Raw genomic sequence first — 56,176 nt, 5'->3', positions numbered from 1 at the left:
AGCGCCTCGGCGAAGGTCTTGATGGCCTCGTCCTGCTGCACCTCGGGCAGCTCGGCCCAGGAGACGCGCGGCATGAGCATGCCGGTCTCCTTCGTGGCCGCCTGCTCGACCTCGAGGGCGGTGATGCGCTTGATGAAGTCCCACGACAGGTCGGGCCTGGTGGCCTTGGCGGGCACCAGCATGCTCGTGCCGGCGGCCTGGGTGACCTGGGACTTGTTCTTCAGCGGCGGGGCGACGCCGAGGTCGATGTCGGCGCTGGTCTTCCCGATCGGTTCGAGGTCCCACGGGCCGGTGAGGATCATCGCGGCGCGCTTGGCGGAGAACAACTTCTGCGGGCCCGAGTAGTCGGTGCTCGACACCGGCACCGGGGCCACCTTGTGCTTGTGGATCAGGTCGGCCTGGAACTGCAGGGCGGCGACCGCGTCCTCGATCGGTGTCATGACCTTGCCGGTCTCCGGGTCGAAGGGGGTGACGCCGGCCTGCATCATCCACGGCCAGATGTAGGTGTGGTCCTGGTTGAGCGCGACGCCGTGCACGCCGTCCCTGGTCAGCTTCTTCGCCGCGGCGAGGAACTCCTCCCAGGTGGTCGGCGGCTCCAGCCCGGCCTCGCTGAGCATGCCCTTGTTGTAGAGCAGCGTGTTGCAGGTCAGGTGGAGCTGTACGCCGTACACCTTGCCCTGGTAGGAGTTGCGCTCGACGGTGACCGGCTGCCAGTCGGAGGGGAAGCCCATCGCCTCGCCGTCGCGGTCGACGTAGTCCTGCAGCGAACGGGCGTTGCCGGAGATGGCGAACTCCTGCACCCAGCCGCCGGGCTCCTCGACCACGTCGGGCACGGTGCCGGAGGCGAAGTCGGCCAGCAGCCTCGTGCGCAGGTCGGGCCACTGGTATTTCTGCAGGTTGACCTTGACCTTGTTGGCCTGTTCGAACTCGGCGATCACCTTGCGGTAGGCCTGGTAGTCGTGTCCGGCGTTCCAGTAGACGGTGAAGGTGCCGGGTGCGGCGGTCTGCGCGGGCGGCGCTCCCGCGCAGGACGACAACACCGGCACCGCGGCGGCCGCGCCGGCCAGGCGGAGCACGTCACGGCGGGTCAGTCGGGGGGCGTGGGAAGACATCTCGGATTCCCTTCTAGGAGGAGCCCCGCCGCAGGAAGGTCCAGGACCGGACGATCTCGCGGGCGGGCGGCGGCTCCTCGGCCTGGAGGCGGTCGAAGAGCAGGCGTGCGACGTCGGTGTAGTCGTGGCGGAGCGGGCCGACGGTGCTGAGCTGCGGATTGCTGATGAGACCCTCGTCGATGTTGCCGACGCCGACGACGGCCACGTCGTCCGGCACGCGCAGCCCGGCGTCCCTGGCGGCCCAGATCACGCTGATCGCGGCCCGGTCGGAGGCCGCGAAGATCGCGTCGGGGCGGTCGGGAGAGCTCAGCAGTTCGGCGGCGGTCTGGTAGGCCGAGACGCGGTCGTCCGCGCCGGAGGTGACGATCCGCTGGTCGACGCCGTACCGCTCGAGTGCGGTGGTGTAGCCGAGCAGCCGCCCCGAGGGTCTGTCGCGGTAGAGCTCGAAGCGGTGCGCCATGAACGCGATGCGGCGCCTGCCCTCCGCCAGCAGGTGCTCGACCGCCTGCGCGCACGCCTCGGTCTCGGGCGTACGGACGACGTCGCACCCTTCGAGGCCGCTCTCGTTGCTCAGCACCACCATCGGCAGGCCGGTGGCGGCGAGCCCGGTGAGCAGGTCGTGGGTGAAGTGGTCGCCGACGACGTTGACCAGCGCGCCATCGGCGATGCCGCCGCGCAGCACGTCGACGGCCGCGCTCGCCCGCGCCTCCGAGTAGACGGTGAGCGTGACCACGGAGTAGCCGCGGGCGTCGGCCATCTCGTGCAGGTCGGTGGCCAGCCGCTCGTCGCTGGGGACGCCGCCGAGCGAGCTCAGCACCAGGCAGACCCGCTGTGTGCGGCGCTTGCGCAGGCTTCTCGCGGCCTGGTTGGGGGTGTAGCCGAGCTGCCTGGCGGCGTCGAGCACCCGCTGCCTCGTCTCGGCGGCCACGGGACGGTCGCGGCCGCTGAGCACGTAGGAGACGGTCGCCACGGACACGTTCGCCAGCTCGGCCACCTGTCGTGCGGTAGGTCTCATGTTAGTCGAATAACGTAGCATTCCCGACAGGGATACAGGGAATCGTTCTGGGGAAACATCGCGAACACCGCTGGACGTCTAGGGAACTTCACGCCCTGACACTCAGGCGTGTGAATCGATTAACACCATATTTCGCACCGACCCGCCCGATCAATAGGTGAGCCCGCCCGGTGTTCCAGGCCCCTGCTCCCGGCCATCAGCGTGGCGAAAGGCATTTTTCATCACTCTCCGTTATCTTTCCTGATGAACGGGGGGAGGATCTGTGGACGATCTGGTCACAGGGAGGGTGTCGCGCCGGATGTTCGTCACCGGCACGTTCGCGGCGCTGGGGCTCGGCGCCGGCCTGGAGGCGGCGCCCGCGGCCGGGGCGACGGCACGGCCGCGGGGGACGGTGCTGCGGGCCAGGCCCGCCAAGGTCAAGCTGGGCAAGCGCACCGTCTCCACCTGGACCTACAACGGCGTGCTCCCCGGCCCGCTCATCAAGGCCACGGCCGGCGAGACGGTCGCCGTCAAGCTGGTCAACGACCTGCCCGATCCGACCACCGTGCACTGGCACGGCATCGCGATCGACTTCCCCATGGACGGCGCGCCCGGCTTCTCCCAGACCTCCACCCGCCCCGGCGGCACGTTCGACTACGTCTTCAGGGTGCCCCACCCGGGAACGCACTTCTACCACTCGCACGTCGGCACCCAGCTCGACCGCGGGCTGTACGGTCCGCTGATCGTGGCCGACCCGCGCGAGCCGCTCCGCTACGACGAGGAGTTCACGGTCGTGCTCGACGACTGGCTCGACGGCGTCAACGGCACCCCCGACGACGCCCTGCGCCGGCTGAACTCCTCCACCGAGCACGACGACACCCTGCGCAGCGAGGCGCTGGGCGGCGTGGCCGCCGAGCTGCGCCATCCGCTCTACCTGATCAACGGCCGCCCGCCGGCCGCGCCCAGGACGTTCACCGCCTCGCCCAGGCGGCGCGTCAGGTTCCGGGTCATCAACGCGGGCGCCGACACCGCCTTCCGGGTCGCGCTCGGCGGGCACCGCATGACCATCACCCACACCGACGGGTTCCCGTGCTCGCCCGTCACCGTGGACACGTTCGTCATCGGCATGGGCGAGCGTTGCGACTTCGTCGTCACGCTCAAACCGGGCGCGTTCCCGCTGGTGGCGCAGGCCGAGGGCAAGGGCGGGCGGGCGTACGCGGTGGTGCGGACCTCGCGCAAGGCCGACGCGCCGCCGTCGCGGGTCAAGGTGCCGGAGCTCAAACGACGGATGCTGAAATATCAGGACCTGGACGCCCGGCCCGCCGACCACCTCCCCCTCCCGACCAGGGCCGTCGCCGTCACGCTCGGCATGCGGGAGTCGGGCAACGAATGGACGCTCAACGACCGGCTCGCGAGCGACCCGCTGCGCCTGCGCGTCGAACCGGGCGAGACGCTGCGGATCGTCCTGGACAACCAGTCACCCATGTGGCATCCCATGCACCTGCACGGCCACACCTTCCAGCTGCGCGCCCGCAAACGGTCCGGGCCCCGCAAGGACACCGTGAACATCAAGCCGCGTGAGCGCCTCCACATCGACGTGCACGCCGACAACCCCGGCGAGTGGATGTTCCACTGCCACAACCTGTACCACCAGGAGCAGGGCATGATGGGCGCCATCGGCTACGGCCAGGCACCGCCGCTGCGGCCCGACATGATCCACGGCGGGCACTCCGCTGGTGAGAAGGGCCGCCGCGGCCGGCACTGACGCGCGCCGCCACTGCCATGTGCCACATCACCGTGATCTCTCTTGCGACCCGGCACCGGGCTACGCGAGGATCGCCGGACTGGAACCCCACCCTGCATGACGACACGGAGAGGCTTGTCGTGCGCGCTTCAGAGAACATCGAGCAGTTCGGATACCGGCAGGAGTTACGCCGCGGGGTCGGGCTGACCGACCTCGTGTCCTACGGCCTGGCCTTCATGGTGCCGATCGCGCCCTTCGCGATCTTCGGCCTGGTCTACTCCCGCTCCGGCGGCATGCCGGTGCTGGCGTACCTCGTCGGGATGATCGCACTGCTCTTCACCGCCGCCTCGTACGCGCAGATGGTCAAGGCGTTCCCCCTGTCGGGCTCCGTCTACAACTACGCGGGGCGCGGCATCGCCCCTCCGGTCGGGTTCATGACCGGCTGGATGGTCCTGCTCGACTACATCCTCGTTCCCTGCCTGCTCTACCTGGTGGCCTCCATGGCCATGCACGACATCGTGCCGGACGTACCCGTCTGGGCCTGGCTGATCGTCTTCGTGGCCGTGAACACGGGGATCAACCTGCGCGGCATCCGCATGACGGTCCGCCTCACCCGCATGATGATCGGCTTCGAGCTGCTCGTCCTCGGGCTGTTCCTCCTGGTGGGCGTCTGGGCTCTGCTCCAGGGCAAGGGCCACGGATTCAGCCTCTCCCCGCTGTTCAACCTGGAGACCTTCTCCTGGCCGGTGATGTTCGCCGCGGTGTCCGTGGCGGTCCTGTCGTTCATCGGCTTCGACGGCATCAGCATGCTCGTCGAGGAGTCCACCGGCGGATCGGCCCAGGTGGGCAGGGCGATGCGGGTGGCGCTGGTGCTGGCCGGCGTGCTCTTCATCACCCAGGTCTGGGTCGCCTCCCTGCTCGTGCCCGACCCGAACGGGCTGCTGACCCAGGACAGCGGCACCGCGTTCTACGACGCCGCCGCCGTGGCGGGCGGCGAATGGCTCAGGAACGTCACGCTGACCGCCACCGCGCTCTCCTGGGGCGTGGCCAACACCATGGTCGCCCAGGTCGCCGTGTCGCGCCTGCTCTACGCGATGGCGCGCGACCGGCAACTGCCGTCGTTCCTCGCCAAGGTGTCCGTCAGGCACTCGGTGCCGGCCAACGCCATCATGCTCGTCTCCCTGCTGTCCGTGGGCATCGGGCTGTGGATGTCGGGCCGCCCCGACGGCGTCGACCTCCTCACCAGCCTCATCAACATGGGCGCCATGGCCGCCTTCATCGTCCTGCACGTCTCCGTGATCGTGCACTACGCGCTGCGCCACGGCTCCGACAGACTCTGGTCGCACCTCGTCGCGCCGCTGATCGGCATGGGCATCCTGGTCTTCGTCGTGATCAACGCCAACGTCCTCGCCCAGATGGTGGGCCTCGTCTGGCTGGGCGCCGGCGCCGTGGCGCTGGCCGTCCTCTACGCCATGGGCCGCCGGCCGGCCCTGGACGGCATGCCCTCCGAGGCCGGGCGAAGGTGAAGGAGGAACCGCGTTCCATGAACGCCCTGCCCCTCCACCAGGACCTGTACCTCATCGCCCACGACCAGACCGGCAGGCCGCTGATCCACCTGTCGTCGATGGCGCTCGGGCTGGCCGGCGCCGTGCTGCTCGACCTCGCACTCGGCGGCCGCGTCACCGTAGCCCAGGGCCAGGCCGCCGCCACCCGGAGCGCGCCCACCGGCGACGCGATCGCCGACGACCTGGTCTCCCTCCTTCCGCGCCACCGCGCCGGCAGGGAGCTCAGGTATCTGCTGAAGAAGACGGCGGACGGCATCCACGACCGCACCCGGGAGGCGCTGCTCGGCTCGGGCGTGCTCGTCCAGGTCAGCGGGCGCCGCCTCGGCGTGCTGCCGTACACGCGGTACGAGCCCGCCGACATCGCCTCCGTCGTCCGGGCCTCCGCGGGGGCACGCTCGGCGGTCGAGGGCTGGAAACAGCCGGACGCGCGCTGCGCCGCGCTGTGCGGGCTGGTGGCCGTGCTGCGGCTGGAGGCGGAGCTCTACCTGGACCAGCCGAGCGCCCGGCTCGTCGGCCGCCTGCGCGAGATCGCCCGCGACAGCTCTCCCGTGGTGGGCGAAGTGGTCACGGTGGTGGACGCCCTCGTCGGCGAGGCCGCCGTCGCCGTCTACCGCTGACCCACGACCCGCCGCACCACGCTCCCGTGTCAGGGGAAGAGGGCGCGGAGCTGGGTGATGACCTCGACGATGGGGGTGACCTGGGCCGCGCGGGTGGAGAGCCGGCTGAGCGCGTCGAGGATGCGCGACCGGTCGGGCTCGGCCTCCGCCAGCTCCTGCCGGACGTCGCCCGCGTCCCTGCGCGCCCGCGCGGGCTCCGCGAGGTCGGCCTCGTGCGCCGCCAGCAGGCGGTCGAGCCGCTCCAGCAGTTCCTGGGCCTGGCCGCCCGCCGGTTCGCCGCCGTTGACGACGACCGCGCGGGCATGGGAGCCCATCGCGATCGGGCCGCTGACCTGGCCGCCGCTGACGTGTATGCCGTATTCGTCGCCCATGGGTCTCTCCTCGCTCGTCACGCGCCCGGCCGGGCGCTGGTGTGCACGGTGGCCGATGCGTGCCGGCCGAAGGCGATGGGGCCGCTGACCGTGCCGCCCGCGCCCACGGACACGGTGTTCATGGTCACGCTGGCCGCCTGCAACCGGTAGGCCCCCGTGTCGACCTCGTGGTCCTCCAGGAAGTCGAGGACCGCCTCGGTGAGCCGCTGCTCGATCATCCGGGTGTATTTCGTGACGTCGAGCACCTGGATGTGGGTCTGCAGGTCCGCGTCGGCGCCGAGCTCGCGAACGCTGAAGCGGGCGCCGTACGGATAGACGATGTGTTTGCGCGGGTCGGGGGCCATCAGGCTCTGGCGCACCGCCTGCACCGCCGTGCCGGCGACCCGCGCGGGGGCGGCCAGCACGTCACGCAGCAGCCGCAGCTTGAACACCTTGACCGCCTCCCACGCGATCCCCACGCCGGTCATCGTGGGCAGGTGGTCGACCACGTGGTAGGCGCCGAGGGCGGGCGGCAGCACGGTGACCACGAACTGCGTGTAGAGCATCCGGCCCTCGACCGCGAGGTAGATGAAGGCGGAGGTCAGCGCCTCCTGGTCCTCGGCGGGGGCGACGAGGTTGCCGCCGGCGTCGCGGATCTCCTGGCCGTCGTTGTTGATGGTGAGCCGCTGGTAGTAGCGCACGCCGCCCTGGGGGTGGCGGATGATGGCCTCGATCTCCTCCTGCGTGGCCTCGCACTTGGGCAGGCCGTGCTGGCCGATCATCGGATGCGCCGTCCTGGCCCGATCACCGTGCCAGTCGCTGACCGTGAAGATGCCCCTGGTCACCACGTGGTCGCCGATGTCGAGGCGCTGGATGCCCTCGTTGGGCCTCAGGACACGGTCGCGCATGTCCTTCAGGCGCTCGCGCACGAACGTGTGCAGCTTCACCGGGTCGATGTCGACGGGGTCGATCCGCCGCCTGCTCACTTGGTCGTGGCGGACGCGGTCGAGCTCGACGGCGATCGACCAGCTGCGCTCGATGGCACCGGCGCCCATGAAGGCGTCCTCGTTGGCGTACATCGTCACGTTGCCCCACTGGGCCCTGCGGATGTAGTCGAGGCGCCGGGCCGTCTTGGGGTGGGTGACCCCGGTGACGGGCTCGGGGGTGCCGGGCCTCAGGGTGCCGGCGAGCGTGAGGTAGATCGCCACGCGGTAGACCACGACGATGGTCAGCGTGGCGACCGGGACGAACAGGATCTCGGCCAGGGTGCTGCCGCCACCGGGCGAGGACTCCGAAGCGTAGCCGCTGTCGTAGGACGGGCCCGAGCCGCTCAGCTCGCCCAGCGTCGGCACCAGCGCGTACACGAAGGGCCACAGGACGAACAGGACCCCCACGAGCAGGATCGTCGCGCGCACGCGCAGCGGTGCGCGCCGGACGCTGTCGACGGTGAGCAGGACGAACGGGACGAGGAGCACCATCCACAGGATCGTGGTGAGCGGGGTGAACAGCAGGCCGGCGGCGAAGAGCAGGGTGATGAGCGCGTCGCGCACGGTGAGGATCGCGCGGGCGCGCCGGCAGTGGTGGAGCACCGGCATGAGGTCGAACCCGCCGTAGGAGGGCGGGACCGCGCGGTAGGGGTCGAACAGCAGCTCGTCGAGCACCCGGTTGCGGAACCCGTGGTCGAGGTAGGCGGCGGCGCAGAGGTAGCGCGTGGCGTTGCTGACGGGCGGCGGGCCCGATGACGGATCCGCGCCGCGCCGTGACCTCGCTGACGAGCTGTCGACGGTCATGAGTTCCGCCTTCCTTTTACGTTTCGGAACCGACCTTGGGGAAGCTTATTCAAATAGTCTCGGGGTCAGCAAAGCGCACGTAAAAAGCGTAGGGCAAATGCGGCATTTCGCCACAGTAAATGAAATATGCGGGAGGATGCGTTGACCCACGACCCCGGCTCCAGCCGTCTGTGCGGACGATGCGGGTCCGACGTCGGCGGCGCGCTCCAGTGCCCGCGCTGCCGGGCTCCGCTCTTCTCCCCCGGCACGACCGCGCCGGCCTCCTACCGCTCAGGGTCGTTGCGCCCGCGGCGGCGCGCGCCGCTCTGGCGGCGCATGCCCGTGCTCACCGGCCTGACCGCCGCCGGGCTGGTGGCCGCCGTGACGTGGTGGGCCGTCGCCGGCCGCGCCCCCGCCCCCGCGAAGCCTGAGACGGCGGGCGCGGCCGAGTCCAGGCCGTCCGCGCCGCAGCACCTCGCGGGCGAGCCCTCCCCCACCTCGCCGTACGAGCCCACGCCGACCCCTGCCACGACGGACGCATCAGCGGAACAGCGGGCAGAACAGCAGGCGGAGGCCGTGAACGACCTGCTGTCCAGCAGCAGCTCCGCCCGTTCCAGTCTCTCCGACGCCATCGAGCACGCGCGCCGGTGCGAGCGGCGCGGGCTCGACACCATCCGGGACATCACCGACCGCCGCCGCCGGCAGCTCACCGACGCACGCGCGCTCGGCATGTCGGCGCTCGCGGGCGGCGCGGAGCTCAAGGACGCCCTCGTCGACGCGCTGCGCGCCTCGTACGAAGCCGACGCCGCGTTCCTCGCATGGGCGCGGCGGCAGGCCGGCGGGAATTGCCGGGGATCGACCGCCGGCGACCGCGACTTCCGCCGCGGCATCGACGAATCCGGTACGGCCCAGGCGGCAAAAGTCCGCTTTTCCAAGATGTGGCGCTCAATAGCAATAAAGTACGATCTGACACCCTGGAAACCGGATCAAATCTGACACCCACCACAATTTCCCGATAAATCGAGAAATCTGTTGACGAGCCCCTCCCGCCGCCCACGTTCACGACGGACAGCGACACGTACCGAGCCCCACCCGGAAGCCCCGTGGACGGCCCGCTGCCGACGCCCGGGAAGACCTGGGTGTCGGAGTGGAGCCCCGACGGCGACACTCGCGCCCCTGCCTCAGCCCTTGGTGCCCGTGTGCGCGATGCCCTGGATGAACTGCCGTTGCAGGAACACGAAGACCGCGATCACGGGAAGCGAGGCGATCAGCGAGCCGGCCATGAGGACGGGGTAGTCGGTCTGGTACTGCCCCTGGAGCGCGGCCAGTCCGGCGGACAACGTCATCTTGTCGGGGTCGGTGTTGACGACCAGCGGCCAGAACAGGTCGTTCCACGCCCAGAGCAGGGTGAGGATGGCCAGCGCCACCAGCCCGGGCCTGGCCAGCGGCAACATGACCGACCAGTAGATCCGGACGGGGCCGGCGCCGTCGAGCCTGGCCGCCTCCTCCAGTTCGCGCGGCAGCCCGAGGAAGAACTGCCGCAACAGGAACACCCCGAACGCGCTGAACAGCCCCGGCACGATGATCGCCTGGAGGCTGTTGAGCCAGCCGAGCGATGACATGATCTGGTACTGCGGGATCACGAACAGCTGCGGCGGGACCATGAGCACCGACAGGAACACGCCGAACAGCAGGTTCCTGCCGGGGAAGCGCAGCCGGGCGAAGGCGTAGGCGGCCATGGAGCAGAACAGCACCTGGCCGGCCACCCGCCCGGCCGCCATGATCGCGGTGTTGAGGAACTGGTCGCCGAACGGCAGCAGGTCGAAGACCTTCGCGTAGTTGTCCCACCGGCCTTCGGGCAGGAACGTCGGCGGCACCGCGGTGGCGCTGCTGAGCGTCTTGAGCGAGGTGATGATCTGCCAGGCGAACGGCGCCACCATCAGCAGCGACGAGGCGGCGAGGATGGCGTGCACGCCCAGCGGGCGGCGCTCAGACATAGTGCACCCACTTCCGCTGGAGCCGGAACTGCAGCATCGTCAGCACCGCGATGAGCAGCAGCAGCGCGATCACGATGGCGGCGGCGTAGCCGCGGTCGTTGGTGACGAAGGCCCGCTCGTAGAAGAGCTGGACGACGGTCTGCAGCCGCGCGTACGCCGGGTTGGCGCGGGCGGACTGGCCCGAGCCGGTCATGACGAAGACCAGGTCGAACAGCTGCAGCGAGCCGATCACCGAGACGATGGAGATGAAGAACGCGGTCGGCGACAACATCGGCAGGGTGATCCTGAAGAACTGCGTGACGCGGGAGGCGCCGTCCATGGCGGCGGCCTCGTACAGTTCCTTCGGGATCGCCTGCATGCCGGCCAGGAAGATGATCAGGTTGTAGCCGATGCTGCTCCAGATGCCGACCACGACCAGCGCGTACAGCGCGGTGGCGGGGTCGGCGATCCAGTTGGGGCCGTCGACGCCGACGGTGGCGAGCAGCTGGTTGACCAGGCCGTAGTCGCCGTTGTAGAGCCAGCGCCAGAGCATCGCCACCGCGACGGGCATGGTGACCACGGGCAGGAAGAACGCCGTACGGTAGACGCTCACGCCGCGCAGTCCCGGCCGGTTGAGCAGGGCCGCGAACACGACCGCGAGCGGGATGCCGAGCAGGCCGAGCACGGTGTAGGTCAGCGTGTTGAGCACCGCCCGGCCCACCTCGGGGTCGCCGAGCAGCCGGAGGTAGTTGTCCGGTCCCGTCCAGGTGTGCCCGCCGAACGCGCCCCATTCGGTGAAGGAGAAGTACGCGGTCTGCAGGACGGGCCACAGGTAGAAGATCGCCAGTCCGAGCCCGGTGGGGGCGATGAAGGCGTACCCCCACAGGGCCTCGCTCCGCGGCCGGCGGCGCCCCCTCGCCGCGTGGGCCGCCCGTGCGGGCCGCGATCGGGCGGTGGTGGTCACGTCACTCCTTGGCCAGCAGGTCGTTCATCGCGGCCGCCAGGTCCGCGGCCGCCCGCTCGATCGGCACCTCGCCGGTCCACGCCTTGGTGAGGTGGGTGAGCTCCGCCTCCTGCCAGGCGGCGGTGTTCTTGGAGACCGGGTACGGCACCGCGTACGCGACGGCGTCGAGGAAGACCTGGAGCTTCAGCTCGGGATGGGCGGCCACCCAGTCGCTCTGGGTGCCGTTGTAGGCCGGGATCGGGCCCTTCTTGCCGAGCAGGTCGGCGGCCGGCTTGGAGCCGAGGAACTTGACGAACTCCCACGCCTCGTCGGGGTGCTCGGTCTGGGCGGACATGACGTTGGCGACGCCGTGGATGATCGTGGCCTGCTTCTCGCCCTTCGGCAGCGGGGCGACGTCGACCTTGTCCTTGGTGTAGTCGTTGGCGGTGAACTCGGCGACGTCCCACGACCCGCCCCAGTACATCGCGAGCTTGCCGGCCTCGAAGAGCTGGAGCGGGGCGGTGTCGGTCATAGTCTTGAGGTCGGGCGACTGCCCGGCGGCGATGAGGTCGGTCCAGAACCTCAGTCCCTCGATCGTCCGGGGGTCGTCGTAGCCGGACTTCCCGCCGTCCGGGGAGATGACGTGGCCGCCGGCCTGGTAGATGGTGTTGTACTGGTATTCCTGGAAGCTGGTGAGCTGCGCGCCGACGGCGTGGACGCCCTTGGCGGGGTCGGTGAGCTTGGCGGCGGCCTCCTTGAAGTCGGCCCAGGTCCAGTCGTCGGCCGGATGTTTCACCTTCGCGGCGTCGAAGAGCGTCTTGTTGTACCAGACGCCGACCGTGTCCATGTCTTTCGGCAGGCCGTACAGCTTGCCCTCGTAGGTGTAGAGGTCGACGAGCTGCTTGGGGTAGACCGAGGTGTCGACCTGCTCCTCGATCGGCTTGATGACGCCGTTGGAGGCGTAGAGCTGGAAGTTGGGGCCGTTCATCCAGAAGACGTCGGGCGCCGCGCCGCCGCTGACCGCGGCCTTGAGCTTCGTCCAGTAGTCGGCCCACGGGGTGAGCTGGACGTCGACGGCGATGTTCGGGTGGGTCCTGGTGAACTCCGCGGCGAGTTCCTGCATGACGGCCTGCTGGGTCGCGTCCCAGACGCCGTAGGACAACGTCACCTTGCCCGCCCGTGTGCCCGCCTGCGCGTCCGTGCTGGCCTGCTCACCGCCTCCGCACGCGGAGGCGAGCAGCGCCGCGCAGAGGAGCGCGGCACCGCCTCGTGCCGACTTCCACATCATCCCGGTCCTCTCCTAGAACGTGGGAGTAATGATGGAGTCCAGTGAAATTTCTTTCAAGAGTCGGTGTGTTACAGATGGCTCACGAGCGGGGTGCGGCCGTCGAGCACCCGGTCCTCGACGTCGTCGAGCGCCAGGCGTACGGCGCCGAGCACCACGCCCTCGTCGCCGAGCGCCGACATGCGCACCTCGGGCGTGCGGATGCACCAGCGGTCGAGCTCGCGCCTGAGCGGCTCGATGAGCACGTCGGCCGAGCGCGAGAAACCCCCGCCGACCACGACCATCTGCGGGTCGAGCGCCAGCACCAGCGCGGAGGCGCCGAGCGCGAGGTCCTTGACGTAGCGGCGGACGGCCGCGGCGGCGGCCTTGTCGCCGGCCCGCGCGGCGGCGAACACGTCGCCCGCCTCGCCGCTGGCCGCGCTCAGGTGCTCCTGGGCGCGGATCCAGCCGAGCACCGGCAGCGCGCCGATCTCGCCCGAGGCGTTGGCGAACCCCCTGTGCAGCTTCCCGTCGATGACCAGCCCCGCGCCGGTGCGGAGCCCCGCCAGCAGGAACACCATGTCCTTGGCGTAGCGGGCCACCCCTCGCCAGCACTCGGCGAGCGCGGCGAGCTTGCTGTCGTTCTCCACCAGCACGGGGCCGGGCGCGAGCCGGCGTACGTGCGCGGCCAGGTCGACGCCGGTCCACTCGGGCAGCGCCTCCGAGAGCATCACCCGGCCGGCGCCGTCGACCAGCCCGGTCGTGCCGACGCCCGACGCCCACACGTCGCCGCCGGTCAGGCCCGCCCCCTCCAGGCACCCGGCCACGGCCCTGTCGACCGCTTCCAGCCGCTCGACCCGGCCCATCTCGGGCATGACGGGCACGCGGGCGCTGTCGAGCACGGCGCCGTCCAGGTCGGCGACGACCGCGCGGATCTTGTGGCCGCCGATGTCGACGCCGAGCACCCGCCCCGCCTCGGCCCGGAAGCGGTAGCGCCTGGCCGGGCGGCCCACGCCGCCCGCGGTGGCGCCCGCCTCGGCGACCCAGCCCTTCTGCAGCAGCTCGCGCACGACGTCCTCGGTGGAGGCGCGTGACAGGCCGGTGCGCTTGGCCACCTCGGTGAGCGTGAGCGACGGCCCGCCCTGCAGCGCCCTGATCACGGCGAGCGCGTTGAGCTGCCTGAGCCGCGACAGGTCACCGCCGCTCAGTTCGCCGGCCATCGGCCCCCCTTGCTGTCAGCTTTCCCAGACCGAATAATGATGCTCTCCATGATATTTCTTCGGGGAAGGTTCCATGACTGAGGTGACTCTAGCCGTCGTCGGCGGCGGCCTGCGAGGGCTGACCTACGCGCGCCGCGCGCACGCCACGGGCGCCGGGCGGGTGGTGGCGGTGGCGGACCCCGACCCGGGCCGCCGCGCCCTCTTCGTCGAGGAGTTCGGCATAGCGCCGGAGCGGGCGCACGCCGGCTGGAAGGAGCTCGCGGCCGGCGGGCGGATCGCCGACGCCGCCGTCATCGCCACCCACGACCAGTTGCACACCGCGCCCGCGGTGACGCTGGCGGAGCTCGGTTACCACATTCTCCTGGAGAAGCCGATGGCCACGAGCGAGCCCGAGGCGGCCATGATCGCCGAGGCGGCCCGGCGCAACGGCATTCTGCTCGCGGTCTGCCACGTGCTGCGCTACACGCCCTACACACGCCTGATGAAGGAGCTGGTCGACGAGGGCAGGATCGGGCGGCTCATCAGCGTCCAGCACCTGGAGCCGGTGGGCTGGTGGCACCAGGCGCACTCGTTCGTGCGCGGCCACTGGCGGCGGCAGGACACCTCGGCGCCGATGCTGCTGGCCAAGGCCTGCCACGACGTCGACTGGCTGGTGCACCTGTTCGGACGGCCGCCCGAGAGGGTCTCGTCGTTCGGCTCCCTGTCGCACTTCCACGCCGGCGACCGGCCCGCCGAGGCGGCCGACCGGTGCCTCGACTGCCCGCTGGAGCCGTCGTGCCCGTACTCGGCGCCCCGGCTCTACCTGGGCTGTCTCGGCGATCCGTCCAGCGAGTTCTGGCCGCTGTCGGCCGTCACCCCCGGCCGCACCGAGCAGGACGTGCTGGAGGCGCTGCGCACCGGCCCGTACGGACGCTGCGTGTACGCCTGCGACAACGACGTCGTGGACCACCAGGAGGTCGTGATGGAGTTCGGCGACGGGGCGACGTGCTCGTTCACGATGAGCGCGTTCACCCCCATGGAACACCGGCGCACCCGGTTGTTCGGCACCCACGGATACATCGACGGCGACGGCGGCGTGCTGCGGGTGGTCGACTTCCGTACGGGCGCCGAGGAGCTCGTCGCCGCCGACGGCGCTGCGGGGCCGTCGGCGGGCGACGGGCACGGGGGCGGCGACGAAGGCCTCACCGATGCCTTCCTCGCCGCCGTGGCCTCGGGCGACGCCACCCTGCTCCAGTCGGACGCGGCCGAGAGCCTCATGACGCACCGCGTGGTGTGGGCCGCCGAGCAGGCCCGGCTCACGGGCACGGTCGTGACGCTCCAGGACCCCTGAGGCTCAGCCCCAGACCTCCTGGGCGGTCTCGACGATCAGGGCGAGCTTGGCGAACTGCTCGTCGGCCGTGAGCTGGTTGCCCTCGACGGTGGAGGAGAACCCGCACTGCGGCGACAGGCAGAGCTGGTGGAGGTCGACGAACTTCGCGGCCTCGTCGATGCGCCGCTTGAGCGTGTCCTTCGACTCCAGCTCGCCGGACTTGGTGGTGACGAGCCCGAGCACCACCATCTTGCCCGGCGGCACGAACCGCAGCGGCTCGAACCCGCCCGACCGCTCGTCGTCGAACTCCAGGAAGAAGCCGTCCACCTTCAGCTCGCCGAACAGCGCCTCGGCGACGAAGTCGTAGCCGCCCTCCGCTGCCCAGGAGGAACGGAAGTTGCCGCGGCACATGTGCGTCGTGACCGTCATGCCCTCGGGCTTGGCGGCGAGCGCGGCGTTGATCTGCCGGATGTAGCGCAGGTGCATGTGGTCGGCGTCGTCGCCGCGCGCGGCCAGCTCGGCCCGCTGGGCCGGGTCGTTGAGGTAGGCCAGGCTCGTGTCGTCGAACTGCAGGTAGGTGCAGCCCATCGCGCCGATCCTGCGCACCTGCTCGGCGTAGGCCGCGCTGAGGTCGCTCCAGAACTCCTCCACGTCCGGATAGACCTCGCGGTCGATGGCCGCGGGCCCGCCCCGGTAGTGGACCATGCTCGGCGACGGGATGGTCAGCTTGGGCACGACGCCCGCGCCCCGGGCGACCAGCGTGTCGCGCAGGAAGGCGAAGTCGTCGGCGAAGACCGGCTCGTTCAGCTTGATCCGGTCGTGGACGCGCAGCGCCGCCGGGGTGAACTCGATGTCGCCCTGCTCGTTGTGGAAGCGCACCGTGATGTGCTCGTCGGTGGCCTGGCCGATGCCGCCGAGCTGGTAGATGAAGTCCATGTGCCAGGAGGACCGCCGGAATTCACCGTCCGTGGCGCTCTGCAGGCCGGTCTCCTCCTGGCGGCGTACCACCTCCCTGATGGCCTTGTCCTCGGCCTCGCGCAGCGCGTCGCCGGTGAGGGTCTCGCGGGCGCGGAGCAGCGCGGCCGGGCGCAGGAGGCTGCCGACGTGGTCGGCGCGGAAAGGTGGGGTGGTGCGCACTGCTGATCATCTCCTCGGGTGGAGGCCGCGGTCGGAGCCTCCGTAGAGCGTGCGCAGCGGGGCCTTGAGCAGCTTGCCCGCCGCGTTCTTGGGCAGTTCGGGGACGAGTTCCAGGTACTTCGGGATCTTGAAGCGGGCCAGCCGCCCGTCCAGGTACGCCAGCAGCCCGGCGGGGTCGGCCTTCGCTCCCGGCCGCGTCACGACCAGGGCCTTGCCGACCTCGCCCCACCGGTCGTCGGGCACGCCGATCACCACGCACTCGGCGACCGCCTCATGGCCGTACAGGACGCTCTCCACCTCGGCGGGATAGACGTTCTCGCCGCCGGAGATGATCACGTCGTTGAGCCGGTCGGAGATGCGTACGTAGCCGTCCTCGTCGGCGACGCCGACGTCTCCCGAGCGGAACCAGCCGTCCGGCGAGAGCACCTTCGCGCTCTCCTCGGGCCGCCCCCAGTAACCGGGCATCACGTTCGGGCCCTGGACGTACACCTCGCCCGGCTCGCCGGGTGCGGCCGCGGAGCCGTCGGGCGCGACCAGGCGGACGTCCGAGAAGAAACACGGCACCCCGGCCGTGCCCGCCTTGTCGATCGAGTGCTCGGCGCCGAGGAAGAGGGCGCCCGGCGCGGTCTCGGTCATGCCGTACCCCTGCAGGAACATCAGCCCCCGCTCCTGGTACGTCCTGATCAGCGGCTCGGGCACCGGCGCGCCGCCGCACAGCAGGTGGCGCAGGCTCGTCAGGTCGGCCTGCGCCCAGCGCGGCGAACGCGCGAGGAAGCCGAACATCGACGGCACCCCGAACATCACCGTGACCCGCTCCGACGCGATCAGGTCGAACGTGCGCTCCACGTCGAACGACGGCTCCAGGATCGCCCTGCCGCCCTTGAGCACGGTCGGGATCAGCGTCTGGGCCAGCGCCGCGATGTGGAACAGGGGCGCGCTGACCAGCGTCACCTCGTCGTGCGCGAGCGGCACGTCGACCAGCAGGTTGACGGTGTTCCACGTCAGGTTGCCGTGAGTGAGCATGGCGCCCTTGGGGCGGCCGGTCGTGCCGGACGTGTACATGATCAGGCACACGTCGTCCTGGCCGACGGGCTCGTCGACGGGCTCGGGCGATCCGCTCTCCAGGAGGTCGTCGTAGGCGTCCGGCGGGATGTGCTCGCCAGGGAGGCCCGCGCCGTCCCGCCCCTCGCCCAGCACGAGGAGCTTCGCGCCGGCGTCCTCCAGGATGTAGCGCAGCTCGGGCGTGGCCAGCCGGGTGTTGAGCGGGACGAACACCGCACCCAGCAGCCCCGCGGCGAAGAACGTCTCCACCATCGAGGGCTGGTTGGCCCCCAGGAAGGCCACCCGGTCGCCGCGCCGCACGCCGCGCCGGGCAAACGCCGAAGCCAGCCGGTACGTACGGTCGCGCAGGTCACGGTAGGTGTGATCGCGCCCGAGGTAGCTCAGCGCCACCCGCTCGGGCGTCATACGCGCCCTGCGTGCCGGCCACGAGCCTGTCCCCTGATTCCGCATCGGCACTCCTTGACGCTCAAGCCCTCAAGTTAGGCCAAATGGCGACCGCTGTCACCGTTCTGCCCAACTTTCGTCGGGGACGGTGTCGAGGAGCCCGTCCGCGACCGCCACCGCCTCCTCCCTGAACCGCTCGTGCAGCGCGTGGCAGACCCCCTGGGCCTTCTCCGCCGGCCAGTCGTCCGGCAGGTAGCGCAGCGGGAGCCGCGGATCGGCCCTGATGATCTGCAGCCAGCCGGTGAGCAACATGAGCGAGCGGGCCAGGTCGTCGGGCGCCTCGGGCGCGGGGTCGGCCCGGTCCCAGCGGCACAGGAACTCCCGGTAACGATCTCCGAGGCCCTCCAGGTCGTACGCCTCGCGCACCAGGGTGTGCATGTCGGTCGGGCATCTCGGCTCGGCGGTGAAGACCTTCACGTTCGCCCCGAGGTCCTCGACCACCTCGGCGGGCTCCACCTCGCCGGGGGCGATCCAGAGCCCGTTCTGCAGCGGCCCGAACCCGGCCCAGATCAGCCGCGAGCGCAGCTCGTGCCGCTGGCGCTGCCACGACTCGGGCAGCGAGAAGCCGATCAGGGTCCAGCGGTCGTCGTCCGTGTCGTTGACCACGCCGCTGTGCCAGATGCGCCGCTCGCCGTCCTTGAGCACCTCGGCGCTCGTCGGGGTGAGGCCGAAGTACATGCGCCGGCCCGCACGACGACGGCGCAGCAGGTCGCGGCGGACCATCCGGGTCAGCGTCGAGCGCGTGGCCTCCTCGGAGATCCCCACTCTGGCGAACGCCTCGATGAAACTTCTCGACGCGACGCAGACCCCTCGGCCGTATACGTGATCACCTAGAAAGGTCAGAATCGCCGATTGAGGCCTCATCCAGCCCTCCCCCAGATATTCGGCAATCTATTGACAGCCGTAATGTACATGCCTAGATTCAGGCCACACGCGACGGCTCCCTAGCGCCCGAGCCGCCTCACGCAGTGAGCACGGAGGTCCTGATGCGCAGGTTGCTCCCGTCCCTGGCCGTTCTCGTGCTGGCCGTCGCCGCGTGCGGTGGCAGCGGCGGCGGCGGTGACGGGTCGAGCGCACGAGATCCGATCAAGGTGGGGCTCATCGTCTCCCTGACCGGCAACTACACCCCGCTCGGCAGCGAGGACAAGAAGGCCGTCGAGCTGGCGGTCGAGCAGGTCAACGCGCAGGGCGGGCTGCTCGGCCGCACGGTCGAGCTGGTCACCCGCGACGACAAGACCGCCCCCGACCAGGGCATCGTGGCCTACAACCAGATCAAGGGCGAGATCGACGCGCTGATCGGGCCGGTCTTCTCCAACTCGGCGCTCGCGATCGAGCCGCTCGCGCAGCGCGACAAGATGCCGTACCTGTCGCTGGCGCCGACGCAGGAGCAGGTCGAGCCGATCAAGCCGTACATCTTCGTCACCCCCGCCCTGTCCAGCATGTACGCCGAGCGCTACCTGCAGTACATCCAGGCCGAGGGCATCAAGACGGTCGCCGTCGCCTGGGACTCCAAGAGCGCGTACTCCGTCTCCGGACATGACGCGATGGTCGAACTGGCCCCCAAGTACGGCGTGACGGTCGCCATCGACGAGTCGTACGAGACCACGACCTCCGACTTCAGCCCGCTGTTCCAGCACGTGCGCGACTCGGCGGCCGAGGCGCTGGTGTTCTGGGGCTCGGGCGCGCCCGGCGTGACCGCCGCCAAGCAGTACGTGGCCTCCGGGCTCAAGACGCCGCTGTTCCTGACCGGGTCGCAGGCCAGCAAGCTCTGGCTGGAGCCGATGGGCGAAGCCGCGGAGGGCATGATCGTGCAGAGCGCCATCGGCGTGGTCGGCGAGCACCTTCCCGACGGCAAGCAGAAGCAGGTCATCGAGCAGATGGCCGAACCGTACGAGCAGAAACACGGCTATCCTCCGCCGCAGTTCGCCCAGGACGGATACAGCGCGAGCCTGCTGCTGTTCGAGGCGATCAGGAAGGCGAACAGCACCGACAAGACCAAGGTCCAGCAGGCTCTGGAGAGCATGGAGCTGATCACGCCGAACGGCCTCTTCCGTTACTCCGCCACCGACCACTCGGGGCTCTCACCCGAGTACATCTCGATCAACACGGTGAAGGACGGCGAGTTCGTCCCCACCAAGTGGGCCGAGGAACAGCTCGCCAAGACCGTCAAGGCGGCGGGGTAGGGCGTGCTGGAGGTCACCGGGGTCTCACGGTCCTTCGGGGGCGTCTACGCCGTCCGCGACGTCTCACTGAGCGTCGCGGACGGCGAAGTCTGCGGCGTCATCGGCCCGAACGGCGCCGGCAAGTCCACGCTGTTCAACCTCATCACCGGTCATCTGGCCGCCGAGCACGGCCAGATCTCCTTCCTCGGGCACCGCGTCGACCGGCTCGCGGCACACCGGCGGGCCAAACTCGGCATGTCCATCGTCTTCCAGGCCGCCCGCGTCTTCCGCGGCATGACGGTCAGGGAGAACGCCATGGTGGGGCTGCACGGGCGCACCCGGGCGGGGTTCGTCTCGGCCGCGCTGCGGCTGCCGCGGCACCGGCACGACGAGCGCGAGATCGCCGCCGAGGCCGACCGTGCCCTCGAGCGCGTGGGCCTGGCCGAATGGGCCGACCGGCCCGCCGACCTGCTGCCCATCGGCCAGCAGCGGGCGCTGCAACTGGCCCGCGCCCTGTGCGCGCGGCCCAGGCTGCTGCTGCTCGACGAGCCCGCCTCCGGCCTGCGCGGCAACGAACGCGAACACCTCGCCACGCTGATCGAGGAACTGCGGGCGAGCGGCCTGACGATCCTGCTCATCGAGCACGACGTGGCGTTCGTGACCCGGCTCGCCGACCGCGTCGTGGTGCTCGACCTGGGGCAGGTCATCGCCGACGGCACCCCCGCCGAGGTGCGGGCCGACCCGCTGGTGCTCGCCGCCTACCTCGGACAGGCCTCATGATCGACGTCAAGGAACTGGTGGTCTCGTACGGCACGGCGACCGCGCTCGACCACCTCACCCTCACGGTGGGGCGCGGGGAGATGGTCGCCCTGCTCGGCCCGAACGGCGCCGGCAAGTCGACGCTCGCCAACACGCTCGCCGGCCTGCTCAAACCCGCCTCCGGCACCGTGCGCGCCGACGGCCGGGTGGCGCTCATCCCCGAGGGCCGCCAGCTCTTCCCCGACCTGACCGTGGCCGACAACCTCACGCTCGGCGGCTGGCGTTCGGGGCAGCGCGACCCGTCCCTCGTCTACGACCTGCTGCCCCGGCTCGCCGAGCTCGCCGGCCGGCGGGCGGGAGTGTTGTCCGGCGGCGAGCAGCAGATGGTGGCCTTCGGGCGGGCCATGATGTCACGGCCCGACGTGCTCGTCGTGGACGAGCTCTCCCTGGGCCTCGCTCCCGCCGTGACCGCCGACCTGGCCGCCCACCTCACCGCGCTCAACTCCGAGCAGGGGCTGACCGTGCTGCTCATCGAGCAGAACGCGCGCCTGGCGTTCGAGTTGTGCCGGCGGGCGTACGTGCTGGAGTCCGGGCGGCTGGTCACCGAGGGCGAGTGCGCGGTGCTGGCCGACGACCCGCGCGTGGCCAGCGCGTACCTGGGCGGGGCGATCACATGAGCGCACTGCTGAAGGGCGGTCCCATGAGAACGCGCCGGCGAGGAGCGGCCGGATGAGCGCATTCCTCACCTATCTCCTGAACGGCCTGGCGGTCGGATGCGCGATCGCGCTCATCGCCAGCGGCCTGGTCGCGATCCACCGGGTCACCGGCGTGGTGAACTTCGCCCAGGGCACGTTCGCCGTCGTCGCGGGCCTGTGCACGTCCTCGCTGCTCGGCCTCGGGTTGCCGCACGGGCTGAGCGAGCTGGCCGCCGTGCTGGCCGCTGCGGTCGCGGGCCTGCTCACCGGGCTGGCCGCCATCGGCAAGCGCGGCACCACGCCGCTGTCGGCGCTGATCGTCACGCTCGGGGTGGGCGTGCTCGCGTACGCCGTCGAGATCGTCCTGTGGGGCGACCAGCCGCGCTCGGCGCCCGGTCTGGCCGGCTCGGTGATCGTGGCGGGCGCGCGCATCCAGACCCAGCACCTGCTCGTCATCGGCGTGACGGCGGCCACGTTCGTGCTGCTGGCGCTCTTCTTCGGCCGTACCTACCTGGGCAAGGCGCTCACGGCCTGCGCCTCCAATCCGTACGCCGCGCGGGTCGTCGGCATCGACGTCAGGAAGATGGGGCTGCTGGCGTTCGTGCTCGGCGGGCTGCTCGGCGGCATCGCCGGGGTGCTGGTGACGCCGCTGCGGCCCATCTCGTTCGACACCGACGTCACGCTCATCGTGAACGGCTTCGCCGCCGCCGTCTTCGGCGCCCTCACCCGGCCCGTCATCGCACTCATCGGCGCGCTGCTGCTCGGCGTGGCCGAGACCATGGCCGCCGGCTACGGCTACGGCTCCCACCAGCTGGAGGTGGCTCTGGGGCTCATGCTCGTCGTCATGATCGTCCAAGCCGGCCGCCGCTCGGTCATCTCCCTGGAGTCCACATGATCAGGCTCGTGGCCGGGCTGCTGGTCGCCGCCGTCACGCTCGCGCTGCCGTCCGTGCTGGACGACAGCGCGCTGTCCGTGTACATCCTGCTCGGCCTGGCCGCCATGGTCACGGTCGGGGTTTCGCTGCTCATGGGGTACGCCGGTCAGGTCTCGCTCGGCCAGGGCGCCTTCTACGCCATCGGCGCCTACACCGCCGCGCTGCTCGCCTTGAGCGGCGTGCCGCCCCTCGCCGGCCTGATCGCCGCACCCGTGGTCGCCGCCCTGTCGGCGCTCGTCATCGGCACGCCGCTGCTGCGGCTGCGCGGGCACCACCTGGCCTTCGCCACGCTCGCCATGCAGCTCATCCTGCTGTCGCTGGCGGGCCAGCTCGAGTTCACCGGCGGCGACATCGGGCTGCAGGCCATCCCGCAGTTCTCCCTCGGGGCGTGGGAGGCGCAGGACGCGACCACGTACGCGTACCTGACCTGGGCGGGCGTCGCGCTGGTGATGCTGGTGACGCACAACGTCATCACCTCGCGGCCCGGCCGCGCCCTGCGTGCCCTGGCCACCAGCGAGACCGCGGCCGCCTCCTCCGGGATCCCGGTCGGCCGCTACAAGCTGACCGTGTTCGCGCTGTCGGCGGCCTTCGCCGGGCTGGCGGGCGGCATCTACTGCTTCTACACCGGCTACGTGGCCCCGGGGTCGTTCCCGGTGCTCATCTCCATCCAGTACATCGTCATGGCCGTCGTCGGTGGGCTCGGCACGACGTGGGGCGCCGTCATCGGGGCGAGCGCGATCACGCTGCTCCTGCAGGGGCTCAACACGCTGAGCTCGCTGCCCGGCATGCCGACGTACGCACCCAGCGTGCTGTCGTACGCCGTGTACGCCCTGCTCCTCATCGTGGTCGTGCTCTTCCTCCCCCAGGGCCTCCTGCCCGCCGTCACCGACCGGCTGTCCAGGAAACGGCGGGCCGCTCCCGCGCGGACCCGCTGACGCCGTACTCGATAAGGTGGCCCGCGCCACGATATATCGGGGAAAGGTACGGCATGGCGCACGATTGGCCGAAATTCCTGCCGGTGGGGGCGATCCGTTTCGCCCGGCCGACGGCCCGCTTCGACGACTGCCTCGTCTTCTACCGCGACGTGCTGGAACTACCGGTGATCGCGTCCTGGCGCGGGCACGACGGTTACGACGGAGCCGTCTTCGGCCTGCCGGGAACGCCGGTCCACCTGGAGCTCACCCAGCACGGCGAGATACCCGAGATCCCCGCGCCGTCGGCGGAGAACCAGCTCGTGCTCTACCTGCCCGGCGCCGAGGTGGTGGCGGCCGTCGTCGAACGGCTGGCGGGCCTGGGCCACCGGCCCACCCCTCTGGACAACCCCTACTGGGCCGACCGCGGCGCCGTCGCCTTCGCCGACCCCGACGGGTGGATGATCGTCTTCGCGCCCTGGGTCTTCGGCAGGGACCCGGTCCTCACGGTCACCTGAGAGCACGAGCCGGGTTCGTGACGGCGGTCCCGGTTCACGGCTTGATCAGCGATCCGTACGCCGCACGCACGTCCGATTTGGACGACTTGACGAACTTCTCCGGGGGCGGGCCGAGGTCGGTAACGTAGTACTTGTAGTAGTGACGAGGGCAGCTTCCTCTTGTGATCGCCCCTGCCGAACAACATCGCGCGGTGCGGCCCCTTGCCCCGGTAGGGGGCAGCGCCGCGATAGGGCGCCGGCTTGGCGCAGTACTTCGGCTCGTCGCCGCCCTTGAGCAGCCGCCGTACGTTCGCAAGCTCAATCTGCAGCCCGGCCCGATCCTTCCCCTGGCGACCCGCGCGACCAGGGCGAGCACGGCGAGGAGCACGACCGTGGCCGCCCTGGTGCCGAGGGCGAGTCCGCTGCTCCGCGACATCAAGCCGCTGGGCCAGGGACTGTTCGAGGCTCGCCTGACGTACCTCACCAATGAGTACCGGCTCTACTTCGCGAACGGGCTTAAGGGGAGCGCGTCCTGCTAGGGCTGGCTTTTCACATGAAAGGAAGCAAGGGAGCTCAGGATCGCGTGATTGGCAAAGCGAGGTGCCGTCTGGCCGACTGGCTGCGGAAAATATAAGGTTAATCCGATACGAGGAGGTCAACTGGGATGGATCCGCACGTCGCAGAGCTGCTGGGCATCGACCTGGCCGATCCGGACGTACAACGCGAAACCGCCGCCATCGACCGCGACATGCGGTTGATCGAGACGCTCGTCTCGATCAGGAAGCATCGACGTCTGACGCAAGCCGAGGTCGCCGAACGCATGGGGCGCAGCCAGCCTGCGGTCTCCGACTTCGAGCGTCTGGGTGGCGACCCGCACCTGTCCACCATCCGCCGCTATGCGCTGGCCATCGGCGTGGAGGTCGTGCACACGGTGACCACTTCCGCGAGCGCCACCACCACGGCGTCCGCCGGCGCGGAAATCAGTGTGCACGCTGTGGGGATCCCGCAAGGGACGGACGCCACGCAGGGGACGGCCAACCTCGATCTGCAACAGGCGCCCCTGTGATCGAAGGCTTCCTCGTCCTGGCCGACTCCGCCACGACGGACAGGGCGTCGGGCAAGGTGCACATGCTGGGAGCAGGATGGGCGCTGACCGGCCCGGCCGTTCCGCCATCCGCCATCACCGGGTTCCTCCGCATCCCGTGGAACGAAGCTCGGGACGAAGTGCGATTCCGGCTCCGGTTGCTGGATGACGCTCACCAGGCGGTCACACTCCTCCACGACGAAGCCGGCACCCGGGCGGTGCGGTACGAAGGAACAGTCGCGCTCCGTAATGCTCAGCCGGCGGACGAGGTCATGAGGCAGGTGCCCATGAATCTGTCTTTCGCCATCTCCATTCCCCCGCTGCCGCTGGCCTCAGGGCGCACCTATGAGTGGATGCTCGAGGTCGAGGACGTGGAGGTCGCCTCCGTACGCTTCGCCGTACGACCGGAGGGCGAACAACCGGCCTAGTGGGCTGCGGGCTCGTCCCAGGTCGAGGTGCCGTAGAGCACCTGGTACTGATCGACGGGGATGACCAGGTCGGCGGTCTCGACCGGGCGCGCATCGGCGTAGTACGTACGCTCGATCGTCAGCACGATGGCAGGAGCCCCGATGTCGAGCAGCTTCGCCTCCTCCACGGTCGCGTTGCGGGCGGACACCACCTCGGCCGCGTGGGTCACCTGAACACCGATCTGCCGCATGCGCTCGACCACGCCCTTGCCCGCGTGCGGCCCGTCCTCAGGGAGCACGATCGGCGTTCCCCGGGTGAGCTCCAACGGTTCCCAGGTGATCGACACCATGACGGGACGGCCGTCTCCACGGAACAGGTAGTCCGTCCGGACGACGTCGGGGTCGTCCCCGGCCGCCTCATCGAGCGCGAGCCGTCCTCTGATCTCGGCCGGGGCGGTGGCGGTTCGGCTTTCGTAGTCCCACGAGCCGAGCCGGCCCTGGTTGGCCATCTCGCCGGCGAAAGGGCTTCCGCCGCGAGCGTTTCTGTTCCAGCTCCGCACGAGGCGTTGCACCTTCGGGCGTGCCCGCACATAGGTGCCCGAGCCTGACCTGGCCTCTGCGAGCCCTTCCGTTACGAGGACTCCCAAGGCCCGTTGCGCCGTGTTGGAGGCGATCCCGTGCTCACGGACCAACTCAGGGATGGAGGGGAGCCGATCCCCTTCAACGAGTTCGCCCCTCGTGATGCGAGCCCGCAGCGAGTCGGCGATTTGCACATAGCGAGGCCGCACATCTCCCTCATTCACGGCAGTAGCTTGACAGGCTTACTAACTAGCCTCAAGCTTATGCACTAGCACAGTAAGCTAAGTCACTAGCTAGGCGGTGTCCGTGCTCCATCGAACGCTCCCAGGAACTCCCCGTGCCATCGAAGACGCTCGTACGTGGATCAAGAAAGCCCTGAGCACCAGACAGCGCCCCCAGATCTCCGTCGCCGACGCCGTCCACGTCGGCGCCCAACTGGTGGCCACAGCAGTCCGCCACACTCCCAAAGGCGGCGTCGTCGAGATCAACCTGATCCCGGCACGGAACGGCGGGCTCGTCATCGAGGTCAAGGACCCCAACTCGCCCGCCGCTCCGCACGTCGGCTGCTGGGCGAAGATCTCCTGCATGGTGAGGGGCTTCGGCACGAGCACGTCCATGGAAGGCGGCCACATCGCGTGGTGCGAACTGCCCGAGGCGATCACCTCGGGCCCGACCCGCAGGCCGGACCCGTGACTCCGCCACGCGAACCGGCGGGCGACCCCCGATGGGTCAGCCGGCGCGACCGGCCACCCCCTTGCTTCAGCCCTCATGTGAGCCCGCCGACGTCCCATTGCGAACAGCTCGTCTGGAGCGTTCCAGAACGATGGGCTCCCGCGGGGCGCGTTCTGGCCTGGACGTGCGGCTGCGAACCGACCTTCTACGAGCTGCGCCAAGCATGCGGCCTGCGCTTCATCCGCAGGATCGAGAAGAGGAACGCCCTGGTCGAGGAGAGCGATCGGTGGCGCGCGGGAATCGCGGCGGCACAGTGGAACGCCCTGCTCATGGGCCACCTCCGATAGATACCTGCAGGCATCCCACGAGTCTTGGTGACGGCGGCCCGGGTTCAGGACTTGATCAGCGACCTGTACGCCGCACGCACGTCCGATTTGGACGACTTGACGAACTTCTCCGGGGGCGGGCCGGTGTCGACAGACCCGTAGTACGTGTAGTGGATGCGAGGCGGGCAGCTGGAGCCACCGATCTGCACGCTGCGCGGGCCCACGCGCTTGCCGGTCCGCAATTCGTACACACGAACAGGGATCTTCCGCTTCCTGAAGGTCACGTTCTGGATCCCGCCGATGGCAAAGGTGCTGTTGTAGGGGCAGGTTCTGACCGCGGCACCGTCCTTGGTGTCGCCGGCGCAGATCACCAGCACCGCGTCGGCAGGGTCCTTGGCCAGCCAGGAGGAGGGCAGCTTCCTCTTGTGATCGCCCCTGCCGAACAACATCGCGCGGTGCGGCCCCTTGCCCCGGTAGGGGGCCGCACCGCGATAGGGCGCCGGCTTGGCGCAGTACTTCGGCTCGTCGCCGCCCTTGAGCAGCCGCCGTACGTTCGCGAGCTCGATCTGCAGCCCGGCCCGGTCCTTCCCCTTCTTCGCCCTGGCCACGAGGTCGTCCTCGGGGTACTGGTCGAGCAGCTGCTCGTACTGCGCCTTGGCCTGCTTCCAGTCCTTGTCCTTCGCGAGGTCGTCGCCGCATCCGACGATCGCCGCGGGCGCGACCTTCGGGACGACGTCCGCGGCGCGGTCCAGCACGCCGCCGCCGGCCGGACGCCCGGCCAGCCAGTCGGTGATCGTCTTGGTGTCGCAGGCGTCCTTGACGGGCAGGCCGCCCAAGAACCCGTCCAGGACCTTGCCCACCTCGCTCTCCTGGCCGGCGAACTCCCCCAGCACCTGCGACAGGTGCCCGAAACCCGCCGCCAGGGCTTTGGTGTCGCCGGTCAGAGCGGTGTTCAGTTCGCCGGCGGCCTGCGCGAGGAAGAGGTCGGCCCTGCGCCCCTCCGCACCCTGCCACAAGGCTCCCGGATGAGCGCGGTAGGTCTCGAGCGTGCCGGCGGCCAGCAGCCGATCGTCCGCGGCCTGCCGCCCGGCTTTCACCAGCAGCCGGCAGGCCGCGATGCTGTCCTCGGCCCGGGCGGTCAGCGGGGCGTCGGCCACCCGGTGCCCGGCCCACAGCCCTCCCAGGATCGACAGCGCCCGCGTGCAGTCGTCCCGGCGGTGGGCCGCCGCGGCGTCCTGTTCGATCCTGGAGGCGTCGAACCTCAGGTAACCGACGGCCAGCAGCACGACGAGGGCCGTACCGAGTCCGACGAGCCGCTGCGGCCGCACCCACCCGCGCCAGTCCGCCACGGCCACCGGCCCGGCCTTCCGCACCGGTTCGCTCGGCCGCAGTCGCCCGCCCGCGAGCCACCAGCCGTGCGCGACGACACCGGCCCACCACAGGAGCACCACACCCTCGAACCAAGCGACCCGCGCGACCAGGGCGAGCACGGCGAGGAGCACGACCGTGACCGCGCCGGTGCCGAGGGCGAGTCCGCGCCGGCCCATCATCAGGTAGCCGAGGCCGAGCAGTGAAGCATTGCCGAGGGCCACGGCCGGCGGGTCGGAGGCCGGCTCCCGTCGAGACGAACGGTCACCGGGGCTCACCGGAATCGGATCCATCGTGGCGCTTCCTCCTGTGAACGGTTCATCGCCCTGTTCAAGGCGCCCACCATTGTGGGCGCCCGGGTCCGGGAGGGGTCCCGGCGACGTTTCCGGCGCGCACTCGATGAGGGCCGCGCGATCTCATGAGTCGGGACGGCCGAACATGATCAGGCCGAGGGACGCGAGTGTGAGCAGGCCCAGTGCGACACCGGCGAGCACGGAGGCGTCCACCACCGACACGGGTTCGTCGTCACCGGCCAACTTGGCGTCCGCCGCTCCCTCGGGGTCATAGCGCACGAGGACGCGCTGGTTCACCTGCAGGACGCGGTCGGACTCCATGATCGAAAGAGGGCCCTGGGCATCGCAGTCCAGCCGGTAGACGGGAACGGTAGCGGCCCCGTTGACGCCCTCCATCTCGGTGACGCCGAGGACCCGGCAAGCGGTGAGCCGGCCGCGCTCGTGCATCGCCCGCTCGCTGAACGCGGCCGGAACGGTACCGGTGAAGATTAAGGCGACGAGCCCGGCGACGACCACGCCAAGCGGTTGAGCCCCCGCCTTGGCCAACAGGGCCAGCCATCCCCTCATCATCAGGAGAGCCGCCACGACGAACGCCAGCAGCGCCCCTCCCTTCATGTCGTCCGGCCCGGCGGTGAGCGCCCACGCCATGCCGGCCACCGCAGCGGCGAACAACGACAGCAGGCCCACCATCGCGATGCATTGCACCAGCCGCCGCACGCCTGTCCCCTCCGTCCGTCGGTTCGCGGGCCCGCTCCGATCGGTTCAGCCGTTCTGCCTGGCCTGAAATTCTGCCCTCGGCCGCGGACACGTAGGAAGTGAAAGCCCGCAGCGGGTGAAAGTCCGGACGAGGATGACGTGTGAGTGAACAAGACGAGCGGTCCCGGTATGAGGCGGTGTACCGGCGAACCTACGAGCAGATCCTCGGATATGCCATGCGGCGGTGCTCGTCTCCTGAGGACGCCGCTGATGTTGTGGCCGAAACCTATGTGATCGCCTGGCGACGGATGACCGATCTCCCTGACGGCGAGGCCGGCAGGCTCTGGTTGTACGGCGTGGCCCGTCGGGTTCTGGCCAACCACCGCCGTAGTGAGCGGCGAAGGCTTACCCGGCACACCGAGCTCACCGACGAGATCGAAGCCCTGTATGCCGCCCCTTCCCACCACAGTGAGCAGGACAGCGTGGGCGAAGCCATGGACATGCTCGCCGGCGGCGATCGAGAAGTGCTGGCGCTGGCCCTTTGGGAGGGGCTCGACCCCGGCGAGATCGCCACTGTGCTGGGCTGTTCCCGTAACGCCGCCCGCATCCGTCTGCACCGGGCTCGCAAGCGCTTCGCCAAGGCTCTGGAGAGGACCCGCCCATCGGCCACCGGTTTCGCGACACGGCCGCTCATCGAGAAGGAGTCAGGGTGAACGACGACCAGATCTTCAAGGACCGGGCGAGGGTGCTGGACGAGGACCTGGCCGGCCGGGCGTCCACCGCGGGGGCGGACGCGCTGCTGGCGGAGATCGTGTCGCTGGAGCGTGTTCCGGCGAGGCGGCGGCTCCTGCCCTCCCCCGGCCGCGCGCTGCTCAGCCTGGCCGCGGCCGCCGCCGCCGTAACGGTCATCGCCCCAGCGATATTGTCTGACGGCACGATCTCTGTCGCGCCTCAACCCAGCACGACGGTGTCCGCGACGGCCGAACCGACCGCCCGGCAGATCCTGCTCGCTGCCGCCGTCGCCGTGGAGAAGGCTCCTGCGAGCGGCGACTACTGGCGCATCGCGACCGTCAACCAGTGGACGAGGCCCGACCCCACACGCAGCTATGTGCTCGAGGGCAGCGGGTCCCACGAGACGTGGCTGGCGAGGCGGCCGGATCTGAAGTACTGGCGCATCCGGCAGAAGCTCGGCGTCAAGCCCGCCACCCCGCAGGACGAGGCGGCCTGGCGGGCCGCGGGGGCGCCCACCAGCTGGCGATACCCCAAGGACATGAAGACGGAGAACCTGTTCTCCGTCCCGTCCAAGCCGCTGGAGGCGGCGGCGGGAGAGCGGACCGCCGAACGGCTGTACTGGGACGGCCCGGGCGGTCAGCTGGCAGGGGAGGACGTGACCTGGAAGCAGATGCGCACGATCCCGAGCGAGCCGGACAAGCTCCGGAGCTACCTGGAAGAGCGCATAGGCCGGCTGGAGCTGCCCTCCGGGATGGACGCGAAGGAGGCGAGGGCGTACATCCTGCTGCGAGACTGCGTGGACCTCATCAGTGGCCTGCCGGCCTCGCCCGAGGTTCGGTCATCCGCGTACCGGATCCTTGCGTCTCTGCCCAGCATCCGGGCCGAGGGGGAGATGACCGATCCGCTGGGCCGGCGCGGGCAGGCGCTCACCTATCAGGAGGAGATAGAGCCGGGCCTGTTCTCCAAGGTTCAGCTCGTGATCGACCCCAGCACTGGCCTGCTTCTCGCCGAGGTGAGGACGAACACCACCAAGCTCGCGAACGGGCGGCAGGCGGAGCTGCGTCTCTCCACCTCGTTCCAGGCGATCGGCTGGACCGACGACCGCCCGGACCTGCCTGCACATCGGGACTGAGCCCCTACCGGCGGGCATCTCGCGGGTGAGATCATCGGTCGGCCCAGTTCATCCCTTTCTCGTACGACGTCCCCGGGCGACACTGGACGGCATGTCCAATATCGCACCCGCTCCCCCGCTGCGCGGCCGCGGCGAGGAGGAACGTGTCCTGCTCCGGTTACTGGACGGCGCCCGCTCCGGCTCCGGCGGCGCGTTGCTCCTGGCGGGAGCGCCGGGGATGGGGAAGACGGCGCTGCTCGACCTGGCCGCCGCGCACGCCGGACAGGACTTTCGCGTGCTGCGCGTCTCGGGGGTCGCGTCGGAGTCGCACCTTCCGTACGCCGGTCTTCACGCTGTGCTGCGCCCGGTCGCCGCGCACGCCACGGCGCTGCCCGCGACGCAGCGGCGCGCCCTGGTGGAGGCCATGGAGGCGGGGACACCCTCCGGACTCGCCCTGCCCGCCGCCGTCCTCGGCCTGCTGACGGCGGTGGCGGCGCGGCAGCCGGTCCTGGCCTGCGTGGACGACGTGCACCTGCTGGACCCGGCCAGCCGGGAGGTGCTCGCCTTCGTGGCGAGGCGGGTGTCGTACGAGCCGGTGGCGCTGCTGTTCACCACGACAGCGGACCGGCTGGAAGGTGTGCCGGTCCGGGTGCTGGGCGGGCTGGACGAGGCGGCGGTGCGGGAGCTGGCCGACGACCTGGCGCCCGGCAGGATCGCCGACGACCTGCTGGCGGCGCTCGACCAGATCGCCCGCGGCAACCCCCTCGCGCTGGCCGAGCTGGTCGGCGACCTCACCCCGGACCAGTTCGCGGGCCTGGCCGCCCCGCCCGCCACGCTCCCCCGTGACGGGCGGCTGTGGCGGACGTACGCCGCCCGCCTGGCGACCTTCCCGGAGGACACCCGGCGGCTCCTGCTGCTGATCGCCGCCGATCCCGGCCTGGACGTGGCGACGCTGGTCCGCGCCGCCCGCCCCGCCTGCGCGCTCACCGCCCTGGAACCGGCCGAACGCGCGGGCATCCTGCACACGGCGGGAGACCGTTACGACTTCGACGACCCGGCCGTACGCGGGGTCGCCTACCACGGCGCTCCTCTCGCCCGTCGCCGCCACGCCCACCGCGTACTGGCAGGGCTTCTGGAGGAGCAGCACGCCGACACCCCCGAGGGCCGGCTGCGGCGGGCCTGGCACCGCGCCTGGACGCTCGACGCGCCGGCAGGACCGGACGCGGAACGGCTGGCCGGCGAGCTGGCGGCGGCGGCGCCGAACGCCCGCCCGCCCGGCGGGCCGGAGCCCTACCTCGCGCTCGAACGTGCCGCCGAGCTCACCGAGCACGGTCCGGTCAAGGCCGAGCGGCTGGCCGCCGCCGCCAGGCACGCGTGGATGGCGGGACGGCCCCAGGTCGCCCGCGCGCTGCTGGCCAGGCTCCGCTCGCTGACCGCGCCCGACGACGTACGCGGCCGCGTGCAGCTGCTGCGCGGCAGCCTGGAGCTGCTGCGCGGCGAGACCGGCAGCGCCCGCGAGGAGCTGCTGGCCGCCGCGGCCCGCCTGCTGACCAGCCACCGCACGCTGGGTGTGCGCGCGCTCGTCAGGGCCGCCGACGCCAGCTACCGGGCGGGCGACAACCGGGCGTTCATCGCGATCGCCCGCCAGGCCGCCGCGCTGCGCCGCCCCGACGACGGAGCCGCGGCCCAGCTCATGTTCGAGTACCTGGCGGGCATGGCCTCCACGTTCAGCGGCTCGCACCAGGAGGCCGCCGGGCCGCTGCGGCGCGTGGTGGAGCTGGCCGGCTCCGTACACGATCCGGCGGTGCTCGTGTGGGCGTGCGTGGCCAGCCTGCTGCTCGGTGAGGACGCCACCGCGCACCGCCTGTCGGCCCGCGCCGTCGAGGCGGCCCGGCTGCGTGGCGCCGCCTCCGCCGTTCCGCAGCTGCTCGAGTACATGATCTATCCGGAGATCTGGATGGGCAGATACGCCTCCGTCGCGGCGACCGCGGCCGAGGGTCTGCGGCTCGCCCAGGACACCGGCCAGCTCAACACGGCGGCGCAGCACCTGGCCTGGCTGGCGATGACGGCGGCCGTCGAAGGCGACGGGGACACCTGCCGGGTGCGGGCCGACGCCGCGATCGAGATGGCCGACGCGCACGAGCTGGGCATCGCGGGCGCCATCGGCACCTGGGCGCTGGCCTGCCTCGACCTGGCCGCGGGTCGTCCCGCCGACGCCGCCGCCCGGCTGCGCGCCGAGCGGCGCAACAACCACGTCGTGATCCGCGTCATGGCCACGCCGCACCTCATCGAGGCGTGCGCGCGTACCGGAGACCGCGACCGCGCCGCGGCCTCGCTGCGCGTGCTCGAACGCTGGGTCGGCAGCACCCGCAGCCCCGACCTGCGCGCGCTCGTGGCCCGCTGCCGGGCGCTGCTCGCCGCGCCCGGCGAGGCGGACGAGCTGTTCCGCGAGGCGCTCGACCTGCACGGGCAGGGCGTGTGCGAGTTCGAGTCGGCACGCACCCGGCTGCTGTACGGCAGCGCGCTGCGCCGCGACCGCCGCCCCGGCGCCGCGCGGAACCATCTGCACACGGCGCTGGAGACGTTCGAACGCCACGGCGCCCGCCTGTGGACCGAGCAGGCGAGGACCGAACTGCGCGCTTCCGGCGACCCGGTGCGTCCCACCCGGCAGGCCATCCCGGGGCAGCTCACGGCCCAGCAACTGCGGATCGCCCGCATGGTCGCCGAGGGCGCCACCAACAAGGAGGTGGCCGAGCGGCTGTTCCTCAGCCGGCGCACCGTCGAACACCACCTGAGGAACATCTTCGACCGGCTCGGCGTCCGCTCCCGCGTCGAACTGGTACGGCTCATGTCCTGATCAGGAGGCCGGTGATTTCACCGATGCACGGCTGACCGCGCCTTCGAACAATGGCGACAGACAGCAGTCACCCCCACTTCGAGCAGGGAGTAAGACGACGTGCAGCTCACCACCCCCCACCGCGGCGCGCGAACGTTGACCAAGCTCGCCCTCGCCCTCGCACTCCTCGGCGGCGGCCTCGCCGCCGCTCCCGCCGCCCACGCGGCCGGCCCGTACGAGCGCGGCCCCGACCCCTCGGACGCCTTGCTGGAGGCGAGCCGCGGGCCGTTCTCGACGTCCCAGCGGAGCGTCTCCTCGCTGGTCCTCGGTTTCGGCGGCGGGGAGATCTACTACCCGGACGACACCAGCCAGGGCACGTTCGGGGCGATCGCCATCTCGCCCGGCTACACCGCCAGGTGGTCCAGCCTCGACTGGCTCGGGCCGAGGATCGCCTCACACGGCTTCGTCGTGATCGGCATCGAGACCAACACCCTCTACGACCAGCCCGCCAGCCGGGGCCGCCAGCTTCTCGCCGCCCTCGACTACCTGGTGGAGGACAGCCCGTCGACCGTACGCAGCCGCATCGACCCGTCCAGGCTCGCCGTGGCCGGCCACTCGATGGGCGGCGGAGGCTCGCTGGAGGCCGCCGACGACCGGTCCTCGCTCCGGGCGGCCGTGCCGATCGCGCCGTGGAACCTGACGAAGAGCTGGTCGGGCGTGCGAGTACCGACCATGATCATCGGCGGTGAGAGCGACAGCATCGCCCCCGTCGCCAGCCACTCCGAACGTTTCTACGAGAGCATCCCGTCCTCGTCGGAGAAGGCGTACCTCGAACTGAACGGCGCCAGCCACTTCTTCCCGCAGGTCACCAACACCACGATGGCCAAGTCGATGGTGGCCTGGCTCAAGCGGTTCGTCGACGAGGACACCCGCTACGAGCAGTTCCTGTGCCCGCCGCCCAGCGGGTCCGCCATCGAGGAATACCGCGACACCTGCCCCAGCTCCTGACCGTCCATTGACGACCGCCCCTGCCACAGGGGCGGCCGTCACCGGCGTGCCGGGTAGTCGCCGACGGTCATGGAGTTGTGGGCGCGTGCGCTCCTGGTGGTGAGACGGAGGAGAGCGCGGCAGAGCCCCGCGGGCAGGGCGGACATCAGGCGGGCGCCCTGGGCCAGTCCCGACACGCCGAGGCGCGAGGCGGGGATCAGGGTCTTCGCCGCGCTGAGCGCGGCCACGCGGCCGGCGCGCACGTGCTCGGCCATCGCGCGCTCGTAGGCGGGGAAGGCGCGCTCATGGTCGCCGCCCGCTCGCGCCAGTTCCCCGGCGAGGACGTACGCGCCGACGACGGCCAGGCTGGTGCTGCCGCCGACGGCCGGGCCCGGGCAGTAGCCGGCGTCGCCGACGAGCGTCACCCTCCCCCGCGACCAGGTGTCCATGCGGAGCTGGGTGATCGAGTCGAAGTAGAACGCCGGGGTGCGGTCCAGCTCGTCCAGCCAGCGGTCCACCTCGGGGTGCATGCCCTCGAACGCACCGCGCAGCAGGTCCTTCTGCCGGGGCACGTCGCGGTGGTGGTAGCCGAGTTCGCGCTCGCTCCGGAACAGGAGCAGTGCCCGCGCCTCGCCGAGGTGCCGTGCGCCGTACATGCCGGCGGTGCGGCCGACGCCGACGTGCATGAGCAGCTCGCCGTCGCGCCAGGAGACGTCCGGCAGGGTCAGCACCCCAAGGTAGGCGCCGATGAACGCGCCGAAGCGGGACTCGTCGCCGAAGACGAGGCGGCGCACGTTGGAGTGCAGCCCGTCCGCGCCGACGACGAGGTCGAAGCGGCGCGGCGCGGCATTGTCGAACCGCACCTCGCCGTCGGACGAGATCTCGGTGATCGAGTCGCCGAAGACGTACTCCACGTCGTCGCGCGTGGCCTCGTAGTAGATCTCGCTCAGGTCGTCGCGCATGATCTCGACGTGCCGGCCGGAGGCGGCGCCGAAGATCTTGGACAGGTCGACCCGGACGGGACGCCGTGTGCCCTCCCGGTGGAGGGTCATCCGGTCGGTGCCGGTGGCCCGCTCCTCGACGCGCGGGAGCAGGCCCATCTTCTCCGAGATGTCCATCGCGGGCCGGAAGAGGTCGACCGCGTGCCCGCCCGTCCTGCGCAGCCCGGGGGCGCGCTCCACGACGGTGACCTCGAAGCCGTGTCTCGTGAGCCAGTAGGCCAGCACCGGACCGGCGACGCTGGCGCCTGAGACGAGAATCCGCGTGGCAGCCCTCTTGGCCATTCAGTCCGCCCTACGGCGTGGAACAGTCATGAGCCCACTGTCGCCGCCGGTACGCGCCGCTGGATTGGACAAATGTCGCCCTCCGCCGCCCGGCCTCGACGACCTGCGGCAGGGGGCCGGCTGCTGAGGCGGTCAGGCGGGGAGCTCGGTGCGGCGGGGGCGGCGCCGGATCTGGCCCGCGCGGGCCGCCCGCCGCAGCAGGACGATCGTGGGCGCCAGGCAGACCAGCAGGGCGAGCAGGCTCGCCTCGGGTCCGAAGGTGCCGCCGGTGAGCACGGACGGGCCGGACAGCGTGACGTTCAGCAGGCCGTGGGGCGGCGCGTCCGATCCGGAGATCACGACGCCGAAGACCCCGGCGTGGGTGAAGTTCCAGGCGAAGTGCAGGCCGATGGGCAGCCACAACGAGCGGGTGGCGACGTAGGCGGCGGTCGTCATGGTCCCGCCGGTGAGGGCGATCGCGAGGGCGCCCCACAGCGTGGCGTTGACGTTGACCAGGTGGGTCGCGCCGAACAGCAGCGTGGACACGACCAGGGCGATCACGGTGCCGGTACGTTCCTCCATGATGCGGAACACGACCCCGCGGAACACCAGCTCCTCGGCGACGGCGACGCTCGCCATCATGCCCGCGGTGCCGAGGAACCCGCCGAAGGAACCCCAGGACACCCCCTGCCAGCCGCCGAACACCGCGATCAGCACCATCAACGCGACGAACAGGCCGGACCCGAGCAGCGCCCCGCGCCGCAACAGGGACCATCGGCCCGTCTTCTCCAGTTCGGGGATGTCCGGACGGAGCTCGACGACCCGGCAGAGCCGCCGGTAGCAGGTCACGGCGACGAAGGCCAGGCCGATCCCCACCGGCAGCGCCAGCATCGGTACGGGCGAGACGAGCTGGTTGATGCCGGCGCCGGCCACCATCACAGCGAACAACGCGACAAGCAGGACGGGAAACCGGAACGTACGCAACCGGCGCCGCCCCGCGGAGAGGTCGTCCTGCGGGGTGGTGTTCTCCTGGTGCTCCGTGGACGCCACGAGCGCGATCCTCTCGATCAGGTTCCTCGCGGTGTTTTCCGCGGTGCAACGGAGATTAGAGATCGCGGCGGGCCATACCATCCCCCTGGAACGAACAATCGGGGTAGCTCTCACGAGGGATCACCCGCCGTCGTGCAGAGGTTGCACGACGGCGTTCCGACCTCCACACCCGGGTCGTTAGGCCCGGCGGCCAACAGATCGGACCATGGACGTGGCAACTGCGTATCTGGTGCTCGGCTCACCCCCGCAAGAGTCGGATCATCTGGACCTTCTCGACGATCTCCTGTGGGAACTCAAGGAACGTCTCCAGATCGACATCATCTACCAGGAGCTCGTTCCACGCGGCGAGCACCTGGTCGAACACCGCTACCTGGGCGAGGACGAGGCGGTACAGGTGTCCCTGGCCAACGACTCCAAGACGCCCGTCGACTACCTCATGGTCACAGCCCCTCATGACCTCGCACCCGCTCTGGTGACCTTCCTGAAGGATCACCTTCCTGTCGTGGAACCTGAGGAACTGCGTAACCGCGCCCGGGAACGGGCCGCCGACGATCCCGGAGTCCTCGTGGCCTTGGCGATCGCGGCCAGCGATCCGGACGAGGAAACCGAGTTCCTGATCCGGCAGGCCCTGCAGAGCCCGGAGGAGAACCTGCGGCACGCCGCGATCGAGGCAGCCGCTCTCACCAGCTGGCCGACCCTGTTGAGCCCCCTCGTTCACCTCTACCTGAACCACCCGGAAACCGACACGCGACTGCTGGCCGGCCGGTCGGTCCAGGCCCTGATCGGAGCCTGCCCTGCCGGCGGGTCACCGGCCACACACACCCCCGCGAAGTGACCCGCTCCAGGCGGCGGCCGCCCTCGCGGGCGGGCCGCTGATCCGTCCGTGACCGCAGGCGACGTCCAGCACCTGGCGGCCCGCGAGCAGTCCCAGCAGGTCGAGCAGGCGTACGGACGCGGGATCGTCGACGTCGTCGGTCCAGCCGGCCGTGTAGAAGCCGGCGACCTCGTCGTAGCGCGCGGCCTTCGGCAAGGCGCCGACCCGACGTGTCGCCGGGGCGCGTTTCGAGGCACGTTCGTCGAGCGCGGAACGGCGTCCCGGCAAAGAATCCGCCACGGCGGCGCATGATTCCGGTGTGCACCCCGCCACCGCCTCACCGGCCGGTAGGAAGATCGGCCCCGGGTCGAGCAGGCACGGCGGTCAACGCGGGGGTAGGACATGGGCATGGCCCGGGTCGCGACGGTCATCACGCTGGCCGCGCTGGGCGGCGGCGCGGCCGCTCCGGCGGCGGCGGGCGGGCTCGATGCCGGCAGATCACCGTTCACGAGCGGATCACCGTCGATGGGCGGGCCGCCTTCAGGCGGTGGGCCGGCGGCGAGAAGCGGGCCGGCGGTCGCGGGCCTGCGGATCGCTCAGAGCGTCGTCCCCGACCCGTTGCTCATCGGCAGGCAGGCCGTCCACACGGTGACCGTCACCAACGTCGGGGAGGCGACCGCCGAGGCCGTGACCATCACCGGCGCCCTCGACGAGCACGTGTCCCCCGGGCCGCTCCCCGACGGGTGCGAGCTCACCGGCCGGACCATCACCTGCGGCGGACCGGCCCTGAGGATCCCGGCGGGCCGGAGCGTGACCCGTTCGTTCCCCGTCGTGATCGACTCCGGGCTCTCCGACGGCACCGCGCTCACCAGCCGGGCCGAGGTCACCGCGTCGGGCGCGCAGGGCGACTCCTCCCAGCTGGTCACTGAGGCCAGGGCGGCCGGGGCCGACGTCACGATCACCAAGGCGGCGACGCTCACCGCCGGCGGCGCCATCGCCTACGCGGTGACCGTGGTCAACGAGGGGCTCACGCCGGCGACCGGCGTGACAGTACGCCACTCGGCCGGCGGCCGGGCTGCGATCGCCGACCGCCCGGCGGAGTGCCCGGGAGCCGGTCCGGCGCTCGTCTGCCCCCTCGGCACGCTCGCGCCGCGCGAGAGCAGGACGTTCATGTTCACGCTCGCGCCCGGCGAGCCCGGACTGGTCGAGAACTGCGCTACCGTCAGCGCCGAGGGCGACGAGGCGAACACCGCGAACAACCGCGCCTGCACGTCCACCGCCATCGAGCCGCAACGGGCGCCCGCCCCTGCGGGCACGCCCTCCCCGGACGAGGCCACCCCGGCCGGGAAACCCTCCAAGAAGAACCGCGCGCGGGCCGGGCACGAGCCGCGCCACGCCGCCCCAGGCGAGCAAGCGGAGCCGCACGAGCACCGCGCGGCCGAGCGGAAGCGGAAGCAAGATTGGGAGCGGGCGCCGCGCGCCCGGCGGCTCGACGACGGGCGGCCGCTCCCCATGACCGGCGTGTCGGTCTGGGTGCTCGGTCTCGGGACGGCGGTGTTGCTGGCGATCGGCCTGCTCGTCCGTTATTTCTCCCGCCGCGACCGGGCCAGCGGGATGCCCTGACTCCAGCCGCTGCGCGGCGCCAGCGCGTCGCGCGTCCACGTACCGAGCACGAGGAGCGTCTTCGTGCCCGTCACGTCGCCGGCCCTGCGCAGCCGGTCGATGACCTGCTGCAGGTGCCCGAGGTCGCGCACCCGTACGTGGATCAGCGCGTCGGGGTCGCCGGCGATGGTGAAGACCTCCTGCACCTCGGCCACGTCGGTGGCCGTGCGGACGATCTCGCTGACCGGGGTGGTGCCGGGGTAGCGCAGCTCCGTGAACGCCTCGATGCCCCATCCGAGTTTGGCGTAGTCGATCTGGACGGTGAACCCGGTGATCACGCCCAGGTCCCTGAGCCGGTCGACGCGCCGTTTGACGGCGGCCACCGACAGGCCGACCCGCTCGGCCATCTCGGAGAACGTCCTGCGCCCGTCCTCCCGCAGCAGGCGCAGCACCTGGTGGTCGATGTCGTCGACGTCCGGCATGCGAGAAACCTTCCCTTGAGCGCAAACAAATTCGGCAATCTGGCAGGTGGCCGTACATTGTTTGCGTCTTGTGCGCACTTTCTCGTCCCATACTTGCGCATCATGTGCCCACATTGCTGTGCTGGGACTCCCACGTACGAAGCCAGGAGGTCGCATGAGCCCCAGCGAGACTCCCGCCCCCGTGTCACTCGACGACAAGTACGCGGCGCCCGACGGCCGGGTGCTCATCTCCGGCGTCCAGGCCCTGGTGCGCCTGACGCTGGAGCAGCGCAGGCTCGACCGGGCGCGCGGGCTGGACACGCGGGCGTTCGTGTCCGGCTACCAGGGATCCCCGCTGGGCGGTGTGGACCTGGAGATGGGACGGGCGGCGCGCTTCCTGGACGACATGGGCGTGGTGTTCAAGCCGGGACTGAACGAGGAGCTCGCGGCCACGGCGGTGGCCGGCACGCAGCTGCTCGGCCAGGTGCCAGGCCGGCGCCACGAGGGTGTGACGGGCTTCTGGTACGGCAAGAACCCCGGCCTCGACCGGGCCGCCGACGCCATCAGGCACGCCAACACGGCGGGCACGACCCCGCTCGGCGGCGCGGTGGCCTGGATCGGCGACGACCCCGGCTGCAAGTCGTCCACGCTGCCCAGCTCGTGCGAGCCGATGTGCCAGAGCCTGGCCATGCCGCTGCTCGCGCCCGGCTCGGTCGCCGAGATCATCGAGTTCGGGCTGCACGCGGTGGCCCTGTCGCGCGCGACCGGGCTGTGGGCCGGGCTGAAGATCGTGGCCGACATCGCCGACGCCTCTGCCACCGTCGACCTCGCCCCGCTGCGCGAGCACATCCCGGCCCCCGACCGCGCGGCCCGCGCGTCGTCCCCGATCCTGCTGGGTTCTGCGGCGCTGGACGCGGAGCACGACCTGCTGACCCGCCGCCTCGACCTGGCCCGCGCGTACGCCCGCACCCACCGCCTGAACCGGGTGATGTCGGGCGAGGGCAACACCGCGCTGGGCATCGTCGCCTCCGGCACGACGTACACGGTGGTGCTGCGGGCGCTGGCCGACCTGGGCCTCGACCGCTCCGCCCTGGACGACGCCGGGCTGCGGCTGATCCGGCTCGCGATGCCGTTCCCGCTCGACCACGCCGAGCTGGCCGCCATGACCTGCGACCTCGACCGCGTGCTCGTGGTCGAGGACAAGGTGCCGTTCCTGGAGGGGCAGCTCAAGCAGGCCCTGTACGGCCGCGACCGGGTGCCCGCCGTGCTGGGCAGGGAACTGCTGACCGCCCGCGGCACCCTGGGCGCGGAGGACGTCGCCAAGGCGCTGCTCGCGTGCCTGGACCCCGACCGCCTGCCCCGCCCCGCCGTCACCCTCGGCCCTGACCAGGCAGGGGGCGCGCCGAAGAAGTCGCGCCCCCTGCTTCCCCTGGTCGCCGCCCGCACCCCGTACTTCTGCTCGGGCTGCCCGCACAACACCTCCACCCGCACCTCCGACGGGACGCTCGTCGGCGTCGGCATCGGCTGCCACGCGATGATCGCGCTGGACGGGCACGGGCGCGGCACCCAGGTCGGCATCACCCAGATGGGCGGCGAGGGCGCGCAGTGGATCGGGCTGGCGCCGTTCACCGACGACCGGCACTTCGTGCAGAACATCGGCGACGGCACCTTCCACCACTCCGGCTCGCTGGCGATCAGGGCCGCGGTGGCCGCCGGGGTGACGATGACGTACAAGCTGCTCTACAACGACGCCGTGGCCATGACCGGCGGGCAGCGCGCGGAGGGCCGGCTCGACGTGCCGACGCTGACGCGGGAGCTGGAGCTTGAGGGTGTACGCCGCGTCGTGGTCACCACGCCGGAGCCGGAGACGTACCGCGGGGTGCGGCTGGCGCCGATCGCGTCCGTACGGCACCGCGACGACCTGCCCGAGGTGGAGAAGGAGCTGGCGGCGCTCGACGGCGTGACGGTGCTGATCCACGACGACCGGTGCGCCGCGGAGGAACGGCGACTGCGCAAACGCGGCAAACTGCCCACCCCCACCGAGAAGGTCGTCATCAACGAGCGGGTGTGCGAGGGCTGCGGCGACTGCGGCGACGTCTCGACGTGCCTGTCCGTGCAGCCGGTCGAGACCGAGTACGGCCGCAAGACCCGCATCCACCAGGCGTCCTGCAACACCGACCTGAGCTGCCTCAAGGGCGACTGCCCGTCGTTCCTGCTGGTCGAGCCGGGCACCAAGCGGCCGCACCAGGCCCCGCCCCTGCCCGCCGAGCCGCCCGAGCCCGCCGTGCGGGTGGGCGACGACGTGCTCATCAGGATGCCCGGCATCGGCGGCACCGGCGTCGTCACCGTCTCCCAGATCCTGCAGATGGCGGCGCACCTCGACGGCCTGCACACGGCCGGTCTCGAACAGACCGGGCTGGCGCAGAAGGGCGGGCCCGTGGTCAGCGACGTGCGGATCTCGCCGCGCCCGGTCGCGGGCTCGGTGCGGGCCACGCACCGCACGGCCGACGTGCTCATCGGCTTCGACCTGCTGGGCGCGGCGGCCGACGCCAACCTCGCCGTGGCAGCGCCCGAACGTACCATCGCCGTGCTGAACACCTCCGTCGTCCCCACCGCCGCCATGGTGACCGGCCGCGCGCCGGTGCCGGGGCACGCCGGCGCGGTCGCCCGCGTCGAGCCGGCCGTCAAGGCCGTCGAGTGCGTGGCCGCCCACGAACTGGCCGACGTGCTGTTCGGTGACCACATGCCGGCCAACCTGCTGCTGCTCGGCGCCGCCTACCAGCTCGGCTGCCTGCCGGTCTCGGCCGCGTCCATCGAGCGGGCCATCACCCTCAACAGGGCCTCCGTCGAGCAGAACCTCGCCGCCTTCCGCTGGGGCCGCACCGCCGTGTCCGACCCCGCGGCCGTACGCGCGATCATGGCTCCCCCGCCGGTGCCCGAAGGATTCGACGAGGTGGTGGCCGCCCGCGCCGCCGACCTGACCGGCTACCAGAACGCCACCTACGCCCGTACGTACACCGAGGACGTGCGCCGGGTGCGCGCCGCCGCGGTCGAGCGCGCCGGCGAGCGGGCAGGCGCCGAGATCGCCCTCGCCTACGCCCGCGGCCTGCACAAGCTCATGGCCTACAAGGACGAGTACGAGGTCGCCCGCCTCCACCTCGACCCGGCCGAGCAGGAGCGGCGCGAACGCGAGTTCGGCGCCGACGCGACCGTGTCCGTGCTCCTGCACCCGCCGGTCTTCCGCGCGATGGGCATGAAGCGCAAGATCCGGCTGCGCCGCTCGGCCCCCGTGCTGTTCCGCGGGCTGCGGGCCGCGCGGGTGCTGCGCGGGACGGCGCTCGACCTGTTCGGCCAGGCCAAGGTACGCCGCGTCGAACGCGAGCTCGTCACCGAATACCGTGGCATGGTGCGCGCCGCCCTGACCCACCTCACCCCCGGCACCGCCGACGCCGTCACCGAGATCGCGGGCCTGCCCGACCTGATCCGCGGGTACGAGGACATCAAGCTCGCCCGGGTCGCCGAATTCCGCGAGCGCGCCAGGACCGCACTGGCGCGGCTGGACGAGCCCGCCCCGTCGACCCAGGAGTGACCGTGACCGTCGACCGCCTGCTTCCCGACCAGGACGCCAAGGACCTCATCGACCTGACGCGCGAGATCGCCGACAAGGAGCTCGCGCGCCGGGTGGACGAGCACGAACGCGCCGAGACCTACCCCGACGGGCTGTTCGCCACGCTGGGCGGCGCGGGGCTGCTCGGGCTGCCGTACCCGGAGGAGCTGGGGGGCGGCGGGCAGCCGTACGAGGTCTATCTGCAGGTGATCGAGGAGCTGGCCATGCGGTGGGCGGCCGTCGCGGTCGCGACCAGCGTGCACACCCTCGCCTGCTTCCCCGTCTTCGCCTACGGCACCCCCGAGCAGCGCGAACGGTGGCTGCCCGACATGCTGGCAGGACGGATCGTCGGCGGCTACAGCCTGTCGGAGCCTCAGGCCGGATCCGACGCCGGCGCCCTGACCTGCAAGGCCGAACGGGTCGAGAACGGCTACCGCATCACCGGCAACAAGGCGTGGATCACCCACGGCGGCATCGCCGACTTCTACGCCCTGTTCGCCCGCACCGGCGAAGGATCACGCGGCGTCTCCTGCTTCCTCGCGCCCGGCACGGCCGACGGGCTGACGTTCGGGCGACCCGAGGAGAAGATGGGGCTGCACGCGGTGCCCACCACCAGCGCCCACTGGGACGGCGCCGTCCTGGAGCCCGACCGGCTGATCGGCGAGGAGGGGCAAGGGCTGCAGATCGCCTTCAGCGCCCTCGACTCCGGCCGGCTCGGCATCGCCGCCTGCGCCACCGGCCTCGCCCAGGCCGCGCTCGACGAGGCCGTCGCCTACGCCAAGGAACGCCAGACGTTCGGCAAGCGCATCATCGACCACCAGGGCCTCGGCTTCCTGCTCGCCGACATGGCGGCCGGGGTGGACAGCGCGCGGGCGACGTACCTCGACGCGGCCCGCCGCCGCGACGCGGGACTGCCGTACAGCCGGCAGGCGAGCGTCGCCAAGCTGGTCGCCACGGACGCGGCGATGAAGGTGACGACGGACGCGGTGCAGGTGTTCGGCGGGTACGGGTACACGCGGGAGTTCCGGGTCGAGCGGTACATGCGCGAAGCCAAGATCATGCAGATCTTCGAAGGCACCAACCAGATCCAGCGCCTCGTCATCAGCCGACACCTGGCCAAGTAACCCCTGGCATGCGGTACTCTCGCCCCCCTGTGCTGGGGGCGGGGTTCTTGAGGGAGGTACGTGTTTCGCTGTCCCAAGGGATGGAGCCGTGGGCACGGGTGGCCTGGCTGGCCTGGACCTGCGTCGTCGCGGGTTCCTTTCTGATCAATCTCGTCATCGACTATTTCTTCGAGGACTTAGGACAGGTCACGGTGATCTAGCTGACGATGCGCCTCCTGGCATACGCGGCCGTCTGGTTGGTCGGGGTCTTCGTGATCAAACGGGCCATGCGCTCTGAGTGATCCCGCCGGCTCGCCGGGCTCTTCGGGCCGTGGTCCCACCGTGTCAGTAGCAGCGCATGTCCATCCCGGTGCCGTCGTACATGCCGTCCAAGTCGATGATCACTGAATGGGTGGCGGAGCTGCCATCCACAGGGGTGCCGGGCTCGTCGAACGATATCCAGGCCTCCACTTCGTAGTCGCCGAGTTCTCCGTCGGGGTCTTCGATTTTCGCCTGGCGGTAGTGGTTCAGCACCTCTTGGACGGGCCGCTCGGTGGAAAGCTGGAAACGGATGGTGTACCAGCAGTCGCCGGAGTCGCCGCTCACCTCGACTTGCGGGTCGAAGTACCCGAAGACTGTTCCTGATGGCAGCGGATTCGCCTGGATGCGGTCCACCATGCGCGCCAGTCGGTGGTCGTTGATCCACACCGGCGCCATGACGATCACCGCGAGCAGCAGGAACGGCACTAACAGTGGGGCCAGGCAGCCGCTTCGGCGAGCCAGTCGTGAAATTCTGGACTTCTGCGGTGCTGCGGGTGCGGGCGGGTCCCTGGGGATCGACATGGATTCACATGATCGCGTACCCGTTGCCCCCTCGCGTGAAGTTGCCGCCCTGCTCGGGGGATGGACTCCGGGATCAGGGACCTCTTCGATGAGCCCTGCGTGCAAGCGTCATTTCTTTTGGTTTAGTCATTTACGGCCAGGCCGGAAGTCAGAGGTCCGAATCTCCCAAGCTCCACACACTCGAAAGCCCAGGAGACCGGGAACCGTTTCTGTCAACTGGTTTCGCTCGTTACTCTGCTGCTTCTACGCTTCGCGTATGGAACCCATGGAGATACGGATCGTGATGCCGTTCGACCCCGCATTTCATGATCCAGGAAGCGTCGCGGCCACCGAGCGGTGTTGCAGTCAGCACGGCAAGGACTACTGCGATCAGCCGCCTGTCGCCAGCGTCCACTACCCGCCGAACGGCAGGGTCTCAGCCTGTGCCAGAGCTCTGCGAGGGATCATCGACGACGCATTGAAGAAATTCCCTCAGCAGCAGTAGCCAGTCATGGCGTCATCGTGGGTCCCAGGCTGCGACCGGCGCTCACCGTGGAGGATTTGCTTGGGTGTGCGAGCGTTCAGACCTGTTCATAGTGAAATGACTTGATGAAGCAGTCACGGGGTTGGGTGACTGCGAAAAGGATGCATTCCACGAGCGACTGTGCGGTGAGGGCGTCCTTGGCCTCCCGGGGTGCGGATTCCCACTCCTCGGAGAGGGGGTCGGTGTTGTCGAAGTCGGGCGGGTAGAGCGATATCACCCGGACTCCCTGGGGCCGCAGGCGCTTGGAGAGAATCTCGGTGAATCCGGCTTGGGCGTTCTTGGCCGCGTAGAAGGCGTCGTGCGCGTCCGAGCGGTGATGTCCGGCCGTTCCGCAGGCGGAGACCATTGTCACCACATCCGGCTTCTTCGATTTGAGGAGGAGAGGGAGGAAGTTCTTCACGGTCAGGACCGTGCCCGTTGCGCCGGATGCGATGGTGTCGACGACATCCTCGTCGGAGGCCGACTGGAGGTCCGGCCCGTCGAGGTAGCGCGCGCCGTTGTTGATCAGGATGTCGACGCGGTCCGTGTGCCGCGTGACGCCGGACGCGAAGTCGCGGATGGAGGCGGGATCCGTCAGGTCGCAGGCGAAGGCGTGGACCTGCCGATGGCCTCGGTCGCGGATCTCATCACCGACACGTTCGGCGGCAGCGAGGTTGCGTGCGGACAGGAAGACCTCCGCGCCGAGATCCGCGAGCCGGATGGCCAGAGTTCGCCCGAAGTCGCGGCCGGCGGCAGTGATGACCACACGATGGTCGTCGAATCTCATGGCTTCCTTCCTCGGGTGTTGACCCGGTCATCCGGTGACGCTGCAAACGATCTTTCCGGTGGTGCGGTTGGACTCGCCGAGCTCATGTGCCCTGGCCGCCTGCTCCGGCGGCAGGGCGGTGCCGACCTCGGCGCCCAGCCGTCCCGCCCCGGCCGGTTCGGCGATCGTCGCCATCGCCGCGTTGTCCGGCTCGACGAGGACGAATCCCGCCCAGATGCCGCGCTCCCCGGCCTGGCGAGAGAGGTCATCGTCAGGCTCCGGCTTGAGCTGGGCAAGAATGCCGCCGTCCCGCAACGTCCGCAGGGAACGTGTTCCGTAGTCGCCACCGATGCTGTCGATCACCAGGTCGACGTCGCGGACCGTCTCGGCGAAGTCGTCCTCGGTGTAGTCGTCCTCGGTGTAGTCGATCACCTCGTCGGCGCCCAGGGATACCGCTGACACCCTCACCCGGATGGGCATCGCTATCCGTGGCCGGGCTCGCAGCCGCCGGCGGGCTGCTGGGTGATGACGTTCAAGCGGTTGACGGTGTTCATGATGGCGATGAGGGACACCAGGCCGGCGAGTTCGTCTTCGTCGTAGTGCTTGGCCGCGTTGGCCCACACCTCGTCGGTGACACCACCGGCCGCGTCGGCGATGCGGGTGCCCTGCTCGGCCAGTTCCAGGGCGGCCCGCTCGGCGCCGGTGAACACCGTCGCCTCCCGCCAGACCGCGACCAGGTTGAGGCGCACCGAGGATTCCCCCGCACGCGCGGCTTCCTTGGTGTGCATGTCGACGCAGAAGGCGCAGCCGTTGATCTGGCTGACGCGCAGTGCCACCAGTTCCTGCGTCGTGACGGGCAGGGTCGAATCCTGCGCGACCTTGCCCGCGGAGACGATGTGTTTGACAAGCTTCGTCGCGATCGGGCTGCCGAGGAGGTTGAGACGGGCGTTCACGCTGTTCTCCTTCATGTTCGTCGTACGTCCCATCGACGAAACAGCCCGGCAAGATGTCACAACCAGCCGAATGTGATCTGCGCTTCCCACTCGCCATGATTCCTCACGAAGGGACCCTTCTCGGTCGCCGCTGGACTGCGCTTGATCACCTCGTCGGCGAGGCCGCCGTCTCAACCGGCTAACGACAAGGCCCATTCGGCAACGCGCAGTCCCCGGGTCGTCCAATCGCTTTGGGTGTAGCCGAAGCTGCCCCGCACAGTCCACTCGAGATCAACGACCCAGACACCACGGCTCACCGCGAGCCGTCCTGTCGTTATCGGTGTGTAGAGGAAGGCGGTCGGCCGCTTCGCGCGTACGTTGGACACGACCTGGACTCCGGACCAGCCGCCACGGCGGAACGGTGCGACGCTCACCTCCCCGTGCGAGGTGGCGCCCATTTCTTCGGACGGCGTACCCGCGCAGTCTTGGGCGACCCGCGTGGCCGCCTCGCTCATATCATGCGCGGTCGCCGGGTCGGGAGCCCGGATGAAACGGGCGTCCAGCTGCGGGTCGGTGGCGAGCCGAACGACATGGACGGGCAAACCTCGAGGTTCGGCCCGCGGATCCAGGATGCCCGTGCACAGCACGAAGATGTTGTGAGCGCGATGGGGCCGTGACCTGTCCGCCGACTCGTGTGGACGTAGGCGCTCCGCGATTTCGTCGATCGACAGCGCGGGAGCGACGCGGACGGGCTGGTACATGTTGTCCGCGCTCCCGCCGGCCATACCCATGACCAGGACCACCGAAGCAACAACAACGAATCTGCCCATACCTGGGTCAACGATCAAGGCGGCTGATGGTTGCGCTGCCTCGGTGAGCGACCGCGGACGGCCACGTTGTTCCGCAGGCATGTGACACCTCCCACGCGCCGCCCTGATGCCGCCGCCTTCCGGCTTCATGCCCTCTTAGAGGAACGGGAGCAGGTACTGAGGTGGTTCGCCCAGGTTCTGTGGAACACCAGAACCAGTGGAAAGGGCTCCCGCAAGCGTAACCATCGCTCACCGACATGATCGAACGGATTTCGCCGCCTGCCGGTTCAGGCGGTGGCGAAGCGGGTGAGCACCGCCTCCGGGCGGACGGAGGGCAGGGCGCGGCGGAAGACCCGGTAGTAGGCCAGTTCTTCCTTCGTCCGCAGGTCGACGCCGCTCTCCTCGACCGCCGTGGCGAACTCGCCGTCGCCCACGCGCGCGTCGAAGTGGGGTGTGAGCAGGTCCTGTGCCCCGCTGCCTGTGCCGAACTGCACCTTGCGCCGCCACAGCAGCCGTTCGGGCAGCCAGCCGGTGAACGCGCGGCGCAGGTGTCCCTTCTCCATGCCGTCGGGCTCCAGCGACTTCAGCTCGGGCGGCAGGGACATGGCGTGCGCGATGACGTCGGCGTCGAGGAACGGTACGCGGGCCTCCAGGCCGTGTGCCATGGTGACGCGGTCGCAGCGCTGAAGGTTGAGCCCGTGGAGCCGGCCGAGGGTGCGCCTGAGTTCGCGCTCCAGCCGCCCGGGTTCGGCGTGGCCGCGGTGGTAGTAGTCGTAGCCGGCGAACAGCTCGTCGGCCCCCTCCCCGGTGAGCACCGCCTTGACGTGCCGGGACGCCAGTTCCGACAGGAACCAGTTCGGTACGGCGCTGCGGATCAGGCTGGCGTCGAACGACTCCACCGAGGCCACCACCTGGTCCACGACGGAGATGGCCCGGCCGGCGTCGAGGAGGGTCTCGTGGTGTTCGGTGCCGAGGTGCTCTGCCACCTCGCGGGCCGCCAGCAGGTCGGGCGAGCCGGGGGTGCCGACGGCGAACGTCTTCAGCCGTTCACCGCGCGAGCGGTACTCCGCGGCGGCGACGGCCGCGACGATGCTGGAGTCGAGCCCGCCGGACAGGAACACGCCGACGTCCACGTCGGCCATCAGGTGCCGGACGACCGAGTCGGCCAGCACCTCGCGGGTGGCCGATTCCGCGTCGGCGGCGGGGACGCCGTCCCACCGGCCTGCCCGGCCGCGTGGCACGGCCTCGGCGAAGCGCACGAGGCCCGTTTCCGGCGTCCAGTAGCACCCTGGAGGGAAGGCCTCGGTGGCGGCCTGCACCTCGGGTGGGAAGGCCCGCAGTTCGGAGGCGAAGTGCAAGCCGTCCGCGGTGCGCGCCCAGTACAGGGGCTTGATGCCGAGCGGGTCGCGGGCGGCGACGAACCGGCCGTCGGGCGCGGCGGCGCACAGGGCCCACATCCCCTGGAGCCGGTCGAACGCGCCGGGCCCGCACATGTGCAGCAGCACGAGCGCCGCCTCGCTGTCGGACGAGGTGGCGAACCTTTCCCGGCCGAGGCCGGCGCGGAGGTCCGTGTGGTTGTAGATCTCGCCGTTGCAGACCAGGGACCAGCCGCCGGCCGAGTTGAGCGGCTGCCTTCCTCCCGCGAGGTCGACGATGGACAGCCGGTTGTGCCCGAGCCACGCGCGCTCGCCGACGAGCCGGTGGTCGTTGTCGTCAGGGCCGCGGTGCGTGATGCGTGAGAGCATCCATTCGCCCGCGGCGCGGGTATGGAGGGGGTCGCTTCCGGCCTGTTCCTGGTAAAGAGCCGCTATGCCGCACATCACTCGAACGTATCCTCGACCGACAGTCATCGACAAATCACCCCGAGTGCCACGGCATGACGGCCGGCGACCGGATGTGCTGCGCCTTCCGTAAGCTGCCTTCCGTAAGCTGAGGGTGTGTCCCCCGCACTGGTTCTGCTCGACGGCGTCCGCTGGCGGGGTTCGCGTGTCGTCGGCGACCGCGCGCACACCCTGCTGGCCGTGCTCGCGCTGCACGGGCGCGCGGGGGCCGGTGACGAGCGCCTGGTCGAGGAGTTGTGGCCCGACGACGCGCCGGCCAACCCGACGAAGGCGCTGCAGGTGGTCGTCTCGCGGACCAGGGCGGCGACCCGCGCCGACGTCGTGGTGCGGGTCCCGCGCGGATACCGGCTCGGGCTGCCCGCCGATCAGGTGGACGCGCTGCTGCTCGGCGCGCTGGTGGAGCAGGCGCGGGCCGCGCTGCGCGACGACGACATGGCGCTCGCGATCGGCCGCGCGGAAGAGGCCATGATCCTCGCGGCCGGCGGCGCGGACGACACCACGGGCCACGCGGGCGGCGGCGCGAACAGCCTCACCGGCCACGCGGGCCGCGGCGCGGACGGCCGTACCGGCCTCATGGGCGGCAATGCGGACGGCGACGCGGGAGCGCTCGCCGCGTTGCGGGAGGCCGCGGCGGCGCAGGTGGCCGAGGCGCGGCGGGTGGCGGCCATCGCGCGGGGCAGGAGCGGCGCCCACGAGGCCGCCCTGCCGCTGCTGGAGGAGGCCGCGGCCGACCGGCCGCACGACGAGGAGCTGCTGGCCTGCCTCCTGCGCAGCGAGGCCGCCGTCCGCGGCGCCGCCGCCGCTCTGGAGCGTTACGAGCGCTACCGTGCGGGCCTGGTCGCGCGGCTCGGCACCGAGCCGGGGCCGCAGCTCTCCCGCGTGTACGCCGAACTCCTCGCCGCGGATCGGCCGGTGCGCGCCGGCATCCAGTACGACGGTTCCTCGCTGCTCGGCCGCGACGGCGACATCAACGCGGTGCACGCCCTGCTGCAGACCCATCGCGTGGTCTCCATCGTCGGCCCCGGAGGGCTGGGCAAGACGCGCCTCGCCCATGTCGCGGGCAGGAACGCCGCGCAGCCCGTCGCCCACTTCGTCGAGCTCGTCGGCGTCTCCTCGCCGGAGGGAGTGGTGGGCGAGGTGGGCTCGGCGCTCGGGGTGCGCGACTCGGTCAGCGGTCGCCGGGCCCTGACCGCGGAGCAGCGCTCCGACGTCCGCGCCCGGATCGCCCAGTATCTCGACCAGGCTCCCGCGCTGCTGATTCTGGACAACTGCGAGCACGTGATCAAGGCCGTCGCGGATTTGGTGGCGTTCCTGACCGTGACGACCCGCGACCTGCGGGTGCTCGTCACCTCGCGCGCCCCCTTGTCGATCCCCGCGGAGCGGGTCTACCTGCTCGGCGAGCTGCCCACGGGTGACGCGGTGGAGTTGTTCCGCCAGCGGGCCACCGCCGCCCGGCCGGACGTGCGGCTCGACGAGGGCGCGGTCGAGAAGGTCGTCGCCCGTCTCGACGGGCTGCCGCTGGCGATCGAGCTGGCCGCGGCCAAGGTGCGGGTCATGTCGGTCGAGGACATCGCGCGCCGCCTGGCGGACCGCTTCGCGCTGCTGCGCGGCGGGAACCGTACGGCGCCCGACCGGCACCGGACGCTGCTCGCCGTCATCGACTGGTCGTGGAACCTGCTGGGCGAGCCCGAACGGCGGGCGCTGCGCTGGTTGTCTTTGTTCGGCGACGGTTTCACTCTGGCCGCGGCCGAGCACGTCCTCGGGCCCGACGCCCTGCGCGCCGTCGACGCGCTGACCGAGCAGTCGATGCTGAGCGTCCGCGAGACGGCGTACGGCCTGCGCTACCGGATGCTGGAGACCGTCAGGGAGTTCGGGCGGATGCGCCTGGAGGAGGCCGGCGAGCAGGAGTCCGCGCGGGCGGCGCAGCGGGCCTGGGCCACCGCGTACGCCGGTGAGCACGCCGGCACGTTGTTCGGCCCGGCGCAGTTCGCGGCGGCCGACGCGCTGCGGGCGGAGGAGGGCAACCTCGCCGATCTGCTCCGGCAGGCCCTCGCCGGGCCCGATCCGGCCACGACGGTCCAGCTGCTGGCCGGTGTCGGTGCGCTGTGGTCGATCCGCGGCGACCACGCCAGGATCCTGGTGCATCTCGACTCGATCGCGGACACGCTCGCCGGCTGGGCGCCGCCGCCGCACCTCGTGGAGGTGACCAGGGCCGCGTTGCTGATCACCCTCATGAACGTCATGGTCGTCGCGGGTCAGCGCGGCGATCCGCTGCGCGACCTGCTGAGGAGCCTGCCCGTCGATGACGGGACGGACCGCCGTCTGGCGGCGGCGGCCACCGTGGTGCTGACGACGTGGGACGTCACCGGCGGCGCCGACGTACGTCAGCGGCTGGAGAGGTTGTGCCACAGCGCCGACCATTACGTGGCCCTGTCGGCGTGGCAGGCGAGCGTGCACGTCCTGGAGAACGCGGGCGACGTGCCCGGGGCGGTCGAGGCCGCGCAGCGGACCATCGCCCTGCTCGACGAGGACGACGACGGGCCCTACCTCGCCGCGGCGATGCGTGCCGTGCTGGCCAACCTGCTCATGCAGGTCGGTGACCGCCGGCGCGCGGTGGGGCACGCGCGGACCGCCATCCCGGTGCTGAGCAGGCTCGGCGCCACCGACGACGAGACCCAGCTCCGCGCGGTGCTGCTGATCGCCGCGCTCGCCGACGGCGATCTCGCCACCGCGCAGGACGAGCTCGCCGGCATCGTACGGATCAACGACAACGAGGCGGTGCTCGGCGGGGTGGCGCTCGTCGGGTTGTGCGCGGCCGAGATCGCCCTGGCGCGCGGCGAGACGGCCGCCGCGCTCGCGGACTACCGCCGGGCCGTCCAGCGGGCGCGCGACCTGCGGCTGCCCGGGGCCACGCACATCGAGATCACGCCGTGGATGATCATGGCGGAGTCGGTCTGCCTGACGGCGTACGCCTACCACGCCGCACCGGACGACGTGCGCTACGGCGAGGAGCTGTTCTCCACCGTGCGGGCCCACGACCTGCTGGCCGTGGGCAATCCCGTCATCGACTACCCGCTGTGCGGCTCGATGCTCTTCGCGCTGGGCGTCTGGGGGCTGCTGCGGGAGGCCATGGCCCCCCGCGAGGCGATCCACCTGCTGGTGCTGGCCGAGCGGTTCACCTACAACCGCAGCACGCCGAGCATGGCCTTCGAGCGCGTCGAACCGTACGCCGAGCGGGCCGCGCCCGGGGTGCTCGACGCCGTGCGGGCCGGTTACGGCGACCGGTACGGCCCCGACCTGCTCGACGAGGCCCGCAGGCGCGTCGGCCAGGTCGCCGGCCGCGAGGGCGGGGAGTCACATGTGCCGTTTGTAGCTCCGTACGGACAGCGGCGCGAAGATCGCGATGACGATCAGGCACGCCACGAGCGTCCAGGCCACCTCCCCGCTGACGACGGCGTTGTTGGCGAGGTCGCGGGCGGCCGTGACCAGGTGTGAGACGGGGTTCACCCGGACGAACGCGGCCAGCCAGCCGGGCAGGGTGTCGACGGGGACGAACGCGTTCGACAGGAACGTCAGCGGAAACAGGATCATCATGGAGATGCCCTGCACGGCCTGGGCGCTCCTCGCGATCGTGCCGACCCACGTGAAGACCCACGCCAGCGACCAGCCCGTGAAGATCGCCAGCAGGATCGCGGCGAACACGCCCGCCGCCCCGCCGCCCGGACGATAGCCCATCACCAGGCCCATGCCGAAGGTCAGCGTGGCCGCGATCGTGTAGCGCAGCAGGTCGGCCACCATCGGCCCGGCCAGCGGCGCGATCCGGGCGATCGGCAGCGACTTGAACCGGTCGAAGACGCCCTTCTCCAGGTCCTCGCGCAGTTGCGTGCCGGTGGCCATGCACGTCGTCAGCACGGTCTGGGCGAGGATGCCGGGGATCATCAGCGGGAGGTAGCTCTCCACGTCGCCGGCGATGGCGCCGCCGAAGATGAAGGCGAACATGGCGGTGAACAGGATGGGCTGCAGCGCCACGTCGAAGAACTGCTCCGGGTTGCGGAGCATCTTCTTGAACGCCCGCCAGGCCATCGTCAACGTCTGGTCGAGCGTCTCCCCGACGGTGACGCGCCGCCGGGCGGCCGCCACGCGGCCGGCGGCATTGACGGGGGCGTCGACGGGCGCGGGTACGAACGTGGTGCTCATCGGTCCTCCTTCGTTCCGTGGCCGGTGAGGGCGAGGAACACCTCGTCCAGGCTGGGCTTGGCCACGCTCACCGAAGAGATCGACACCCCGGCGGTACGCAGCGCGATCAGCACTTCGCCCGCCAGGTCGGCCTGGTCGAGGGCGACGTTGAGCCGGCCCCGCTCCGGGTTGAGGACGGGGTCGATGCCGAGGACCCGCCGTACGACCTCCGCGGCGGCGGGCACCTCGTCCGGCTCGGCGAGCAGCAACTGGAGCGTGGAGTCGCCGACGGCGGTCTTCAGCTCGTCGGGAGTGCCCTCGGCGACCTTGCGGCCGTGGTCGATGACGGCGACCCGGTCGGCGAGCTGGTCGGCCTCGTCCAGGTACTGGGTGGTCAGCAGCACCGTGCACCCCTGGGCGACCAGGCCGCGGATGGTGTCCCACATCTGGCCGCGCGTACGCGGGTCGAGTCCCGTGGTGGGCTCGTCGAGGAAGATCAGCGGTGGCCGGCTGATCAGGCTGGCCGCCAGGTCGAGGCGCCTGCGCATGCCGCCGGAGAACTGCGCGATGGCCTTGTCGGCGGCCTCCTCCAGGCCGAACTGGCCGAGCAGCTCGGCGGCGATGCGCCGGGCGCGCGGAGCGGCGATGCCCTGCAGACGGCTGAAGAGCCAGAGGTTCTCGCGGGCCGTCAGGTTCTCGTCCACCGAGGCGTACTGGCCGGTGACGCCGACCAGCTGACGGATCACGTGCGGGTTGCCGGCCACGTCGACCCCGAAGATCTCGGCCCGGCCCGCGTCGATCGGCAGCAGGGTGGCCAGCATCCGCAACATGGTGGTCTTGCCGGCGCCGTTCGGGCCGAGCACGCCGAAGATCTCGCCGGGGCGTACGTGCAGGTCGATCCCGTCGACGGCACGCTGCGCGCCGAACGTCTTCACCAGCCCCCGCGCCTGTACGGCCTGGTCGATGGCCCCTGTCGGGGCCTGGCCGCCGTCGATGCGGCCGAGTTCTGTGATGCTCATGCCCTCACTCTCGGCGGCGCCGGTTTCACGGCACCCTCGACCGGGTTTCACCCTGGCCCGGGAGCATGGAACGCGCCGCCGTGAGCGCTACGCCTCAGCGCATTCCGGGGCGGTGCCCGGCTGCACCCGTACCTGCGGCGACCTGCGGAACTCGGCCGGCACCTCGCCCCGGCCCTCGCACAACACCGTGCTTTCGCCCGCCCGGTTGGTCAGGACCACCTGGCAGCCGTCGAGCGGCTGGTTGTCGAACGTGGTGATTCTGCGCGACGGCCGGTACTGCCTCTGTGGCTGGCAGGCGCCGTAGGCGTAGCGGAAGGTCTCGCCACCGCCGTCGGCCTCCACGCGGGGGGCGGCGTGCGCCGGGATCGTCGTCCACGTCAGGCCGGTCAGCGCCGCCCCGGTGAGTAGTGCTCTCATCGTCGATCTCATGGCGCACAGTCTCGCCAGCGCCCCCGCGAGGCCTCCAGGAACCACGTCCGGACTTGTCACAGATATGGCGCACGGCGGGAGGTCCGGTTACGCGCTCTCGGCGGGGTGGGGCGGGGCGTAGGGAGGGAGGCCGAGGCGGGTGCGGATGGCCTGCTGGACCGTGGTCTTGCCGGCGCGGGCGTCGATCGTCATGACGTACTCCTTGCGCCGGAACAACTCCACCACCGGGTCGATCTTGGTGTGGTAGTCGCGCAGCCGCCTGGCCAGGGCCTCCGGGGTGTCGTCGGCCCGGGTGACGAGCTCGCCCCCGCACACGTCGCAGCGCCCCTCGGTCGAGGGCCGGTGGGCGATCAGGTTGTAGTCCATGCCGCAGCGCGAGCACAGCCGCCGGGCCAGGACGCGCCG

General features: G+C 70.9%; 53 protein-coding genes and 2 pseudogenes (2 of these 55 running past the window's edge). 25 read left to right on the top strand and 30 right to left on the bottom strand.

Translation table 11 applies throughout. The features are described from left to right. Both E1295_RS04120 and E1295_RS04115 read right to left on the bottom strand, forming a co-directional pair. A protein-coding gene (locus E1295_RS04120; RefSeq protein ID WP_181957949.1) for a sugar ABC transporter substrate-binding protein crosses the window boundary here: on the bottom strand, positions 1-1,112 show its 5' portion. 163 nt of this gene lie to the left of the window's left edge; only the first 1,112 of its 1,275 coding nucleotides appear in the window; the start codon lies at positions 1,110-1,112; its stop codon lies beyond the left edge, outside the window. A gap of 13 nt (positions 1,113-1,125) precedes the next feature. Then, positions 1,126-2,127, bottom strand: a complete 1,002-nt coding sequence (locus E1295_RS04115) for a LacI family DNA-binding transcriptional regulator (protein ID WP_132628302.1) — start codon at positions 2,125-2,127, stop codon at positions 1,126-1,128. 262 nt (positions 2,128-2,389) lie between these two features. Between E1295_RS04115 and E1295_RS04110 the strand changes: the two genes are divergently transcribed. From E1295_RS04110 to E1295_RS04100, 3 genes are all read left to right on the top strand, one after another. Next, complete coding sequence (locus E1295_RS04110) at positions 2,390-3,871, top strand: multicopper oxidase family protein (protein ID WP_246079826.1); 1,482 nt, start codon at positions 2,390-2,392, stop codon at positions 3,869-3,871. A 119-nt stretch (positions 3,872-3,990) separates the two neighbouring features. Then, positions 3,991-5,376, top strand: coding sequence for an APC family permease (locus E1295_RS04105; RefSeq protein ID WP_246079825.1), 1,386 nt, complete (start codon positions 3,991-3,993; stop codon positions 5,374-5,376). Between the two features lie 17 nt (positions 5,377-5,393). Further along, complete coding sequence (locus E1295_RS04100; protein WP_132628300.1) at positions 5,394-6,032, top strand: GOLPH3/VPS74 family protein; 639 nt, start codon at positions 5,394-5,396, stop codon at positions 6,030-6,032. Between the two features lie 29 nt (positions 6,033-6,061). Here the strand turns inward: E1295_RS04100 and E1295_RS04095 are convergent, their stop codons facing one another. The 3 genes from E1295_RS04095 to E1295_RS04085 form a co-directional block, all read right to left on the bottom strand. After that, the gene (locus tag E1295_RS04095; RefSeq protein ID WP_132628299.1) at positions 6,062-6,403 is read right to left on the bottom strand and encodes a hypothetical protein; all 342 of its coding nucleotides are present in this window, start codon (positions 6,401-6,403) and stop codon (positions 6,062-6,064) included. A 17-nt stretch (positions 6,404-6,420) separates the two neighbouring features. Further along, positions 6,421-8,172, bottom strand: coding sequence for a hypothetical protein (locus tag E1295_RS04090; protein WP_132628298.1), 1,752 nt, complete (start codon positions 8,170-8,172; stop codon positions 6,421-6,423). A 263-nt stretch (positions 8,173-8,435) separates the two neighbouring features. Next, complete coding sequence (locus E1295_RS04085) at positions 8,436-8,681, bottom strand: hypothetical protein (protein ID WP_132628297.1); 246 nt, start codon at positions 8,679-8,681, stop codon at positions 8,436-8,438. 46 nt (positions 8,682-8,727) lie between these two features. Between E1295_RS04085 and E1295_RS04080 the strand changes: the two genes are divergently transcribed. After that, positions 8,728-9,147 (top strand): hypothetical protein, encoded by a 420-nt coding sequence (locus E1295_RS04080; RefSeq protein ID WP_132628296.1) that lies wholly within the window; start codon positions 8,728-8,730, stop codon positions 9,145-9,147. Positions 9,148-9,332: 185 nt separating this feature from the next. On the opposite strand, the gene E1295_RS04075 is transcribed toward E1295_RS04080, so the two are convergent. The 4 genes from E1295_RS04075 to E1295_RS04060 all read right to left on the bottom strand — a co-directional run bounded on the left by E1295_RS04075 (position 9,333) and on the right by E1295_RS04060 (position 13,554). After that, complete coding sequence (locus E1295_RS04075; protein WP_132628295.1) at positions 9,333-10,148, bottom strand: carbohydrate ABC transporter permease; 816 nt, start codon at positions 10,146-10,148, stop codon at positions 9,333-9,335. Beyond that, positions 10,141-11,091: a carbohydrate ABC transporter permease gene (locus E1295_RS04070; RefSeq protein WP_166427064.1), complete on the bottom strand. Its 951-nt coding sequence runs from the start codon at positions 11,089-11,091 to the stop codon at positions 10,141-10,143. The genes E1295_RS04075 and E1295_RS04070 overlap by 8 nt, the downstream gene beginning before the upstream one ends. Position 11,092: 1 nt before the next feature. Further along, a complete protein-coding gene (locus tag E1295_RS04065) occupies positions 11,093-12,358 on the bottom strand; it encodes an ABC transporter substrate-binding protein (protein ID WP_220448523.1) in 1,266 nt (421 codons plus the stop codon). Between the two features lie 68 nt (positions 12,359-12,426). Beyond that, positions 12,427-13,554, bottom strand: coding sequence for an ROK family transcriptional regulator (locus E1295_RS04060; protein WP_132628294.1), 1,128 nt, complete (start codon positions 13,552-13,554; stop codon positions 12,427-12,429). A gap of 73 nt (positions 13,555-13,627) precedes the next feature. Between E1295_RS04060 and E1295_RS04055 the strand changes: the two genes are divergently transcribed. Further along, positions 13,628-14,884 carry a Gfo/Idh/MocA family protein gene (locus E1295_RS04055; protein WP_132628293.1) on the top strand — a complete coding sequence of 419 codons (1,257 nt, stop codon included), beginning with the start codon at positions 13,628-13,630 and terminating at the stop codon, positions 14,882-14,884. 3 nt (positions 14,885-14,887) lie between these two features. On the opposite strand, the gene E1295_RS04050 is transcribed toward E1295_RS04055, so the two are convergent. Genes E1295_RS04050 through E1295_RS04040 form a run of 3 tightly spaced genes read right to left on the bottom strand, consistent with a single transcriptional unit; the run spans position 14,888 to position 18,370 of the window. Next, entirely contained in the window at positions 14,888-16,000 is a 1,113-nt protein-coding gene (locus tag E1295_RS04050) for a 5-methyltetrahydropteroyltriglutamate--homocysteine S-methyltransferase (RefSeq protein WP_132628292.1), read from the bottom strand. A 6-nt stretch (positions 16,001-16,006) separates the two neighbouring features. Beyond that, positions 16,007-17,512 (bottom strand): acyl-CoA synthetase, encoded by a 1,506-nt coding sequence (locus tag E1295_RS04045; RefSeq protein WP_132628291.1) that lies wholly within the window; start codon positions 17,510-17,512, stop codon positions 16,007-16,009. Positions 17,513-17,563: 51 nt separating this feature from the next. Continuing rightward, positions 17,564-18,370 (bottom strand): PaaX family transcriptional regulator, encoded by an 807-nt coding sequence (locus tag E1295_RS04040; protein WP_132628290.1) that lies wholly within the window; start codon positions 18,368-18,370, stop codon positions 17,564-17,566. Positions 18,371-18,492: 122 nt separating this feature from the next. On the opposite strand from E1295_RS04040, the gene E1295_RS04035 reads away from it, so the two are divergent. The 9 genes from E1295_RS04035 (at position 18,493) to E1295_RS03995 (ending at position 24,976) form a co-directional block, all read left to right on the top strand. Continuing rightward, positions 18,493-19,689 (top strand): ABC transporter substrate-binding protein, encoded by a 1,197-nt coding sequence (locus E1295_RS04035; protein ID WP_132628289.1) that lies wholly within the window; start codon positions 18,493-18,495, stop codon positions 19,687-19,689. A 3-nt stretch (positions 19,690-19,692) separates the two neighbouring features. Next, the gene (locus E1295_RS04030; RefSeq protein WP_132628288.1) at positions 19,693-20,448 is read left to right on the top strand and encodes an ABC transporter ATP-binding protein; all 756 of its coding nucleotides are present in this window, start codon (positions 19,693-19,695) and stop codon (positions 20,446-20,448) included. Continuing rightward, positions 20,445-21,104 (top strand): ABC transporter ATP-binding protein, encoded by a 660-nt coding sequence (locus E1295_RS04025; RefSeq protein ID WP_132628287.1) that lies wholly within the window; start codon positions 20,445-20,447, stop codon positions 21,102-21,104. The genes E1295_RS04030 and E1295_RS04025 overlap by 4 nt, the downstream gene beginning before the upstream one ends. A gap of 52 nt (positions 21,105-21,156) precedes the next feature. Continuing rightward, positions 21,157-22,017: a branched-chain amino acid ABC transporter permease gene (locus tag E1295_RS04020; RefSeq protein ID WP_132628286.1), complete on the top strand. Its 861-nt coding sequence runs from the start codon at positions 21,157-21,159 to the stop codon at positions 22,015-22,017. Further along, on the top strand, positions 22,014-22,991 hold the full coding sequence (locus tag E1295_RS04015; RefSeq protein WP_132628285.1) for a branched-chain amino acid ABC transporter permease: 978 nt from the start codon (positions 22,014-22,016) through the stop codon (positions 22,989-22,991). Before E1295_RS04020 ends, E1295_RS04015 begins: the two co-directional genes overlap by 4 nt. 53 nt (positions 22,992-23,044) lie before the next feature. Further along, a complete protein-coding gene (locus E1295_RS04010; protein ID WP_132628284.1) occupies positions 23,045-23,485 on the top strand; it encodes a VOC family protein in 441 nt (146 codons plus the stop codon). 191 nt (positions 23,486-23,676) lie between these two features. Beyond that, positions 23,677-24,003, top strand: coding sequence for a hypothetical protein (locus E1295_RS04005; RefSeq protein WP_132628283.1), 327 nt, complete (start codon positions 23,677-23,679; stop codon positions 24,001-24,003). 125 nt (positions 24,004-24,128) lie between these two features. After that, entirely contained in the window at positions 24,129-24,530 is a 402-nt protein-coding gene (locus E1295_RS04000) for a helix-turn-helix domain-containing protein (RefSeq protein ID WP_132628282.1), read from the top strand. Beyond that, a complete protein-coding gene (locus tag E1295_RS03995; RefSeq protein ID WP_132628281.1) occupies positions 24,527-24,976 on the top strand; it encodes a DUF6941 family protein in 450 nt (149 codons plus the stop codon). Before E1295_RS04000 ends, E1295_RS03995 begins: the two co-directional genes overlap by 4 nt. Here the strand turns inward: E1295_RS03995 and E1295_RS03990 are convergent. After that, a complete protein-coding gene (locus E1295_RS03990) occupies positions 24,973-25,515 on the bottom strand; it encodes a UTRA domain-containing protein (RefSeq protein ID WP_246079830.1) in 543 nt (180 codons plus the stop codon). The genes E1295_RS03995 and E1295_RS03990 overlap by 4 nt on opposite strands. Positions 25,516-25,554: 39 nt before the next feature. Next, a pseudogene (locus tag E1295_RS50650) lies at positions 25,555-25,728 on the bottom strand (GntR family transcriptional regulator); the annotation flags it as partial. A 112-nt stretch (positions 25,729-25,840) separates the two neighbouring features. Between E1295_RS50650 and E1295_RS03985 the strand changes: the two are divergent. After that, positions 25,841-26,227, top strand: coding sequence for an ATP-binding protein (locus tag E1295_RS03985; protein ID WP_132628279.1), 387 nt, complete (start codon positions 25,841-25,843; stop codon positions 26,225-26,227). Positions 26,228-26,597: 370 nt separating this feature from the next. On the opposite strand, the gene E1295_RS03980 is transcribed toward E1295_RS03985, so the two are convergent. Together E1295_RS03980 and E1295_RS03975 are read right to left on the bottom strand one after the other, a co-directional pair. Next, complete coding sequence (locus E1295_RS03980) at positions 26,598-28,193, bottom strand: tol-pal system YbgF family protein (protein WP_132628278.1); 1,596 nt, start codon at positions 28,191-28,193, stop codon at positions 26,598-26,600. A gap of 123 nt (positions 28,194-28,316) precedes the next feature. Next, on the bottom strand, positions 28,317-28,910 hold the full coding sequence (locus tag E1295_RS03975) for a hypothetical protein (protein WP_132628277.1): 594 nt from the start codon (positions 28,908-28,910) through the stop codon (positions 28,317-28,319). Positions 28,911-29,050: 140 nt separating this feature from the next. On the opposite strand from E1295_RS03975, the gene E1295_RS03970 reads away from it, so the two are divergent. From E1295_RS03970 to E1295_RS03955, 4 genes are all read left to right on the top strand, one after another. Then, complete coding sequence (locus E1295_RS03970) at positions 29,051-29,602, top strand: RNA polymerase sigma factor (RefSeq protein WP_132628276.1); 552 nt, start codon at positions 29,051-29,053, stop codon at positions 29,600-29,602. Then, complete coding sequence (locus tag E1295_RS03965; protein ID WP_132628275.1) at positions 29,599-30,753, top strand: CU044_5270 family protein; 1,155 nt, start codon at positions 29,599-29,601, stop codon at positions 30,751-30,753. The genes E1295_RS03970 and E1295_RS03965 overlap by 4 nt, the downstream gene beginning before the upstream one ends. Positions 30,754-30,844: 91 nt before the next feature. Beyond that, positions 30,845-33,589 (top strand): helix-turn-helix transcriptional regulator, encoded by a 2,745-nt coding sequence (locus tag E1295_RS03960; protein WP_132628274.1) that lies wholly within the window; start codon positions 30,845-30,847, stop codon positions 33,587-33,589. A gap of 99 nt (positions 33,590-33,688) precedes the next feature. Beyond that, positions 33,689-34,576: an alpha/beta hydrolase family protein gene (locus E1295_RS03955; RefSeq protein WP_132628273.1), complete on the top strand. Its 888-nt coding sequence runs from the start codon at positions 33,689-33,691 to the stop codon at positions 34,574-34,576. 38 nt (positions 34,577-34,614) lie between these two features. On the opposite strand, the gene E1295_RS03950 is transcribed toward E1295_RS03955, so the two are convergent. Continuing rightward, on the bottom strand, positions 34,615-35,838 hold the full coding sequence (locus E1295_RS03950) for an FAD-dependent monooxygenase (protein WP_132628272.1): 1,224 nt from the start codon (positions 35,836-35,838) through the stop codon (positions 34,615-34,617). 132 nt (positions 35,839-35,970) lie between these two features. Further along, positions 35,971-36,867 (bottom strand): CPBP family intramembrane glutamic endopeptidase, encoded by an 897-nt coding sequence (locus E1295_RS03945; protein ID WP_246079824.1) that lies wholly within the window; start codon positions 36,865-36,867, stop codon positions 35,971-35,973. Positions 36,868-37,078: 211 nt separating this feature from the next. Here E1295_RS03945 and E1295_RS03940 point away from each other — a divergent pair, with 211 nt between their 5' ends. Next, positions 37,079-37,702: a hypothetical protein gene (locus E1295_RS03940; protein WP_220448522.1), complete on the top strand. Its 624-nt coding sequence runs from the start codon at positions 37,079-37,081 to the stop codon at positions 37,700-37,702. On the opposite strand, the gene E1295_RS03935 is transcribed toward E1295_RS03940, so the two are convergent. Further along, positions 37,673-37,897 (bottom strand): hypothetical protein, encoded by a 225-nt coding sequence (locus E1295_RS03935; RefSeq protein ID WP_132628269.1) that lies wholly within the window; start codon positions 37,895-37,897, stop codon positions 37,673-37,675. The genes E1295_RS03940 and E1295_RS03935 overlap by 30 nt on opposite strands. 192 nt (positions 37,898-38,089) lie before the next feature. Between E1295_RS03935 and E1295_RS03930 the strand changes: the two genes are divergently transcribed. After that, a complete protein-coding gene (locus E1295_RS03930) occupies positions 38,090-39,304 on the top strand; it encodes a COG1361 family protein (RefSeq protein WP_166427063.1) in 1,215 nt (404 codons plus the stop codon). On the opposite strand, the gene E1295_RS03925 is transcribed toward E1295_RS03930, so the two are convergent. Then, the gene (locus tag E1295_RS03925) at positions 39,265-39,765 is read right to left on the bottom strand and encodes an Lrp/AsnC family transcriptional regulator (RefSeq protein ID WP_132628267.1); all 501 of its coding nucleotides are present in this window, start codon (positions 39,763-39,765) and stop codon (positions 39,265-39,267) included. The genes E1295_RS03930 and E1295_RS03925 overlap by 40 nt on opposite strands. A 154-nt stretch (positions 39,766-39,919) precedes the next feature. Here E1295_RS03925 and E1295_RS03920 point away from each other — a divergent pair, with 154 nt between their 5' ends. Both E1295_RS03920 and E1295_RS03915 read left to right on the top strand, forming a co-directional pair. After that, positions 39,920-43,333 (top strand): indolepyruvate ferredoxin oxidoreductase family protein, encoded by a 3,414-nt coding sequence (locus E1295_RS03920; protein WP_132628266.1) that lies wholly within the window; start codon positions 39,920-39,922, stop codon positions 43,331-43,333. A 2-nt stretch (positions 43,334-43,335) separates the two neighbouring features. Further along, entirely contained in the window at positions 43,336-44,475 is a 1,140-nt protein-coding gene (locus E1295_RS03915) for an acyl-CoA dehydrogenase family protein (protein WP_132628265.1), read from the top strand. A 324-nt stretch (positions 44,476-44,799) separates the two neighbouring features. Here E1295_RS03915 and E1295_RS03910 read toward each other — a convergent pair whose 3' ends face one another. Further along, positions 44,800-45,297, bottom strand: coding sequence for a hypothetical protein (locus E1295_RS03910; protein WP_132628264.1), 498 nt, complete (start codon positions 45,295-45,297; stop codon positions 44,800-44,802). Positions 45,298-45,553: 256 nt separating this feature from the next. Here E1295_RS03910 and E1295_RS03905 point away from each other — a divergent pair, with 256 nt between their 5' ends. Beyond that, positions 45,554-45,781: a hypothetical protein gene (locus tag E1295_RS03905; protein ID WP_132628263.1), complete on the top strand. Its 228-nt coding sequence runs from the start codon at positions 45,554-45,556 to the stop codon at positions 45,779-45,781. Between the two features lie 76 nt (positions 45,782-45,857). Here the strand turns inward: E1295_RS03905 and E1295_RS03900 are convergent, their stop codons facing one another. From E1295_RS03900 to asnB, 5 genes are all read right to left on the bottom strand, one after another. Further along, a complete protein-coding gene (locus tag E1295_RS03900) occupies positions 45,858-46,586 on the bottom strand; it encodes an SDR family oxidoreductase (protein ID WP_132628262.1) in 729 nt (242 codons plus the stop codon). A gap of 27 nt (positions 46,587-46,613) precedes the next feature. Further along, positions 46,614-47,027 (bottom strand): zinc-binding dehydrogenase, encoded by a 414-nt coding sequence (locus E1295_RS03895; RefSeq protein ID WP_166427062.1) that lies wholly within the window; start codon positions 47,025-47,027, stop codon positions 46,614-46,616. A 20-nt stretch (positions 47,028-47,047) separates the two neighbouring features. Beyond that, the gene (locus E1295_RS03890; protein WP_132628260.1) at positions 47,048-47,518 is read right to left on the bottom strand and encodes a carboxymuconolactone decarboxylase family protein; all 471 of its coding nucleotides are present in this window, start codon (positions 47,516-47,518) and stop codon (positions 47,048-47,050) included. Positions 47,519-47,688: 170 nt separating this feature from the next. Then, a complete protein-coding gene (locus E1295_RS03885) occupies positions 47,689-48,345 on the bottom strand; it encodes a hypothetical protein (RefSeq protein ID WP_132628259.1) in 657 nt (218 codons plus the stop codon). A gap of 248 nt (positions 48,346-48,593) precedes the next feature. Further along, entirely contained in the window at positions 48,594-50,126 is a 1,533-nt protein-coding gene (gene asnB / locus E1295_RS03880) for an asparagine synthase (glutamine-hydrolyzing) (protein ID WP_132628258.1), read from the bottom strand. 453 nt (positions 50,127-50,579) lie between these two features. On the opposite strand from asnB, the pseudogene E1295_RS50645 reads away from it, so the two are divergent. Beyond that, a pseudogene (locus E1295_RS50645) lies at positions 50,580-51,449 on the top strand (BTAD domain-containing putative transcriptional regulator); the annotation flags it as partial. Between the two features lie 2,052 nt (positions 51,450-53,501). Here E1295_RS50645 and E1295_RS03870 read toward each other — a convergent pair. The 4 genes from E1295_RS03870 to E1295_RS03855 all read right to left on the bottom strand — a co-directional run. After that, the gene (locus E1295_RS03870; RefSeq protein ID WP_132628257.1) at positions 53,502-54,344 is read right to left on the bottom strand and encodes an ABC transporter permease; all 843 of its coding nucleotides are present in this window, start codon (positions 54,342-54,344) and stop codon (positions 53,502-53,504) included. Continuing rightward, positions 54,341-55,342 carry an ATP-binding cassette domain-containing protein gene (locus E1295_RS03865; RefSeq protein ID WP_132628256.1) on the bottom strand — a complete coding sequence of 334 codons (1,002 nt, stop codon included), beginning with the start codon at positions 55,340-55,342 and terminating at the stop codon, positions 54,341-54,343. The genes E1295_RS03870 and E1295_RS03865 overlap by 4 nt, the downstream gene beginning before the upstream one ends. Before the next feature lie 87 nt (positions 55,343-55,429). Further along, positions 55,430-55,759: a hypothetical protein gene (locus tag E1295_RS03860; RefSeq protein ID WP_132628255.1), complete on the bottom strand. Its 330-nt coding sequence runs from the start codon at positions 55,757-55,759 to the stop codon at positions 55,430-55,432. Between the two features lie 99 nt (positions 55,760-55,858). Further along, positions 55,859-56,176: the final stretch of an adenylate kinase family protein gene (locus E1295_RS03855; RefSeq protein WP_132628254.1), read on the bottom strand. The gene runs 351 nt beyond the window's last position; the window shows 318 of its 669 coding nt (coding positions 352-669); its start codon lies beyond the right edge, outside the window; the stop codon is at positions 55,859-55,861.

Origin of the sequence: Nonomuraea mesophila (assembly GCF_004352805.1) — a bacterium.
Taxonomy (GTDB): domain Bacteria; phylum Actinomycetota; class Actinomycetes; order Streptosporangiales; family Streptosporangiaceae; genus Nonomuraea; species Nonomuraea longispora.
This window is presented reverse-complemented; position numbering and strand designations above follow the sequence as displayed.

Excerpts from the sequence above, each read along its gene's own strand:
- E1295_RS04115 (WP_132628302.1), bottom strand. The coding sequence starts at position 2,127 with ATGAGACCTACCGCACGACAGGTGGCCGAGCTGGCGAACGTGTCCGTG.
- E1295_RS04100 (WP_132628300.1), top strand. The coding sequence starts at position 5,394 with ATGAACGCCCTGCCCCTCCACCAGGACCTGTACCTCATCGCCCACGAC.
- E1295_RS04095 (WP_132628299.1), bottom strand. The coding sequence starts at position 6,403 with ATGGGCGACGAATACGGCATACACGTCAGCGGCGGCCAGGTCAGCGGC.
- E1295_RS04090 (WP_132628298.1), bottom strand. The coding sequence starts at position 8,172 with ATGACCGTCGACAGCTCGTCAGCGAGGTCACGGCGCGGCGCGGATCCG.
- E1295_RS04075 (WP_132628295.1), bottom strand. The coding sequence starts at position 10,148 with ATGTCTGAGCGCCGCCCGCTGGGCGTGCACGCCATCCTCGCCGCCTCG.
- E1295_RS04065 (WP_220448523.1), bottom strand. The coding sequence starts at position 12,358 with ATGATGTGGAAGTCGGCACGAGGCGGTGCCGCGCTCCTCTGCGCGGCG.
- E1295_RS04060 (WP_132628294.1), bottom strand. The coding sequence starts at position 13,554 with ATGGCCGGCGAACTGAGCGGCGGTGACCTGTCGCGGCTCAGGCAGCTC.
- E1295_RS04055 (WP_132628293.1), top strand. The coding sequence starts at position 13,628 with ATGACTGAGGTGACTCTAGCCGTCGTCGGCGGCGGCCTGCGAGGGCTG.
- E1295_RS04045 (WP_132628291.1), bottom strand. The coding sequence starts at position 17,512 with ATGCGGAATCAGGGGACAGGCTCGTGGCCGGCACGCAGGGCGCGTATG.
- E1295_RS04040 (WP_132628290.1), bottom strand. The coding sequence starts at position 18,370 with ATGAGGCCTCAATCGGCGATTCTGACCTTTCTAGGTGATCACGTATAC.
- E1295_RS04035 (WP_132628289.1), top strand. The coding sequence starts at position 18,493 with ATGCGCAGGTTGCTCCCGTCCCTGGCCGTTCTCGTGCTGGCCGTCGCC.
- E1295_RS04025 (WP_132628287.1), top strand. The coding sequence starts at position 20,445 with ATGATCGACGTCAAGGAACTGGTGGTCTCGTACGGCACGGCGACCGCG.
- E1295_RS04020 (WP_132628286.1), top strand. The coding sequence starts at position 21,157 with ATGAGCGCATTCCTCACCTATCTCCTGAACGGCCTGGCGGTCGGATGC.
- E1295_RS04015 (WP_132628285.1), top strand. The coding sequence starts at position 22,014 with ATGATCAGGCTCGTGGCCGGGCTGCTGGTCGCCGCCGTCACGCTCGCG.
- E1295_RS04010 (WP_132628284.1), top strand. The coding sequence starts at position 23,045 with ATGGCGCACGATTGGCCGAAATTCCTGCCGGTGGGGGCGATCCGTTTC.
- E1295_RS04000 (WP_132628282.1), top strand. The coding sequence starts at position 24,129 with ATGGATCCGCACGTCGCAGAGCTGCTGGGCATCGACCTGGCCGATCCG.
- E1295_RS03980 (WP_132628278.1), bottom strand. The coding sequence starts at position 28,193 with ATGGATCCGATTCCGGTGAGCCCCGGTGACCGTTCGTCTCGACGGGAG.
- E1295_RS03960 (WP_132628274.1), top strand. The coding sequence starts at position 30,845 with ATGTCCAATATCGCACCCGCTCCCCCGCTGCGCGGCCGCGGCGAGGAG.
- E1295_RS03950 (WP_132628272.1), bottom strand. The coding sequence starts at position 35,838 with ATGGCCAAGAGGGCTGCCACGCGGATTCTCGTCTCAGGCGCCAGCGTC.
- E1295_RS03930 (WP_166427063.1), top strand. The coding sequence starts at position 38,090 with ATGGCCCGGGTCGCGACGGTCATCACGCTGGCCGCGCTGGGCGGCGGC.
- E1295_RS03925 (WP_132628267.1), bottom strand. The coding sequence starts at position 39,765 with ATGCCGGACGTCGACGACATCGACCACCAGGTGCTGCGCCTGCTGCGG.
- E1295_RS03920 (WP_132628266.1), top strand. The coding sequence starts at position 39,920 with ATGAGCCCCAGCGAGACTCCCGCCCCCGTGTCACTCGACGACAAGTAC.
- E1295_RS03910 (WP_132628264.1), bottom strand. The coding sequence starts at position 45,297 with ATGTCGATCCCCAGGGACCCGCCCGCACCCGCAGCACCGCAGAAGTCC.
- E1295_RS03905 (WP_132628263.1), top strand. The coding sequence starts at position 45,554 with ATGGAACCCATGGAGATACGGATCGTGATGCCGTTCGACCCCGCATTT.
- E1295_RS03900 (WP_132628262.1), bottom strand. The coding sequence starts at position 46,586 with ATGAGATTCGACGACCATCGTGTGGTCATCACTGCCGCCGGCCGCGAC.
- asnB (WP_132628258.1), bottom strand. The coding sequence starts at position 50,126 with ATGTGCGGCATAGCGGCTCTTTACCAGGAACAGGCCGGAAGCGACCCC.
- E1295_RS03870 (WP_132628257.1), bottom strand. The coding sequence starts at position 54,344 with ATGAGCACCACGTTCGTACCCGCGCCCGTCGACGCCCCCGTCAATGCC.
- E1295_RS03865 (WP_132628256.1), bottom strand. The coding sequence starts at position 55,342 with ATGAGCATCACAGAACTCGGCCGCATCGACGGCGGCCAGGCCCCGACA.
- E1295_RS03860 (WP_132628255.1), bottom strand. The coding sequence starts at position 55,759 with ATGAGAGCACTACTCACCGGGGCGGCGCTGACCGGCCTGACGTGGACG.